Origin of the sequence: Bacillus sp. FSL W7-1346, assembly GCF_038593335.1 — a bacterium.
GTDB classification, from domain to species: domain Bacteria; phylum Bacillota; class Bacilli; order Bacillales; family Bacillaceae; genus Bacillus; species Bacillus altitudinis.
In genome coordinates this window covers 2940100-2997770 of sequence record NZ_CP151988.1, presented here as the reverse complement: position 1 = coordinate 2997770, position 57671 = coordinate 2940100, and the positions used below count along the sequence as shown (strand labels likewise).

Annotated in this window: 61 protein-coding genes and 1 riboswitch (1 of these 62 running past the window's edge); of the genes, 49 read left to right on the top strand and 12 right to left on the bottom strand. The window is 42.2% G+C overall.

Annotated features, from left to right (window positions below; genetic code table 11):
* From uxaC to pdxA, 15 genes are all read left to right on the top strand, one after another.
* A protein-coding gene (gene uxaC / locus NST09_RS15580; protein ID WP_342493093.1) for a glucuronate isomerase crosses the window boundary here: on the top strand, positions 1-444 show its final stretch. 993 nt of this gene lie to the left of the window's left edge; the window shows 444 of its 1437 coding nt (coding positions 994-1437); its start codon lies beyond the left edge, outside the window; it ends in the stop codon at positions 442-444.
* Between the two features lie 67 nt (positions 445-511).
* Positions 512-1522, top strand: coding sequence for a LacI family DNA-binding transcriptional regulator (locus NST09_RS15575; RefSeq protein WP_017359253.1), 1011 nt, complete (start codon positions 512-514; stop codon positions 1520-1522).
* Between the two features lie 58 nt (positions 1523-1580).
* Positions 1581-3032 (top strand): tagaturonate reductase, encoded by a 1452-nt coding sequence (locus NST09_RS15570; RefSeq protein ID WP_342493092.1) that lies wholly within the window; start codon positions 1581-1583, stop codon positions 3030-3032.
* Positions 3029-4522 (top strand): altronate dehydratase family protein, encoded by a 1494-nt coding sequence (locus NST09_RS15565; RefSeq protein ID WP_007500276.1) that lies wholly within the window; start codon positions 3029-3031, stop codon positions 4520-4522. Before NST09_RS15570 ends, NST09_RS15565 begins: the two co-directional genes overlap by 4 nt.
* Positions 4523-4542: 20 nt before the next feature.
* Positions 4543-5934, top strand: coding sequence for a glycoside hydrolase family 28 protein (locus tag NST09_RS15560; protein ID WP_342493091.1), 1392 nt, complete (start codon positions 4543-4545; stop codon positions 5932-5934).
* Between the two features lie 169 nt (positions 5935-6103).
* Positions 6104-7054 carry an ABC transporter substrate-binding protein gene (locus NST09_RS15555; protein WP_045034579.1) on the top strand — a complete coding sequence of 317 codons (951 nt, stop codon included), beginning with the start codon at positions 6104-6106 and terminating at the stop codon, positions 7052-7054.
* Positions 7020-8078, top strand: coding sequence for an iron ABC transporter permease (locus tag NST09_RS15550; RefSeq protein ID WP_342493090.1), 1059 nt, complete (start codon positions 7020-7022; stop codon positions 8076-8078). Before NST09_RS15555 ends, NST09_RS15550 begins: the two co-directional genes overlap by 35 nt.
* Positions 8075-9361 (top strand): heme ABC transporter ATP-binding protein, encoded by a 1287-nt coding sequence (locus NST09_RS15545; protein ID WP_342493089.1) that lies wholly within the window; start codon positions 8075-8077, stop codon positions 9359-9361. The genes NST09_RS15550 and NST09_RS15545 overlap by 4 nt, the downstream gene beginning before the upstream one ends.
* Positions 9362-9540: 179 nt before the next feature.
* Positions 9541-10443, top strand: coding sequence for a 4-hydroxy-tetrahydrodipicolinate synthase (dapA, locus tag NST09_RS15540; protein ID WP_181891199.1), 903 nt, complete (start codon positions 9541-9543; stop codon positions 10441-10443).
* A 4-nt stretch (positions 10444-10447) separates the two neighbouring features.
* The gene (locus tag NST09_RS15535; RefSeq protein WP_181891200.1) at positions 10448-11620 is read left to right on the top strand and encodes an iron-containing alcohol dehydrogenase; all 1173 of its coding nucleotides are present in this window, start codon (positions 10448-10450) and stop codon (positions 11618-11620) included.
* Between the two features lie 71 nt (positions 11621-11691).
* Positions 11692-13095 carry a sodium:solute symporter family protein gene (locus tag NST09_RS15530; RefSeq protein ID WP_025207958.1) on the top strand — a complete coding sequence of 468 codons (1404 nt, stop codon included), beginning with the start codon at positions 11692-11694 and terminating at the stop codon, positions 13093-13095.
* Positions 13095-14270, top strand: coding sequence for an exo-alpha-sialidase (locus tag NST09_RS15525; RefSeq protein WP_048002138.1), 1176 nt, complete (start codon positions 13095-13097; stop codon positions 14268-14270). Before NST09_RS15530 ends, NST09_RS15525 begins: the two co-directional genes overlap by 1 nt.
* A gap of 146 nt (positions 14271-14416) precedes the next feature.
* Complete coding sequence (locus tag NST09_RS15520) at positions 14417-16201, top strand: sigma-54-dependent Fis family transcriptional regulator (protein ID WP_196297681.1); 1785 nt, start codon at positions 14417-14419, stop codon at positions 16199-16201.
* Between the two features lie 25 nt (positions 16202-16226).
* Positions 16227-17573, top strand: coding sequence for a four-carbon acid sugar kinase family protein (locus NST09_RS15515; protein WP_265784922.1), 1347 nt, complete (start codon positions 16227-16229; stop codon positions 17571-17573).
* A complete protein-coding gene (pdxA, locus tag NST09_RS15510; protein ID WP_019743886.1) occupies positions 17549-18553 on the top strand; it encodes a 4-hydroxythreonine-4-phosphate dehydrogenase PdxA in 1005 nt (334 codons plus the stop codon). Before NST09_RS15515 ends, pdxA begins: the two co-directional genes overlap by 25 nt.
* Before the next feature lie 36 nt (positions 18554-18589).
* Here the strand turns inward: pdxA and NST09_RS15505 are convergent, their stop codons facing one another.
* The gene (locus NST09_RS15505) at positions 18590-19336 is read right to left on the bottom strand and encodes a 3-oxoacyl-ACP reductase family protein (protein WP_048002142.1); all 747 of its coding nucleotides are present in this window, start codon (positions 19334-19336) and stop codon (positions 18590-18592) included.
* A gap of 189 nt (positions 19337-19525) precedes the next feature.
* Between NST09_RS15505 and NST09_RS15500 the strand changes: the two genes are divergently transcribed.
* The 7 genes from NST09_RS15500 to NST09_RS15470 all read left to right on the top strand — a co-directional run bounded on the left by NST09_RS15500 (position 19526) and on the right by NST09_RS15470 (position 25006).
* Positions 19526-20095 (top strand): cob(I)yrinic acid a,c-diamide adenosyltransferase, encoded by a 570-nt coding sequence (locus NST09_RS15500; protein ID WP_017359267.1) that lies wholly within the window; start codon positions 19526-19528, stop codon positions 20093-20095.
* 365 nt (positions 20096-20460) lie between these two features.
* Complete coding sequence (locus NST09_RS15495) at positions 20461-20856, top strand: membrane protein (RefSeq protein WP_019744034.1); 396 nt, start codon at positions 20461-20463, stop codon at positions 20854-20856.
* Positions 20857-20871: 15 nt separating this feature from the next.
* A complete protein-coding gene (locus NST09_RS15490) occupies positions 20872-21537 on the top strand; it encodes a PspA/IM30 family protein (RefSeq protein WP_019744035.1) in 666 nt (221 codons plus the stop codon).
* 111 nt (positions 21538-21648) lie between these two features.
* Positions 21649-22518: a DUF4097 domain-containing protein gene (locus tag NST09_RS15485; protein ID WP_108610962.1), complete on the top strand. Its 870-nt coding sequence runs from the start codon at positions 21649-21651 to the stop codon at positions 22516-22518.
* A 30-nt stretch (positions 22519-22548) separates the two neighbouring features.
* Entirely contained in the window at positions 22549-23313 is a 765-nt protein-coding gene (gene liaF, locus NST09_RS15480) for a cell wall-active antibiotics response protein LiaF (protein WP_034646654.1), read from the top strand.
* Complete coding sequence (gene liaS / locus NST09_RS15475; protein WP_008347087.1) at positions 23310-24374, top strand: two-component system sensor histidine kinase LiaS; 1065 nt, start codon at positions 23310-23312, stop codon at positions 24372-24374. The genes liaF and liaS overlap by 4 nt, the downstream gene beginning before the upstream one ends.
* Positions 24371-25006: a response regulator transcription factor gene (locus NST09_RS15470; RefSeq protein ID WP_007500305.1), complete on the top strand. Its 636-nt coding sequence runs from the start codon at positions 24371-24373 to the stop codon at positions 25004-25006. Before liaS ends, NST09_RS15470 begins: the two co-directional genes overlap by 4 nt.
* A gap of 42 nt (positions 25007-25048) precedes the next feature.
* Here the strand turns inward: NST09_RS15470 and NST09_RS15465 are convergent, their stop codons facing one another.
* The 4 genes from NST09_RS15465 to NST09_RS15450 are packed head-to-tail and all read right to left on the bottom strand — an operon-like array spanning position 25049 to position 29078.
* Positions 25049-25417 (bottom strand): hypothetical protein, encoded by a 369-nt coding sequence (locus tag NST09_RS15465; RefSeq protein ID WP_007500307.1) that lies wholly within the window; start codon positions 25415-25417, stop codon positions 25049-25051.
* A 40-nt stretch (positions 25418-25457) separates the two neighbouring features.
* On the bottom strand, positions 25458-26576 hold the full coding sequence (locus tag NST09_RS15460; protein ID WP_008347083.1) for a Ger(x)C family spore germination protein: 1119 nt from the start codon (positions 26574-26576) through the stop codon (positions 25458-25460).
* Positions 26573-27667 carry an endospore germination permease gene (locus NST09_RS15455; protein ID WP_108610961.1) on the bottom strand — a complete coding sequence of 365 codons (1095 nt, stop codon included), beginning with the start codon at positions 27665-27667 and terminating at the stop codon, positions 26573-26575. Before NST09_RS15455 ends, NST09_RS15460 begins: the two co-directional genes overlap by 4 nt.
* Positions 27654-29078 carry a spore germination protein gene (locus tag NST09_RS15450; RefSeq protein WP_108610960.1) on the bottom strand — a complete coding sequence of 475 codons (1425 nt, stop codon included), beginning with the start codon at positions 29076-29078 and terminating at the stop codon, positions 27654-27656. The genes NST09_RS15455 and NST09_RS15450 overlap by 14 nt, the downstream gene beginning before the upstream one ends.
* Before the next feature lie 113 nt (positions 29079-29191).
* Between NST09_RS15450 and NST09_RS15445 the strand changes: the two genes are divergently transcribed.
* The 3 genes from NST09_RS15445 to NST09_RS15435 all read left to right on the top strand — a co-directional run bounded on the left by NST09_RS15445 (position 29192) and on the right by NST09_RS15435 (position 31299).
* Positions 29192-29359 (top strand): YvzF family protein, encoded by a 168-nt coding sequence (locus tag NST09_RS15445; RefSeq protein WP_017359274.1) that lies wholly within the window; start codon positions 29192-29194, stop codon positions 29357-29359.
* Between the two features lie 87 nt (positions 29360-29446).
* The gene (gene fumC, locus NST09_RS15440) at positions 29447-30841 is read left to right on the top strand and encodes a class II fumarate hydratase (protein WP_108610959.1); all 1395 of its coding nucleotides are present in this window, start codon (positions 29447-29449) and stop codon (positions 30839-30841) included.
* A 122-nt stretch (positions 30842-30963) separates the two neighbouring features.
* Positions 30964-31299 carry a hypothetical protein gene (locus NST09_RS15435; RefSeq protein ID WP_164999013.1) on the top strand — a complete coding sequence of 112 codons (336 nt, stop codon included), beginning with the start codon at positions 30964-30966 and terminating at the stop codon, positions 31297-31299.
* A 26-nt stretch (positions 31300-31325) separates the two neighbouring features.
* Here NST09_RS15435 and NST09_RS15430 read toward each other — a convergent pair whose 3' ends face one another.
* The gene (locus NST09_RS15430) at positions 31326-32204 is read right to left on the bottom strand and encodes a TetR/AcrR family transcriptional regulator (RefSeq protein ID WP_046527525.1); all 879 of its coding nucleotides are present in this window, start codon (positions 32202-32204) and stop codon (positions 31326-31328) included.
* A gap of 192 nt (positions 32205-32396) precedes the next feature.
* On the opposite strand from NST09_RS15430, the gene spxO reads away from it, so the two are divergent.
* Positions 32397-32561 carry an anti-adapter protein SpxO gene (gene spxO / locus NST09_RS15425; RefSeq protein ID WP_008347070.1) on the top strand — a complete coding sequence of 55 codons (165 nt, stop codon included), beginning with the start codon at positions 32397-32399 and terminating at the stop codon, positions 32559-32561.
* Positions 32562-32582: 21 nt separating this feature from the next.
* Here spxO and NST09_RS15420 read toward each other — a convergent pair whose 3' ends face one another.
* Positions 32583-33914 carry a HAMP domain-containing sensor histidine kinase gene (locus NST09_RS15420; protein WP_007500323.1) on the bottom strand — a complete coding sequence of 444 codons (1332 nt, stop codon included), beginning with the start codon at positions 33912-33914 and terminating at the stop codon, positions 32583-32585.
* Positions 33911-34585 carry a response regulator transcription factor gene (locus tag NST09_RS15415; RefSeq protein WP_008347066.1) on the bottom strand — a complete coding sequence of 225 codons (675 nt, stop codon included), beginning with the start codon at positions 34583-34585 and terminating at the stop codon, positions 33911-33913. Before NST09_RS15415 ends, NST09_RS15420 begins: the two co-directional genes overlap by 4 nt.
* Before the next feature lie 337 nt (positions 34586-34922).
* Between NST09_RS15415 and NST09_RS15410 the strand changes: the two genes are divergently transcribed.
* On the top strand, positions 34923-36293 hold the full coding sequence (locus NST09_RS15410) for a trypsin-like peptidase domain-containing protein (RefSeq protein ID WP_138826409.1): 1371 nt from the start codon (positions 34923-34925) through the stop codon (positions 36291-36293).
* A 244-nt stretch (positions 36294-36537) separates the two neighbouring features.
* On the opposite strand, the gene NST09_RS15405 is transcribed toward NST09_RS15410, so the two are convergent.
* The gene (locus NST09_RS15405; RefSeq protein ID WP_181891713.1) at positions 36538-37380 is read right to left on the bottom strand and encodes an SDR family oxidoreductase; all 843 of its coding nucleotides are present in this window, start codon (positions 37378-37380) and stop codon (positions 36538-36540) included.
* A 113-nt stretch (positions 37381-37493) separates the two neighbouring features.
* On the opposite strand from NST09_RS15405, the gene NST09_RS15400 reads away from it, so the two are divergent.
* The 3 genes from NST09_RS15400 (at position 37494) to NST09_RS15390 (ending at position 39240) form a co-directional block, all read left to right on the top strand.
* Positions 37494-37940 carry a YusW family protein gene (locus tag NST09_RS15400; RefSeq protein ID WP_171465740.1) on the top strand — a complete coding sequence of 149 codons (447 nt, stop codon included), beginning with the start codon at positions 37494-37496 and terminating at the stop codon, positions 37938-37940.
* 145 nt (positions 37941-38085) lie between these two features.
* Positions 38086-38916: an ABC transporter ATP-binding protein gene (locus NST09_RS15395; RefSeq protein ID WP_008347057.1), complete on the top strand. Its 831-nt coding sequence runs from the start codon at positions 38086-38088 to the stop codon at positions 38914-38916.
* Between the two features lie 72 nt (positions 38917-38988).
* A complete protein-coding gene (locus NST09_RS15390) occupies positions 38989-39240 on the top strand; it encodes a YusU family protein (RefSeq protein ID WP_017368020.1) in 252 nt (83 codons plus the stop codon).
* Between the two features lie 232 nt (positions 39241-39472).
* Here the strand turns inward: NST09_RS15390 and NST09_RS15385 are convergent, their stop codons facing one another.
* From NST09_RS15385 to NST09_RS15375, 3 genes are read right to left on the bottom strand one after another with little or no spacing between them, the layout of a single operon-like run.
* A complete protein-coding gene (locus NST09_RS15385) occupies positions 39473-39820 on the bottom strand; it encodes a spore coat protein (RefSeq protein ID WP_007500333.1) in 348 nt (115 codons plus the stop codon).
* A 12-nt stretch (positions 39821-39832) separates the two neighbouring features.
* A complete protein-coding gene (locus NST09_RS15380; protein WP_060698253.1) occupies positions 39833-40084 on the bottom strand; it encodes a hypothetical protein in 252 nt (83 codons plus the stop codon).
* 10 nt (positions 40085-40094) lie between these two features.
* Complete coding sequence (locus NST09_RS15375) at positions 40095-40232, bottom strand: YuzL family protein (RefSeq protein ID WP_008347049.1); 138 nt, start codon at positions 40230-40232, stop codon at positions 40095-40097.
* A 199-nt stretch (positions 40233-40431) separates the two neighbouring features.
* Between NST09_RS15375 and NST09_RS15370 the strand changes: the two genes are divergently transcribed.
* The 19 genes from NST09_RS15370 (at position 40432) to sufB (ending at position 57368) form a co-directional block, all read left to right on the top strand.
* Complete coding sequence (locus NST09_RS15370; RefSeq protein WP_181891714.1) at positions 40432-42819, top strand: 3-hydroxyacyl-CoA dehydrogenase/enoyl-CoA hydratase family protein; 2388 nt, start codon at positions 40432-40434, stop codon at positions 42817-42819.
* 12 nt (positions 42820-42831) lie between these two features.
* On the top strand, positions 42832-44007 hold the full coding sequence (locus tag NST09_RS15365; protein ID WP_008347045.1) for an acetyl-CoA C-acetyltransferase: 1176 nt from the start codon (positions 42832-42834) through the stop codon (positions 44005-44007).
* A gap of 14 nt (positions 44008-44021) precedes the next feature.
* Complete coding sequence (locus NST09_RS15360; protein ID WP_048003327.1) at positions 44022-45803, top strand: acyl-CoA dehydrogenase family protein; 1782 nt, start codon at positions 44022-44024, stop codon at positions 45801-45803.
* Positions 45804-45913: 110 nt separating this feature from the next.
* Entirely contained in the window at positions 45914-46270 is a 357-nt protein-coding gene (locus NST09_RS15355; protein ID WP_008356673.1) for an arsenate reductase family protein, read from the top strand.
* A gap of 66 nt (positions 46271-46336) precedes the next feature.
* A complete protein-coding gene (gene gcvH, locus NST09_RS15350) occupies positions 46337-46720 on the top strand; it encodes a glycine cleavage system protein GcvH (protein ID WP_342493088.1) in 384 nt (127 codons plus the stop codon).
* Positions 46721-46764: 44 nt separating this feature from the next.
* On the top strand, positions 46765-47001 hold the full coding sequence (locus tag NST09_RS15345) for a YusG family protein (protein WP_008347037.1): 237 nt from the start codon (positions 46765-46767) through the stop codon (positions 46999-47001).
* Positions 47002-47132: 131 nt separating this feature from the next.
* Complete coding sequence (locus NST09_RS15340) at positions 47133-47477, top strand: toprim domain-containing protein (RefSeq protein WP_008347035.1); 345 nt, start codon at positions 47133-47135, stop codon at positions 47475-47477.
* 13 nt (positions 47478-47490) lie between these two features.
* On the top strand, positions 47491-47793 hold the full coding sequence (locus tag NST09_RS15335) for a thioredoxin family protein (RefSeq protein ID WP_024426005.1): 303 nt from the start codon (positions 47491-47493) through the stop codon (positions 47791-47793).
* 120 nt (positions 47794-47913) lie between these two features.
* Positions 47914-48255, top strand: a complete 342-nt coding sequence (locus NST09_RS15330; RefSeq protein ID WP_017368016.1) for an SCP2 sterol-binding domain-containing protein — start codon at positions 47914-47916, stop codon at positions 48253-48255.
* 102 nt (positions 48256-48357) lie between these two features.
* Positions 48358-48466: riboswitch (SAM riboswitch) on the top strand.
* 155 nt (positions 48467-48621) lie between these two features.
* A complete protein-coding gene (locus NST09_RS15325) occupies positions 48622-49647 on the top strand; it encodes a methionine ABC transporter ATP-binding protein (protein ID WP_181891716.1) in 1026 nt (341 codons plus the stop codon).
* A complete protein-coding gene (locus NST09_RS15320) occupies positions 49640-50308 on the top strand; it encodes a methionine ABC transporter permease (RefSeq protein WP_007500349.1) in 669 nt (222 codons plus the stop codon). Before NST09_RS15325 ends, NST09_RS15320 begins: the two co-directional genes overlap by 8 nt.
* Before the next feature lie 14 nt (positions 50309-50322).
* On the top strand, positions 50323-51144 hold the full coding sequence (gene metQ / locus NST09_RS15315; protein WP_007500351.1) for a methionine ABC transporter substrate-binding lipoprotein MetQ: 822 nt from the start codon (positions 50323-50325) through the stop codon (positions 51142-51144).
* 103 nt (positions 51145-51247) lie between these two features.
* Positions 51248-51616 carry a carboxymuconolactone decarboxylase family protein gene (locus NST09_RS15310; RefSeq protein ID WP_003212803.1) on the top strand — a complete coding sequence of 123 codons (369 nt, stop codon included), beginning with the start codon at positions 51248-51250 and terminating at the stop codon, positions 51614-51616.
* A 215-nt stretch (positions 51617-51831) separates the two neighbouring features.
* Positions 51832-51969: a hypothetical protein gene (locus NST09_RS15305; protein WP_008356693.1), complete on the top strand. Its 138-nt coding sequence runs from the start codon at positions 51832-51834 to the stop codon at positions 51967-51969.
* 210 nt (positions 51970-52179) lie between these two features.
* Positions 52180-52965, top strand: a complete 786-nt coding sequence (gene sufC / locus NST09_RS15300; protein ID WP_007500355.1) for a Fe-S cluster assembly ATPase SufC — start codon at positions 52180-52182, stop codon at positions 52963-52965.
* Between the two features lie 18 nt (positions 52966-52983).
* Positions 52984-54297 carry a Fe-S cluster assembly protein SufD gene (sufD, locus tag NST09_RS15295; RefSeq protein ID WP_342493087.1) on the top strand — a complete coding sequence of 438 codons (1314 nt, stop codon included), beginning with the start codon at positions 52984-52986 and terminating at the stop codon, positions 54295-54297.
* Positions 54297-55517 carry a cysteine desulfurase gene (locus NST09_RS15290; RefSeq protein ID WP_342493086.1) on the top strand — a complete coding sequence of 407 codons (1221 nt, stop codon included), beginning with the start codon at positions 54297-54299 and terminating at the stop codon, positions 55515-55517. The genes sufD and NST09_RS15290 overlap by 1 nt, the downstream gene beginning before the upstream one ends.
* Positions 55507-55953 (top strand): Fe-S cluster assembly sulfur transfer protein SufU, encoded by a 447-nt coding sequence (sufU, locus tag NST09_RS15285; protein ID WP_003212941.1) that lies wholly within the window; start codon positions 55507-55509, stop codon positions 55951-55953. Before NST09_RS15290 ends, sufU begins: the two co-directional genes overlap by 11 nt.
* 17 nt (positions 55954-55970) lie before the next feature.
* On the top strand, positions 55971-57368 hold the full coding sequence (sufB, locus tag NST09_RS15280; RefSeq protein ID WP_007500362.1) for a Fe-S cluster assembly protein SufB: 1398 nt from the start codon (positions 55971-55973) through the stop codon (positions 57366-57368).
* The last annotated feature ends 303 nt before the right edge of the window (positions 57369-57671 follow it).

The following is a 57671-nucleotide window of genomic DNA, read 5'->3' as shown; positions in this document are numbered from 1 at the left end:
TTAGATCGGTTAGAACAAGCATATGCATTGCCAAAAACCATCCTCTATTCCTTGAATCCAAGGGACAATGTGGTGATTTCAACGATCGCTGGAAGTTTTCAAGATGGAAAGACTCCTGGGAAAATGCAGCATGGAACAGCCTGGTGGTTTAATGATACAAAGCAGGGAATGACAGAGCAGATGATGGCACTTTCCAGTATCGGACTGATCAGCCGATTTATTGGGATGCTGACAGATTCACGAAGCTTCCTGTCTTACACAAGACATGAATATTTTCGTAGACTGTTATGTGACATCATTGGAGATTGGGTGGAAAAAGGTGAAGCGCCTAATGATCTCAATTTGCTAGGGGGAATGGTAAAAGGAATCAGCTATGAAAATGCAAAGCAGTATTTTCAATTTGAACGGGCAAATGAGCTACCGCATAAAAGCAAGATGATATGAACAAAAAGCAAGATTATGAAAGCGTTTTTATGATAAGATGATAAAAAATCATAAAAGGCGGAATAGCATGACAGTCACAATCAAAGATATAGCAAAATTGGCAAACGTTTCTCATACCACAGTATCAAGGGCTTTAAATAATAGCCCTTTTATTAAAGAGAAAACAAAACAAAACATCTTGTCGATTGCAAAACAGCTGAATTACTCACCGAATGTCCATGCCAGAGGCCTTGTCTCGCAAAAATCATTTACAATTGGTCTGTTTTTTACGAGTTTAACAGAAGGCACATCCTCAAGTTTCTTTGTTGATGCATTAAAAGGCGTCAACAGTGTGATAACAGAAAACTATCATTTGGTTGTAAGAGGAATTGACGATTTTCACGATTACACAACCATTCATAAACAGCGGTATGATGGTATTTTGCTCATGAGCCAAAGCGAGCATGATGAAGCGTTTATCCATCATGTGAAAAAGCAGGGCATTCCCATTATTGTACTGAATCGCCGTGTAGAAAGTAATCAAGTGATGAATATATTAGCGGATGATGGTGAAGGGGCATACCAAGCTGCACACTATTTCATTCAGCAGGGGCATAAACAAATTGCCATTATTGAAGGGAAAGAAGGGTTTAAATCCACACAGGAAAGAAAAGCTGGTTTTCTGCAAGCACTCATTGACCATCATGTACCCATGAAGAAGGAATACATGATCACAGGCGACTATCATATGAAGAGCGGCTATGAATCAATGGAAGCCTTACTCACTCTTGATGATCCGCCAACTGCCCTTTTTTGCTCCAACGATGACATGGCGATTGGTGCGATGAATGCATTGTTTGCAAAAGGTAAAAGGTGTCCTGATGATCTTTCTATTATTGGTTTTGATGATATTTCATTTTCATCTTATACAACGCCTGCCCTCACAACAGTCAAAAAGCCAATTGAAAAAATGTGTGCGCTTGGAGCAGAAGCCATCCTTTCAGTCATCAACGGTGAAAAGCAAGAAGACGATCATCTGGAAAAAGTGTATGTCCACACAGAGCTGATGATTAGAGATTCAGTAAAAAAGGTGCAGTAATCAGCATCTTTTAAATGAAAATGTTCACGTGTGCAAAAAATGCAGGGAGGAAAAGCGTTTGAGACGATTATCCAAAGATGTGTACCCAGTGGCTGAATATCCTGAAACCATTCTACAAATTGGCGAAGGAAACTTTATGCGGGGATTTATGAATTGGCAGATCCAGAAGCTAAACGACTGTACAGATTTTAAAGGAAGAGCAGTGGTCGTTCCTCCTCGAAAAGGATCAGTGACCGCTCTAAATGAACAAGATGGTTTGTACACTTTATGTATTCAAGGATTTCATGACCAAAAAGAAATGAACGAACGGATCGTCATTCAATCCATCAGCAGGGGAATCAGCACATATACAGATTATGAAGCCTTTTTACATGTAGCGGAAAGTCCTAATGTGCGCTTTGTCTTTTCTAATACAACAGAGGCAGGACTTGTGTTAAGAAAAGAGGACCGATTAGAAGATCGGCCGCAAGTAAGTTTTCCAGGAAAGCTGACAGCCTTCTTGTATCACCGCTTCAAAGCTTTTTCTGGAGATGAGAAAAAGGGCTTGATCATTTTACCTTGTGAATTGATTGAACAAAACGGTGATCGATTAAGAGAATATGTGATCACAATGGCAGCTGAGTGGAATCTTCCGCCTGATTTTGTGGCTTGGGTCAAGGAAGCCAACACGTTCTGTAATACGTTAGTTGATCGGATTGTCCCAGGATTTTCTCAGGAAGCAGCGGAGACTGTTCAAAAAGAAGAGGGGTATATCGATGAATTGCTTGTCACAGCAGAATATTATCACCTGTTTGTCATTGAAGCACCTCCGTTTGTTCAAAAAGAGCTTCCTTTTCAAGAAGCAGGGTTAAACGTACTTTTTGTGGAAGATATCGCTCCCTATCGTATGAGCAAGGTTCGCATTTTAAACGGTGCACATACAGCGATGGTGCCGATTGCATATTCATGTGGCTTGGATACTGTCAAAAAAGCGGTGGATGATGAGCATGTTGGTGTGTTCATTCGCCGCATGCTTGAGGAGGAAGTGCTGCCAGGTTTGCCACTTCCTGAAGAAGAGCTGCTGCTTTATACACAATCCGTTTGGGATCGATTCTGCAACCCTTTTGTCAAACATCAATTACTTGATATTGCCTTAAATGGTGTATCGAAATTTCGGGCGCGTATTCTCCCGTCTCTTCTAGATTATATAGAGCTAAAAAAACAGTTGCCTACGAAACTTATGTTCTCACTGAGCAGTTTGATTTATTTTTATCAAGTCCATGCAGATCAAATAAAGGATGATGAGTCTGTGATGACATTCATGAAGGAAGCATGGGAGGAAGTGGACCATTCCTATGAATCAATGGTCGATCGACTTCTTTCAAACGAAGTTTTATGGGGGATGGATTTGACGAAGATCGCAGGGCTGAAGGATGCAGTAGCCGAGCAGCTCACCTTCATACATGAAAATGGCATGAGAGCTGCTGTTCACCAAATTCTTCAATATGAAAGTCAGGGGGAGAAGGCATGAGAGACTTTGTTGTGATTCATCCTTCAGATAATGTTGGTATCGCTTTAAAAGTGCTTGAGCAAGGCGAAGAGCTTCAGCACCAAGGTCATACAATCATTTTAAAAGAAACCGTTGCTAAAGGTCATAAATTTGCATTGGCTGAGATCAAAGAAAAAGAGAATATCATCAAATATGGCTACCCCATTGGTCATGCATCCACTGCGATTTCGACTGGAGAATGGGTGCATACGCACAATATCAAAACGAATTTATCAGGTAAGCTCGATTACGAATACCGACCTTCTTTAACAGAAAACCCCTATGAAAAAACGAATCTGACATTCAAAGGGTATAAACGAAAAAATGGCGCAAGTGGTATACGCAATGAGCTTTGGATTGTCCCAACAGTCGGGTGTGTCAATGGCATTGCCGATCAAATCATTCAAATATTTACCGCTGAAATGGGGGGAAGCATCCATCCTTTTGAAACGGCTCTCGTATTAAAGCACAATTATGGGTGCTCACAGCTTGGGGATGATCATGAAAACACAAAAACAATACTTCAAAATGCCGTAAAGCACCCAAATGCTGGAGGGGTTCTCGTTCTAGGTCTTGGCTGTGAAAACAATGACATTGAGGATTTTCAGGCAACATTAGGGGAGTATGACCAGACGAGGGTGAAATTTTTAAGAAGCCAAGAAGTAGGGGATGAGATTGAGACAGGTGTCGCTTTGCTCAAGGAAATTTATGACGCAGCGAAAGAAGATCAGCGAGAAGACATTCCGTTATCTGAGCTGAGTATTGGCTTGAAATGCGGAGGATCAGATGGGTTTTCAGGCATTACCGCAAATCCACTTTTAGGCAGACTGTCCGATTTTATTGTGGCTCAAGGAGGGACCACCGTCTTAACAGAAGTACCGGAAATGTTCGGGGCTGAAACGATCTTAATGGAGAGAGCGGAATCAAAAGCGACATTCGACAGTATTGTGCAGATGATCAATGATTTTAAACAATACTTTATGGATCATCGACAGCCAGTATATGAAAATCCTTCCCCGGGAAATAAAGCAGGAGGAATTTCGACATTAGAAGATAAATCTCTCGGCTGCACACAAAAAGCGGGTACTTCCGTTATAAAGGATGTTTTAACATACGGGGAGCTGCTAAAACGAAAAGGATTGAATTTATTAAGTGCGCCTGGGAATGATTTGGTTGCTTCATCTGCTCTCGCAGCGTCTGGCTGTCAGCTCGTCCTCTTTACAACAGGCAGAGGCACACCGTTTGGCACATTTGTTCCAACGATGAAGGTATCGACCAATACCGCTTTATATGAAACAAAAAAACATTGGATCGACTTTAATGCGGGGGAATTGCTTGAAGATGTACCAGAAGATGTGGTGCTAGAGAAATTCATTGCCACGTTGATTGATGTGGCGAGTGGAAAGCTGTTAAATCATGAAAAAAACAATTTTAGAGAGCTGGCCATTTTTAAAACAGGTGTGACACTTTAAGGCGTCTGGGGGATGAGGAAATGTCTAAAAAACGGAATTTGATGTATGTGACAGCAGGAACAGTACTAACAGGAATTGGACTCGCACGTTTAGCAAAGCAAGGGAAAAAAGACAAAGAAACAGATGGTATAGATCAGGTGTTAAAGCAAATAAAAGCGCCAAAGTTCCCAGATCGTGAATTCAATGTCATTCATTATGGTGCAGATAACAAAGGGATAGAGCTTTCGACAAATGCTATTCAGTCTGCCATCGATGATGCACATCGTTTGAAAGGAGGGCGTGTGCTGATTCCTGAAGGGACATTTTTGACAGGCGCTCTAGAATTGAAAAGCAATGTAGAGCTTCATCTTCATGAAGACGCCTATGTGACCTTCAGCCAAGATACACGTGATTATCTCCCGCTTGTTCTAACAAGATATGAAGGCATTGAGCTTTATAATTATTCACCACTTATTTATGCCCATCATGCAGAAAACATCGCGATTACAGGAGCAGGCACTCTGGACGGGAGAGGGGATGAACACCACTGGTGGCCTTGGAAGTATGGAACAAATGGTCAACCCTCTCAGGACCGGGATCGTCAGCTTCTTTTTGAAATGGCTGAAAAAAGAATACCAGTGGAAGAAAGAGTGTTTGGTGAAGGACATTATTTAAGATCAAGCTTTATCCAGCCATACAATTGCCAAAACATTCTCATTGAAGGAGTAACCGTAAAGGATTCACCGATGTGGCAAGTCCATCCGGTGTTAAGTGAAAACGTCATCGTCCGCGGGGTGATTATCATCGGTCATGGCCCAAATACAGATGGTGTGAATCCAGAGTCGTGCCGACATGTGCTCATTGAAGATTGTTATTTTGATAATGGCGATGATTGTATTGCCATTAAATCGGGTAGAAATGAGGACGGCCGGAGAATCGGTGTTCCATCTGAAAACATCGTCATTCGTAGAAATACGATGCGTGATGGTCATGGCGGAGTAACGATCGGGAGTGAAATCTCTGGAGGCGTCAAGTATGTATATGCAGAGGATAATGTCATGGACAGTCCGAACCTCGACAGGGCATTGCGCATTAAGACCAACTCTGTCAGGGGCGGTACCATTGAACACATCTATTTTAAAAACAATCTAGTGAAAAGCTTAAAGCATGAGGTGGTCTGTATCGACATGATGTATGAGGAAGGGGATGCCGGTCCGCATAGGCCTGTAGTCCGTCATATTGAAGTAGAAGGGTTAAAAAGCAGCGGAGGGCGATATGGTGTCAAGATCGCCGCATACTCACATTCCCCGGTCACACACTTTAAAATGAAAGACTGTGTCATTGACGATGTCACGTACCCTCTTTCATTGGAACATGCAGTATCTCCTTCATTTCAGAAAGTTGTCATTAATGGTGAACATATCAACCAATAGCGAAGTGAAAACAGCCACGTCAAAGGCTGTTTTTCTTTTATAAGGGCAAAAAAACGTATTGGCCGTCACATATACAACCTATCTGCTCTGTAGTATAATATTCCCGAAATTAGAAAAGAATTGACGAAAGAGATGACGTCAAGCAGTACATAAAGCAGGGGGTTTATTGATGAAGAAGTTAACTGGTATTTGGCTATCATTGTTACTTGTGATCGGTGTTTTAGCAGGGTGTGCAGGTGCGGAAACGGACCAAAAAACAAACAGTTCAAAGCCTAAAGAGACAGCGGCTGCCGCATTTCCTGTATCCATCAAAGATGCAGCTGGTAAAACAGTTGAAATCAAAGAACAGCCTAAACGAATTGTTTCGTTAATTCCAAGTAATACAGAGGTTGCCTATGCCCTTGGCCTTGGAGATAAAATCGTGGGTAGATCAGATTTTGACAACTATCCAAAGGAAGTAGAAAAGGTCGAGAAGATTGGCGGTCTTGATTTCAATGTAGAGAAGGTTATTTCCTTAAAACCTGATCTTGTCTTAGCACATGCATCACAAATGAGCTCAAAAGACGGATTTAAACAGCTTGAAGATGCAGGTATTCAAGTGCTGACTGTTAATGATGCAGCTTCCTTCAAAGATGTGTATAAGTCTATTAATATGATTGGTGAAGCAGCTGGCGTAAAAGAGGCATCAACGAAGCTTGTAGATGAGATGAAATCAAAACTGAATGACATCAAAAAACAAGCAGAATCCATCTCCAAAGACAAACAAAAAACAGTTTTTGTCGAAGTATCAGGTGCACCTGAAATTTATACAACAGGTAAACAAACGTTTATGGACGAAATGTTGTCTGTCATTCATGCAAAAAATGCTGCTGGCGACCAAACAGGCTGGGTGCAAATGACGGAAGAATCAATTATTAAACGAAATCCTGATGCTATTGTTACGATTGATGGCGCAAGCTTAGCTGATCTGAAAAAAAGAGACGGCTGGAAGGCGATCAAAGCAGTCAAAGAAAAACAAGTCTTTCAATTGAATACGGATCTGGCATCACGACCGGGACCGCGATTGGTTGAAGGAGTGGAGGCTCTTGCGAAAAGTATCTATCCTGACACGTTCAAATAAAATCATCATCGCATACACAGCAAGTGTTTTACTTCTTGTGGTGAGCATTGGAATGGGAATCTCATTTGGCAGTTTAGGGATTCCCATTCCTTCTATACTTCGGATCTTTGTTCATGAAGTATTTGGAATCGAGGCCGGAACCATTGATGCAATTGACCGCAATATTATGATGAATATCCGGCTGCCGAGAGTGATATTAGCGGCGTTAGTCGGAGCAGCTCTGGCGTTATCTGGTGCAGCCTTTCAAGGTTTATTAAAAAATCCTCTCGCTGACCCTTATACACTTGGGGTATCTCAAGGGGCATCTGTGGGGGCTGTAGCCACATTGTTTTTCAGTTTGCAGTTTCCTTTGCTTGGCAGTTTTACACTGCCTTTTTTGAGTATGACAACAGCGCTTGTCACACTATGTCTCGTCCTCTTTTTTGCCCGTCTGGTTCACCGAGGAATGAGCATTTCTTCTTTAATTTTGACGGGGGTCATCTTTAGCTCTTTTTTAGGAGCGCTCATTTCATTAATGATTGCGTTAACAGGTGATGATTTAAAAGAGATTATTCATTGGCTTCTAGGCAGTGTGTCTATGAGAGGCTGGCGATATATTGCTCTTTTCCTTCCTTTTTTCCTCATTGGTACATTTGCATTGATCTTGATGGGAAGAGATTTAAATGTGATGACATATGGCGAAGAAAAGGCAAAACTGTTAGGGGTTCATGTGAAACGGAGCAAATATGTGGTGTTGCTTGCTGGTTCAATTCTGACTGGAAGTGCGGTGGCTGTGTCAGGAACGATCGGATTTGTAGGACTGGTGATTCCGCATTTTATCCGTCTTTTATCCATTACGGATCATCGTCATTTGCTGCCTTTGTCGATGCTGAATGGTGCTTCCTTTCTCGTTTTAGCAGATGTGCTCTCCCGTACGATCATTGAACCGACTGAATTGCCTATTGGCATCATTACAGCGTTAATTGGTGCACCTGTCTTTGGCATCATCCTCATTCGCAGATATAGAGGAGGGACGCATCTATGATTCAAGTGAAGGAAGTTAGAGGAGGATATGGAGAAAAAGAGGTCATTCACGGCGTGAGTTTTGAAGTGGAGCGAGGGGAATTCCTCGGCATCCTTGGTCCAAATGGGAGCGGTAAGACGACACTGCTTAAAATGATCGCAGGTATTTTAGCACCTGAGAGCGGCCAAGTAACACTAGATGGCCATCCAGTTCAATCCTACCGGCCAAAGGCACTTGCGCAAAAATTGGCGGTTCTTCCCCAGAAGACCGATCAAGCCTTTTCATTTACAGTGGAAGAAACGGTCCAGTTCGGGCGTTATCCTTATCAGAAAGGGTGGCTGCAATCTGTTACGAAAGAAGATATCGAGATTGTCAGCAAGGTGATGGACCAAACAGATATTGCTCAATTTAAGGATCAATCCATCCATGAGTTAAGCGGTGGAGAACAGCAGCGGGTTTACTTAGCTCAAGCGCTGGCTCAGTGCCCTGACTATTTATTGCTGGATGAGCCAACCAGTTTTCTTGATTTAGCCTATCAAAAAGAGTTACTCGATTTGATTAAACAAGAGACCGCTTCCTCTAACTTAACGGTGATCGGTGTGTTTCATGATGTGAACATTGCCAGTTTGTATTGTGACCGTCTGCTTTTGCTGAATGAAGGAAAGACGGACATGCTGGGAGAACCGCATCATGTGTTGACCACCGAACGGGTGAACCGGGTGTATGAAACAGATGTAACACCTCTTCAACATCCACTGCGGGCAAACCCTCAGCTGGTAATTGAACCTGCGTCCATCTCTGAACATTCAAGACTGAACTTAGCGGATGGGTGGAAAACATATGGCGCAAACGGAATGACATTTTCTACTCATCAGCCATTGCGCATCCTTTCATCACATGAGAAAAGCGGGGGTTTCTTTTGGACACGGTCCCTTGGAACGGGAACTGAAGCACTCCATGACATGCTGGATGATGAGGAAGGGTACTTATTTCTTGGTCAATCTGATGGGCCAAAGCAATACGCCGCTGAAGATGACGAGGAAGATGTCCTTCTTTACGGGATGCATCAAGAAGGAGAGCTGACCGTTTGGCTTGTGCTGAAAGGAACGATATCAGATGGTGCGTCTGTCCAGCTAATGGGCGAGCTGATGCACTTCATTAAACAAGAGACAAGTATCCAGGTACATCATCTTTGTATCGCTGCTGCCAATGCAGAAGAAAAGGAGCATACTGCTCATTTACATGAAAGAGTCAGACTGAAAGTGAAGCATCTTCTTCATACATTGAATGCTATGAAAAAGTGAACCGGCTGGTTCACTTTTTTTGTTGAAAACATCAACATCTACTTATGTCATCCACTGAATATTTGAAAAAAACGAAAAAAATGTTGCTAAATAAATCATATTGCTTTTATAATAAGAATAATGAAAGCGTTTTAATAATTAATTGTTTAAAAATGCAACAATCAGAAGGGGAGGATCATTTGAACATTCAAGGAATCATTCCAGCTATTTTGACACCGCTTACAGAAGAAGAGCATTTTCATCCAGAAGTGACAAAGCAACTTATTGATCATTTAATTGACTCAGGTGTGCACGGCATCTTTGCTTTAGGGACAAACGGCGAATTTCATTTGTTTTCAGAGGAAGAAAAGCTTCAAATTGCTGAAACTGTTGTAAAGGCTGCGGGCGGCAGGGTGCCTGTATACATGGGAGCAGGTGAGAATAGCACTGAGGCAACCATTAAGCTGTCAAACAAGTTCGCAGATTTAGGCGTAGATGTCTTGTCGGTTATCACCCCTTATTTTGTTGCGCCATCACAAGAGGAGCTGTATGAGCATTTTCGTCATATTTCAGAGAATGTGACCATCCCCATTTTACTTTATAACATTCCATCAAGAACAGGTGTGTCACTTGCGCCAGAGACGGTTGCAAGGCTCAGCGTCCTACCGAATGTGTTAGGTATTAAAGACAGTAGTGGAGATATTGCCAATATCAAAGCGTATCTCGATGTCACAAAGGATGAAGAGTTTGTGGTGCTTGCAGGAACGGATTCCCTCATTTTAGAGACATTGAAGCTAGGCGGAACAGGTGCAGTGGCGGCAACGGCAAATGTGCTTCCCAAAACCGTCGTTGGCATTTATGAATCGTTTCTGCAAGGAAATCTTGACCAAAGTGAGCAATGTCAGCAGCAGCTGCAGCCGTTAAGAGCGACATTCACATTAGGAACGTTACCAGCACCTTTGAAAAAAGCTGCTGAACTTTCAGGGATTCCTGTAGGTCCGCCAAAAAGCCCGGTCAAAGCATTATCCGGCGAGGCTTTAGAAGCTGTGGCGAACATGATGGAGAATTATCGGATACAAGCAAAAGCAGCAAAGGAGTCGTGAAGAGATGACAATATCACATTATCACTTTCAAACGGCATCACACATTGTTTCTGGCGCCCACTCTCTAGAGCTCCTTGGGGAGAAACTAGAGCTATTAGGACTTAGCAAGTTGAGATCGATTTTTATTTTAACGCAGCCATCCATCGTGTCTCTTGGTTACGCAGATCAAATCAAAACAGAACTTGCGAAAAAAGGGATTGCGAGTGAGATCAGCACAGAGATTAAGCCTGAACCAACGGAAGAAAATATCGAGGACGTCTTCCAGACATTTTTAAAAGGGGAGCATGAAGCCGTTATTGGGATTGGTGGCGGGAGTGTGCTGGATGCGGCCAAAATATTAGCCGTTCTAAAGACGAATGATCAGCCAATTTCTGATCTCGTTGGCACGAACCTTGTTAAAAAAAGAGGAGTTCCAACGATTCTCATTCCAACAACCTCAGGTACGGGATCAGAAGTGACACCAAACGCGATTGTTACCTTTCCGGAAAAAGAATTAAAAATTGGCATGGTCAGCCCATACCTTTTGCCTGATCTTGTGATCTTAGATCCCTCACTGACACTCAAATTGCCAAAAGCCATTACCGCAGCTACAGGGATGGATGCGTTTACGCATGCGCTTGAATCGTATATTTCAAATAAAGCCAATCCATTTAGTGATATGTTTGCACTCGAATCGATGAGGCTCATTTCAGGAAGTATTCAGGAGGCCTATCATCACGGGGATAACATGAAGGCAAGGGAAGATATGCTGATTGGTGCCATGTATGGGGGAATGGCGCTCACAAGTGCCGGAACTGCTGCGGTTCATGCAATGGCTTATCCGTTAGGGGGGAAATACAAAATTTCACACGGTGTCGCTAATTCCATGCTGCTTCCTCATGTCACGGCGTTTAATGCAGATCATATCAAAGATCGACTTGAAGATATTGCTAGAGTGATAGGGATCGAAGAGAAAGGCTCAAAGCATACGCTTGCGGAGCAAGTGATTCGTCAAATTGAAGAGTGGACAGCGGATTTACACATTCCTCAACAACTCAAAGCCTTCGGTGTGTCAAAAGAAGATGTACCGGCACTTGCTGAAGCTGCTTCAGAGGTGAAGAGATTAATGGATAACAACCCGAAGCCGATGTCTGTCTCTGATATTGAACAGGTCTACATGAAACTGCTCCACGTTTAACACTTCATACGTCACTGGGATGGGACATGAGAAGTTGCTTCATACGGCTTGCACACAAAGGGGGATTTTAAGTGAATGTCTTAAGTAGTTCTGTCATCACATTTATTTTAATCGTCATTATTCTCTATATTCTGTTTACGACCTGGCTGACGATGCGTTTCCGTAGTAAGTCTAACTCAGAATTTAACAATGCCGCTAAGTCACTTCCAGCTATTGTGGTCGGTATTTTGTTAATGAGTGAATTCATTGGGACGAAGTCAACTGTCGGAACAGCTGAATCTGCTTTTACACACGGACTTTCCGCTTCATGGTCTGTTATCACAGTTGCTATTGCTTTTTTTATTTTTTCCTTTTTCTTAGTGGGAAAGTTTTATCGAACAGGACAATACACGATTTCAGGTATTATTGATCAAAAATTTGGGAAATCAACAAAGCTTGTTGTCTCTGTCATTATGATTGCAGCCCTGCTCTTGGTGAATCTAGGAAACTATTTAAGTGGTTCAGCTGCCATTGCATCCATTCTTGGTCTTCCTTTAATGACCTGTGCCATCATCACGGCGGTTGTGAGTACATTTTATTTTACTTTCGGAGGAATGAAGGGGGTTGCATGGGTCACGATCCTTCATTCAATTGTGAAGTATGCGGGGATTTTGATTACACTAGGGGTAGCCCTTTATTTAACAAAAGGCTTTGAGCCAATGAAACAAACATTACCCGACCATTTCTTTACATGGGATGGGACAATCGGTTGGGGAACGATTGGAGCTTGGTTTATAGGAAACATGGGGGCCATTTTTGCGACGCAGTTTATCATTCAAGCGATCACCTCGTCGAAAAGTGAGCGAGAAGCGAAAAAATCGACCCTGTATGCAGCACTCCTTTGTTTGCCGCTTGCCATTGCGATCGGGATCATCGGTGTCGCAGCCCGTTATTTATATCCAGACATTGATCCTATTTATGCTTTCCCTGTCTTTTTACAGCATATGAATCCGATTTTGAGCGCTATTGTGGCAACATCGCTTGTCGCATCCATTTTTGTTGGTGTCTCGACGGTTGCACTTGCTACAACCACGTTGATTATTGATGACTTTTATGTACCGAAAAAGAAACCATCACCAGAGCAGCGTATGAAGGTGACTCGGTATGTAGCCGTCATGGTTGGGATTGTGCCGCTTGTGGGGGTCGCACTTGCACCAGAGTTGCTGTCACTTTCCTTTTTTACACGAGCACTTCGAACATCGATTGCAGTTGTAGCAGCAATGGGCTTTTACTTGCCATACTTTAATTCAAATAGAGGAGCAACCATTGGTCTTGCCGCTTCAGGCATCGCCACGACGGTGTGGTATTTACTCGATAATCCATTTGGAATCGATAATATGTATGTGGCCATTATCATTCCTTTCCTAGTTCTGGTGATGGATCGATGGATCAGCCCGCCAGCTAAAAAGGATCAATCACTGAAAGGAGAATTATGATGACAAATGAAGACATCATGATCAAAATAGATGGAAAATTGCGACAAAATGAACAAGACGCAGCTAGAAAAGAAGCCTTTTTACCAACAGATTGCGTGCAAAACCATGCGGCTAATCTCATCGAACTGGATAATGGAGATTTGCTGTGTGTATGGTTTGGCGGTACGCAAGAAGGAATTCCTGATATCTCTATCTATATGTCAAGGCTCAAGCAAGGAAGTAATCAATGGACGAAGGCTGTGAAGCTGTCTGATGATTCTACACGATCTGAACAAAATCCAGTTCTTTTTCAAGAGAAAGATGGCAGGCTGTGGCTGCTTTATACAGCACAACTTTCTGGCAATCAAGATACAGCTCTTGTGAGATATCGTTTATCGGAGGATAGAGGAGAGACTTGGGGAGAGATTGGTACTTTATTTGATCAGCCGGGGACGTTTATACGACAGCCTATTGTTGTATTGGATAATGATGATTGGCTCCTTCCGGTGTTCTATTGTAAAACGATTCCTGGCGTAAAATGGACAGGAAACCGTGATGTCAGTGCTGTGAAGATTTCCTCAGATCAAGGGAGGACCTGGGAAGAGGTCACTGTGCCCAACAGTACTGGCTGTGTTCATATGAATATCGGAAAATGTGCGGATGGTTCCCTGCTTGCTCTCTTTAGAAGCCGGTTTGCTGATTCGATTTATATGAGCCGTTCAGTGGATCATGGACGGACATGGTCTGAGCCAAAAGCAACAGAGCTGCCAAACAATAACTCATCCATTCAATTTACGGTGCTCCATAATGGTCATCTTGCCCTCGTTTATAACCATATCAATGCGGATGATCAAACAGAAAGAAGGGCGTCCTTATATGATGAGATTGAGGATGAAGGCGATACACGCACGGCCATTGATACAGAGGCACGTCCAGCCTTTTGGGGAACACCTCGTGCGCCAATGACACTTGCCATCTCGACGGATGATGGTGCGACATGGCCCATCAGACGTAACCTTGAAATTGGTGATGGATATGCCATGACAAACAACTCAAAGGACAAATTGAATCGAGAGTATTCCTATCCATCCATCACAGAAGGAAAAGATGGTAGTCTGCACATTGCGTTTACTTTTTACCGGCAGGCCATCAAGTATGTGTGTGTGAAAGAAGAATGGACTCATCACACGTCTTAACCGCAAGGGATCAGTGTTTCCGTGAATTGTAACCCTCATTTTCTTCATTTATAATTGATGTTTGGAGGGTTGTCCCAATTTGCTAACATTTGGACTCCCTCGACGTATGTCTCACGATGAAGAGATAAAAAATGGGGGTCCTTTTCATGAATATAAAAGTATTAGGTATTGCGCCGTATAAAGGATTAGGCGATGTATTAATCGACCTTGCCAAAGACGAAAAAAGCATCACATTCCAGCTTGAAGTCGGAGATCTTAGGTCTGGTGTTGCACTGGCAGAACAGGCCGAGGCTCAAGGAATGGATATTATTATGAGCCGCGGGGGGACAGCTGCGCTTATTCAAAAACACGTCAACATTCCAGTGGTGGATATCCCTGTGTCAGGCTACGACTTGCTTCGTGCCCTCACGCTGATTAAAGATTACCAAGGGAAAAAAGCAGTAGTTGGATTTGAAAATATTACACATGGTGTACGCACCATCGGAGAGTTATACGGGATCAAAATTGATATTTATACGATACAGCAAGAGGAAGAAGTGTGGGATCTTTTACAGCAGTTACAGGAGCAAGGGACACAGGTTGTACTGGGTGATGTGATTACAGATAAAGCGGCCAAGGAGCTGGGGATGCAAAGCATGCTCATTACCTCAGGACGTGAATCTGTCAAAGAAGCGTTTCATCAAGCAAAACAAATGTACCGTTTATATAAAGAGGCGACAGCTGAGCAGCGCCTCTTTCGTGAAATGATTGACCAAGAGTCAAAAGGGATGCTGATCATTGATCAGCACAATCAGCTTTATTTTATCAATCAGCAAATGAAAGAATGGACAGAAAAAGGGTTATTTGCACCGTTTACGTCTCATGTTGATGTGATGGATTGGTGCCCGGCGCTTGAACCAGCAGTAAAAGCAGTTCGAGAAGGAAAACAAAATGGATATTCTCAACTCTCCTTTCAGCAGCAAGTGTGGCATGTCAAAGGAAGCTTATTATCTAAAGGTGAGCTGCTTTTGACGATTGAGAAGCCTTCTGCTGTGATTAATAGGGAGGGGCAGCGTATATGGACGCTGGCTGCACCTGTTCATTCAGCACATCCATTTGCTCTTTTTACTGAGCAGAGTTCAAATATGAAAGATGTGATTAAAAGGGCAAAGGCGTTCAGCCAAACAGATCGATCGATTTGTCTTTATGGTGAACAAGGAACTGGTAAATCAAGCCTAGCTTTTGCTATTCACCAAATGAGCGAGAGGAAAAATGAGAGCTTTATGACGGTGCATTGCAGCCGTTTGACTGAATTAGATGATGTAAACATAATTCCGGTGCATCAAAAAGGGACGATCTTTCTGAAGGATATTGATCGTGTCCCAATGGCTATGCAGCCCATTATGGCCGAGCAGCTTATTCATCATCAGCAGAACATTCGCTGGATGGCTGCATCTACAGTTGATTTGTTCAAATTGATGCAATCTGGGGCGTTTCATGAAGACCTATACACGTGTTTGCAGGAGCTCGTCATTCATGTCCCGCCGTTATCTGAACGGGCAGAAGATATTGAGGATATGAGCCGGTTATTTATAGCTGAATTAAATTCTCTTTATGGGACGCAGGTTGTTGGGCTGTCAGCAGATGTGATTGCAGCCTTTCAAAACGAGCGATTTAGAGAAAATGTCCGGCAGTTCAAGCGGATTATGGAGGAACTGGTGCTGACAACAAAAAGTGGATATATCACGTTGAGTAAAGCAAAGCCGGCAATTGAGCAACTTGCTTCTGAGAATGAAGAAAAACAGCTGTCCAGCTATTTACATGGCACGCTTGACGAGATTGAAAGACGAATCATTCGGACGGTACTGGAAGAAGAAAATATGAATCAATCAAAAGCAGCAAAGCGGCTGAATATTAACCGCACGACGCTGTGGAGAAAGTTAAAGGAATAATATGCAATGAGACCGAGGTGTCTAAATGACAAACGATCTATTAAAAAAAGGAGCGAACTTAGAGCAAAAGGTGATCATTGTGGCTGATGATTTAACAGGCGCAAGTGATACAGGTGTTCAATTTGTGAAGGCCGGTTTAAAAGCCTCTGTGCTGTTCCAGCCGTCATTTGAGGATATGAGCCGGTACAAGGAGGAAGATGTACTGATTGTCGATACAGACTCACGAAGTATGTCTTCTGAAAGAGCGTATAATGAGGTCAGTCAAGTGGTTCAGCCGTTTCTACAAGGAGATTCGCACCTTTTCTTTAAAAAAATAGATTCAACGTTAAGAGGAAATATAGGAGTAGAGCTTCAGGCACTAATGGATCTTGGCCGGTTTGATTGCGCAGTCATTGCCCCCGCTTACCCCGATGCGAATAGATCTACGGCCTATGGGATTCATTATGTGGAGGGTGTGCCTGTTCATCTATCAGAAGCAGCGAAGGACCCAAAAACGCCTGTCCTGACATCCAGTATTTCAGACTTAATTGACGAGCAGACAAACATCAAGCCAAAACATCTTTCGCAGCAAGCGGTCTATTCAGAGCTAAACGAAACGAGTCATGACGTTTCATCTTTATTAAAACATGGTCATCAATGGTTTGTGTGTGATGCAGAAACGAACAATGATTTAACACAGATCGTTGATTTGTTTATGAAGATCAATCAAAGAGTGCTTTGGGTCGGGTCAGCCGGACTCGCTGGCGCATTATCATCCTATGTCGCGAAACACCGCAATCTTTCTCATGCAAAAAAGCATGAATCTGTTCTCATCGTTTCAGGAAGTGCTTCTCAAAAAACAAATGAGCAGTTTGCTTTTTTAAGAGAAAAACACGATTGTCTCGAGGTGAAAGTGAACCCGTTGAATGTATTAAACGGCCGTGAAGCATGGGAAAGGAAATCAGTCATGGATCAGTTGCTCATGCGTCAGGATGAAGATATTCTCCTTTATACAGACGCAAGGCCAGAAATGGTTGAACAGATGTTGGCATACGGTGAAGCGAATGGCATGACAAGACAAGAAGTAGGAAGTACCTTATCTGTCTGTCTTGGTAAGATCACAAAAGACATTGTTGAATTAACAGGGATGAAACGCCTTTTTTTAACTGGTGGAGATACGGCGCGTGCGATATGCCATGAGCTTGGAGCAGGCGGGATTCAGCTGTTGAAAGAAATTGAACCCGGCATCCCGCTTGGGCGGCTCGTTGATACGAGTGTATATGCGGTCACAAAAGCAGGGGCATATGGTCAAAAAGATTCTGTGCTCCATGCGGTTGAAGTGTTGAAAAACATAGAGGGGGTAGACGAATGGCAAAACCAATCATTGCTGTAACGATGGGAGATGCTTCTGGGGTTGGTCCTGAAATTATTTTAAAAGCCTTCCAGCAAAGCCGTTTACATGAAGAAGCCGTTCTATTTGTCATTGGAGACACCCATATATTAAATAGGGCGAAAGATTTTGTGAATACAGATGTGGAGATTGTCAGTATTAAAGAACCGGAGGAAGCGGAACAAGTAAAAGCTGGTGCCGTTCCTTGTCTTGATCTTCATCTATTAACAAGTGATATTCCAGTAGGAGAGATTTCAAAAGAAGCAGGGAATGCCGCTTTTCGCTATCTTGAAAAAGCCATTACACTTGCGAATGACCGTAGAATTGACGGCATTTGTACAGCACCGTTAAACAAGGAAGCACTTCATAAGGCTGGTCATATGTATCCAGGGCATACAGAAATTTTAGCTGACCTGACAGGTACGGACGATTATGCCATGATGCTGGCAGCTCCTAATTTAAAAGTGGTGCATGTGACGACACATATCGGATTAATGGATGCCATCTTAAAAATCAATCCTGAGCGTGTATACACAACGATTAAACTGGCTCATGATACCCTCGTTCGGTCTGGTATCCCTGCACCTAGAATTGCTGTGTGCGGGATTAATCCACATGCCGGGGAGAATGGTCTGTTTGGAAACGGAGAAGAAGAGGAGAAGATCATTCCAGCGGTAGAACGAGCACAGGATGAAGGGGTTCAAGTATTTGGCCCGCTACCAGCTGATACACTGTTCTTTAGGGCGACAAGAGGCGACTTTGATATCGTTGTGGCGATGTATCATGATCAAGGGCATGGACCAATCAAGGTGCTTGGCTTAGAATCAGGCGTTAATATTACAGTTGGATTGCCTATAATCCGTACAAGTGTCGATCATGGGACAGCATTTGATATTGCAGGAACAGGAAAGGCTGATTCTGCGAGTATGGAAGAAGCCATTCGGCAGGCAATCATGCTTTCTGGTACGAGAGAGAACCGATAGTAAAAGTGAAAGAGCCTTCCAATGGAGGCTCTTTCTTTAGTTCATATACGTTCCGCCATTCATATTGATGGTTTCCCCTGTGATGAAATCTGACTGATCAGAGGCTAAAAAGGTGACGGCGTTTGCGACTTGCTGCGGTGTTCCAATTGTTTTCAGAGGAATTCTTTCTAAAACAGATCTACGGTATTCATCACTCCACTGTTTGCTCATGTCTGTCTCAATTGGCCCAGGACAGACAGCATTTACATGAATGTGATGTGCTGCTAATTCTTTGGCAAGATGCATCGTTAAGTAATTGATACCTGCCTTTGAAACGCCGTAAGCAGGTGATGCATTGTGATGAGGGGTTTTGCCAGTAGTTGAACTCATGTTGACAATCTTCCCGCCTTGCTGTTTGATCATGTCAGGAATGACTGCTTGACACATGAGAAACGTACCCGTCAAATTAATATCAATTAGTCTTTTCCATTCATCAACAGATGTATCGACTGTTGATTTCCGCAAATTGATTCCAGCATTGTTGACCAATATATCAATCTGTCCGAAATGGTTTTTTGCCTTCTCAACGAGGGAGGCAGCTGTCGCTGGTAAACTAGCATCACCAACGACAGAAACAGCGCGTGTCTCTTCTTTATTCAGAGAGGAGCAAACGTCTTGCAATAGCACTTCATTCGTTCCGTTCAGCACCACTTTAGCTCCTTCAGAGACAAATGCCTCCGCAATGGCGCGGCCAATCCCTCTGCTTGCACCTGTAATGATTGCTACTTTGTTTTGTAAAGTCATCTATCATCCCACCCATCTGTCATAATTAAAAAGCGCTTTCATTTATTATAAAATGTGATGTTTCATCATTCAACAAATAAAGTGGAAATGAAGAGGTTTTGAATAAAAGTGTTTCATAATAAAACAAATACATCTTTTCCACTTCAGGGTATACTAAAAGGAACAAGCAATGGATAAGGGGGAACCTCAATGAAACTTTATACAAAAACCGGAGATCAAGGTCAAACAGGCTTGATTGGCGGGCGGGCTGATAAAGATGACGCAAGAGTAGAAGCGTACGGTACATTAGATGAGGCGAATAGTTTGATTGGACTAGCCCATGCAAACTTAAGGCAGCATGGCGAATTGTTTCAAGATATTCTATCTGAGCTAATGGTCATTCAGCATGAGCTGTTTGACTGCGGCGGTGATTTGGCAGCGGTGAAACCACCGAAAGAAGGCAAGTTAAAAGAAGAATCTGTCACAGTCCTTGAAAAGCGAATGGACGTGTATGTAGAAGAAGCCGCACCGCTGACTAAATTTATTTTACCTGGCGGCCAGGAAGGTGCTGCCCTCTTACATGTAGCGCGAACAGTCGTCAGGAGAGCCGAGCGGCATATTGTGACACTCGCAAAGCAGGAGGAAATTCCAGCAGTTACGCTCATATATGTGAACCGTCTATCCGACTATTTATTTGCTGTCGCCCGTATTGTGAATCATCGGCTCGGTGAAGCGGATGTTGAATATGAACGAAGTGCAGACGTGTTTCGTTCTAAATGAGGAAAAGCACTCTTCTAGTCGAAGAGTGTTCAGCGTGTAGACAAACCCTCGCATTCTTTGTCAGTCCTGCGTGCCGGTGCTCACGGATGTCCAATTCGCTCCGCAAAAGTAACTGTTCTTCCTAGACTGCAAAGGTCTTCTATTACACTGAAAAGAAGACAAAGGGCTAAAATCAAGTTCATTTTAGCGCTTTGTCAATAATCTGAGCACTCTTCTAGTCGAAGAGTGCTTTTTCTATAGATTCAACCGCTCAGTCTGAGCCATGTTACGACTCTGGTCGCAATCAAAGATCAATCTACGACACGTTTTGCCAGCTTCCTTTTTTGACTATAGTGAAAGCAAGGAGCAAGAAAGGAGGCATGAAGATGAAAATCACAAGTAAAACCATCATCGGTTCAATCCTGATGTTTATCGGTTTATCCATCTTCTTTGGTGGTTCATTGGGCGGGCTGATCCCGACTTTGATTGGGGCGTGGCTCATTTATGTAGGTGTCAAAAAATATGATAAAGGCAGTAAAACAACTGGGGTCATACTCACTATTATCGGTGTATTGCTCGTCGCACAGTCGCTGCCATTTTTACTCGGAATCGCATTTGCTGGAGTACTTCTCTACTTTGGCTGGAAGATGATTAATGGTGAATCTGCAAAGGAATCATCAGGTAGATCATCCTATATGGAGCCAAACACGGCACCGAACATGGAAGAACCCATGCACACGTCATTTGATCAAGAATGGGAAGACTTTTTAAAGAAAAAATAAAAGGAGGAATATGAAATGGTATTAAGAAGAGTACGTGATATGTTTGTTGCAACAGTCAATGAAGGTTTAGATAAATTGGAGAATCCGCGTGTCATGCTGAATCAATATGTTCGTGATATGGAGGACGATATTGCCAAAGCGAAACATGCGATTATCAAACAGCAAACCATTCAGCAAGGTTTCTTGAGAAAAGCAGAAGAGACAGAAGCATTTGCTGATAAGCGAAAGAAACAGGCGGAGCTGGCGTTTCAGGCAGGAGAAGAAGAACTTGCACGGAAAGCACTGACTGAAATGAAGTATTTTGAAGAAAAGCACAATGAATATCAAGATGCCTATCAGCAATCTGTTAAACAGCTGAAAGAGCTGAAAGAACAGTTGCAGCATCTAGAAACAAAACTGCGTGATGTTAAAGACAAGAAGCAAGCGCTGATTGCAAGAGCCAATGCCGCACAGGCAAAGCAGCATATGAATGAATCTATGAATAAAATTGATAGTGAAAGTGCTTATAAAGAATTTCTACGCATGGAGAACCGTATAGAGGAAATGGAGACAAAAGCGGGTAGTTATGCACAATTTGCCGATCAGGGTGCTTATGCTCATCTTGATTACGCTGATGAGGTTGAAAAGGAATGGCAAAAGCTTCAACGATCAAAGCAGCCTGAGAAACAGCCGGCAAACTAATGGAAATGTGTCAAATCGGAAGAAAAACAGGATTTTTCTTCCGTTATTTGATTTCTTTCTGTTTCGCTTTTCCTTATAATAAAAAGGTCAAAGGATAAAGGGATGATATAAATGAAACGGTTCATTGGTCTAATTTGTATACTTGTTGGTGTTTTTTTGATGATTGGGATGCTTTTCAAAAATGGAGATCTCTTTCATTTGAGCTTTTCTCGTGATAAAGCGGTCACAACAGCTTCAGCGAAAAAGGATGAGGTTGAACAATTAGATATCTCTCTTTCTGGATTTCGCATCAAGGTGGAGCCGGAAGATCGTTCGGATATTTCTGTGATGGTTGTGAATGGAAAAGGGAAAATGTATGCGGAACAAACAGGCGGAACATTCAAAGTCCGTGCTGAAAATAAAGGATTTTTGTTTTTCTCTGCATTTGAAAAAGGAGAACTCTTAGTCAAAATTCCAACAGATTATCATAAAGATGTGAAAATAACAGGTGGAATCGGCGTGAGCGAAGTAAATGGCGAAGGAAAGCTGTCTCTTCAAGATGTGACGCTCAAATCAACGAGCGGAAACCTCACAGCTGAGAACTTCTCAGCAAATCGAGTGGAAATCAAGGCGACTTCTGGCAGACTCTCAGTGTCTCATATTGATGCGAAGGAAAGTGATATTGGTGCCACTTCTGGTCGTGCTGATATTCAAGATGTAAAAGGAAAGCTGCAATTAGGCATGACAAGCGGCAGGCTGACAGCAAGCTTTGATACAATTGATTCACCAGTCGACTTTCACATGACATCAGGCAGTGCGAAATTGAACTTGCCAGATGAGGGAGATTTCAAAGTTCAAGTGAAAAAAACGAGTGGAAGTATTGATCATTCGTATGATTTTGACCAAGCGGATAGTGAAGGCCGAGGTTTTACAGGCACGCATGGGAAAGGGACACACTTAGTCGATATTGAGATGACAAGCGGAAACTTAAAATTGCGGTAAACAAACGAAAAAAGGAAGGAGGCGAGTCAACTGCGTTTTTCTAGAAATCAAATTTTAGGCATCATTGTGGTGATTTTTGGTATTAATCTTTTTCTCAAAATTATTGGGATTGGGGCAGACCTATTTTGGCCAGTGTTTTTTGCTCTATTTGGTTATTGGCTGCACTCTCGATCTAAACGTTGGCTCGGTTCGGTTTCCTATATTTTTGCAGGCTTTCTCTTCTTGAAGTTTCTACTAAATATCACGTTTAGTTTGACTGGGTATTTATTTGCTGCCTTTTTGATCTATGCGGGCTATCGTTTATTGAAAAACAAACCTGTTTTTGATGTCGATAAAAAGGAATCATCAGACGATGGAAAGCCTTCACTGAAAGTCAATCTTGAAAAAGAGGGCGATCAGAAGAAAACAAAAAGCCAGGCAAAGCCGCGCAAAGAACATGATTTCTTTATCGGTGAAGTCAGGCTGATGAAAAAACCATTTCAATTAAGCGATTTGACCATTTCAGGTTTTATTGGCGATGTCAAAATCGATTTATCAAAGGCGATCATTGCTGAGGAAGAGAGCACGATCGTCATTAGTGGACTCATTGGAGATGTCGATATTTATGTACCTCAGGATATTGAAGTATGTGTGAGTGCTTCGGCTGCGATCGGTGATATGAAAATCATTGATGAAAAAAGAAGCGGGTTCGGCAGTAAAGTGTATGTCATGACAAATGATTATGATGAGAGCAAGCGAAAAGTGAAAATCTCCATCTCTCTATTGATTGGGGATGTGGATGTGAGGTACTTATGAGGAAACTGCATTTAGGCATCCAGTGGCAATCTGTTCGTCTGGCAGTCGGTATCTCGCTTGGTGTTGTCATCATGACGACATTCCCGATGTTTTTTTATTACCAGCTTGATCCCATGATTTTGCTGTCTACGCGGTGGTTCGGCATCCCGTTTTTTTGTATTTTACTCATTATTAGTCTCGCCATTGGTGTATCAGCGGGGCATGTGTTTGGCTATCAGCATAAAAAGCGGCTGGATCAGCTTGTAGAGTCGATTTTGAAGTTTGAAAATGGGAATTTTGCCTATAGACTGCCTTCTCTAGGTGATGATGAAATTGGTTTGGCGGCAGATCAATTAAATGAAATGGCGAAACGAGTGGAAGGGCAAGTAGCCTCCTTACAAAAGCTCTCAAATGAGCGAGCTGAATGGCAGGTTCAAATGAAAAAATCGGTTGTCTCTGAAGAGCGTCAGCGTCTAGCGCGTGAGCTGCATGATGCAGTCAGCCAGCAGCTATTCGCCATTTCGATGATGACGTCTGCGATTCTTGAAGGGATGAAGGAAAAGGATGAAAAGATTTTAAAGCAAATGCGACTTGTGGAACGAATGGCTGGCGATGCACAAAATGAGATGCGTGCACTCCTTCTGCATTTAAGACCGATCACCCTTGAAGGAAAAGACTTGAAAAAAGGCTTGATTGAGCTGCTCAATGAATTTCAGGCAAAGCAGCCAATTGATATTGATTGGGAAATAGAAGATGATGCTCCGCTGTCTAAAGGGGTGGAGGACCATCTGTTCCGAATTGTGCAAGAAGCCCTTTCCAATGTGTTTAGGCATGCAAAGGCGACAAAGGTGACAGTGCGTCTGCTCATTCGAAACCGTCAAGTTCAGCTGAAAATAATTGATAACGGGATTGGTTTTCAAACAGATCATGTGAAGACTGCTTCCTACGGACTTGAATCGATACGAGAAAGAACAAGTGAAGTAGGCGGTGTCGCAGAGATTATGTCATTTGAGGGAAAAGGCACACAAATTGATGTGAAGGTTCCCATTTTTGATGAAGGAAAAGGAGAGAACGTTCGATGATTCGAGTGCTTTTAATTGACGATCACGAAATGGTGAGAATGGGTCTTGCTGCTTTTTTAGAGGCACAGGCGGATATTGAAGTCATCGGTGAAGCGTCAGATGGACAAAAAGGTGTAGAACTAGCGGTTGAATTAAAGCCAGACGTGATTTTAATGGACCTTGTTATGGAAGGCATGGATGGCATCGAAGCAACGAAAAGAATTTGTCAGGAAATAGAGGATGCCCGGATTATTGTACTGACGAGCTTTATTGATGATGATAAAGTGTATCCAGTGATTGAGGCTGGTGCTTTAAGTTATCTTTTAAAAACATCGAAAGCAGGAGAAATTGCTGATGCCATCAGGTCTGCGAGTATCGGCGAACCAAGACTTGAATCAAAAGTAGCTGGAAAGGTCATGAACAAACTCCGCCATTCATCAAATGGGTCCATTCTGCACGATTCGTTAACCGCAAGAGAAATGGAAATATTAAAGCTGATTGCCGATGGAAAATCGAATAAGGTCATTGCTGAGGAATTGTTTATTACCATCAAAACAGTCAAGACGCATATTACTAACATTCTTTCCAAGCTTGATGTAGAAGACCGCACACAAGCAGCCGTGTATGCACATCGCCATAAGCTGATTCAATAAAAAAACAGCTTTCAAATGAAAGCTGCTGGAACATGCGCAAAATTAGTCCTTCTGTCCTGTGATTGGACGTTCGGATAGTTGATGGAGCTCAGGAACTGGAAAAGCCTCCTGCTCCTCGGCCGATTTGTCTTCCAGGGTTTTCTTCATCTCGGAAAGCAGCTTGACGCTTTCCTTTGCCACTGCTGCTTTTTTCTCTTGCAAATCAATGATCTGTGAAAGTCCAACAAATAAACCGCCTCCAATCAGAAGGAGCGCAGGGGTTTGTCCATAATAAATCACGATCAAAAATGTGCTTGAAAAGCTGTCGGCTTCAATGAAGAAATCTTCTTTTGATTGCATGAATACCACGACTAACAGAAGTATTCCTAGAATCAAAAATAGAATGCCGGCCGAAAGTAAAGCTCGTTTCATGATTGACACCCTTTTTTTCTTACCATTTTAACATACTCTATTAGGATTGTGTTGCGCCCTTAGTCCCGAAGTCACGGATTTTCACATTTACCTTGTAACGAATATCCGATTCACTAAAAATGTCATCCCAATGTTTTGCTTCTTTTCGGAATTCCTTCGGATAGGCAATACTCGCTTTTTGATAAAATCCACAAATATCTGCTTTGATCTCATGCTGTAATTCCCCGATAAAATCTTTCACATTTTCCTCAAGTCGATGTGCCACGACTTTCTCAATTTCTTGGAGGTATTTTTCATTAAATGAATTTTCCCGTTCATTCCAATCCTCAGACAATCTGCCATCAAGCTCCACTGACACATCAAATTCATATTTGCCACTGGCTGTTTTATGGGTGTCAATGTTGTGTTTGATTTTAAAGATCTCAAAAGAATAAATGCTATGTTCATATTGGAATTCAATCACTCCGCCTGTTGCATCTCCAGTCAGCAGGTTGTAGGACTGCACCGCTAAAGGAGAGATGTTAGTGAGAAATCGTTTGTTCTGAATAATCGAGGCACCATCCAGCATTAATTTTCCCTGACTGACACTGACTTTAGGAATGGCAAAAGATACGTTGTTTTGCATGGCAGAAGAAATATCTCCTAAGGAAACGGGCTTGAACATACGAATGGTCGTTTTTGTATTCGAAGAAATATCGTATAAGGTGGAAGCGGCAGGCTGCCCGTCGTCATTGATTTTCAGCATATCTCCAGGCTTCTCAGAAGCCATAAAGACAAGGCTTCCTCTTCGTGTTTCATTGTCCCGAATGAATTGATTGATGACCAAATCGAAATTATTTTCATTGATAAGGTCTTGAGAAAACAAATAAACCCTCAGCTGCTGAGCAAAAATGCGGTGTGTTTTTAGGGCCGTCGTACGAAAAATTTGGTGTATGGAATCACCGCTTGTTTCAATAATCTTCGTCGGATCTTTCACGCTTGATTCTTGCTCAATTTTTTGCGGAACGAGCACCTGCATAGACAGCTTCAATTTATGTCCGTCATCTCCTTTATCTACAGCAAATCCAATTGCCATGTTGAGCTCCTCGATATTTGTACTATCCCAGCACCCGCATAATAGAATCAGTGAGAAGAGCGCAAGAACCGCTTTCTTTTTCATGCTGTTTTCCGCCTCCTTTTGAAAAATACGATGATAAATAAAAGAAACGGGAGTATACCAAATAGAAGAAAGAACAAGTTGTTTACGTAGGTTAAATAGTCTCGGACCGTATCAACATCTTTTGGGAAAAGAGCGGCAAAGAAGATCACAATGCCCATCAAGGCGAGCGAGATTTTTTTAGGGAATTTAGTCAATTTGATGACTCCTATCGTAGCAAAAAAGGTATACCCTACAAAGCTCGTATAAAGCTGGACAAGCCAAACGATGAGCAAAAAGGATTCAATCCGTTCAATAAAAATCCCCTGAATATCAAATGATTGAAATAAGGCAATGGTTGGCCACGTCAGAGTCGCCGTTTCTTTCACCGTGAGCGCACCAACCACAAGAATATAGGTGAAAATATAGATGATCGCAGGAATCAAAAAGCCGATGGAGCCATATGCAAAAGTGTGTTTTTGCGTATTCATATAGGCAGGCATGAAAAGCATCATTTCAATGCCGACAAACGAAATGGCCGAAGCATTCAAGGAATTGAAAACAGGGGAAATGCCCTCTCCTAAAACTGGCCGTAGGTTATCGAGCTTAAACTCTTGTACACTAAGTCCGTAGGCTACAAATAAGATGATGAGTGTGACAATCAGAAAAAAAGGGCACAGCCGGGCAAAATCACCAATCCCCCCAATCACAAGGTAAAAACCAACAAAAATAAAGCTGATCATCGTCACGGCTACAGGTGTATTTTGAAGTAGAAAGAATTTCACCATCTCAGACATGGCTCGTACTTCATAGCTGGCAACGCCGAGAAAGTAAATAATAATCAACAGGTTGGCAAGTGAGCCAATCCATTTCCCAAGTCCTTCTTTTGTATAGTCATAGTAGGAAGAAAAGGAGACCTTTTTCATCATGAGCACATTGACAAAAATAAACACAATGTATATCACACTCATGAGTAAGAGTGCAATCCAGCCGTCAGGTGTAGGCGCAGCTTGAGCCATTGATCTTGGCAGAATCATCATACTTGCGCCTAGTGTGGTATTGGCGATAATGGCACTTGCCTGATAGCTTGTGATCGACTCTTTATGATTGACCATGTTGTTCCCCTTTCTTTTGATTTTTCAAAGGCAATCTGATGATGGAATTGTCCTCATTTTTATAGCTGAACACAAAATCTGGTGAAAAATATGGGGTGCCAAAGCTTTTTTGTCTTGTCAAATGAGTGAGTAAGACGAGCATAAACAGGACAAGTCCATATAAACCGAATGCAGCTGCAGCAAACATGGACACAAAGCGAAGGACACGAAATGATATCCCCATTCCATATTGAGGAAAGGTAAAGGATGCAAGTGCAATGACGCTGACAATAATGACCATAATGGAGCTGACGATATGGGCTTGTACGGCTGCCTGCCCAATGACAACACCGCCCACAAGTCCGATTGTTTGTCCAAGTGGATTAGGCAGTCTTAACCCAGCTTCCCGCAGCAGCTCAATGGTCATTTCCATGATGAGTGCTTCCACAATAGGAGGAAAGGGGACATTCTCTCGTGTGCTTGAGATGGAAATAGCTAAAGTTGTGGGCAAAAGACCTTGATGGAAGGACACAAGGGCAATATAAATGGCTGATAAAAACAATGTGAGAAAGATGGACGTAAAACGCAGCAAACGAATCAGAGAGGCAGCGATCCATCTTTCATAATAATCATCAGGTGATTGCATAATCGTCGCGAGAGAAGCAGGCACAATTAAGATAAAAGGCGAATGATCAACAAAGATGGCGACGCGTCCATTGTTTAAAGCAGACGCCACTTTATCAGGCCGTTCTGTGTTTTGAATTTGCGGAAAAGGAGAATACACATTGTCTTCAATCAGCTCCTCAAGAACGCCTGAGTCTTGAATATCATCTATGGTGACTTGTTTGAGACGCTTTTTTACCTCTTTTAAAACAGAGGGCTCAACGATACCATCAATGAACATGATCGATACTTGGGTGTATTTCTTTTCGCCGATTTTCATATCTACTGTTTTGAGATCAGGGTTTTTCAAACGCTGTCTGACGAGAGCTAAGTTCGTGTTGATATCTTCAATGAAACCAATTTTTGGTCCTCTTACGACGGTTTCAGATGTAGCATCTCCTAAATTACGTTTCTTCGTTCCGTGTGTTTCTAAAATATAAGCATGCTGAAATCCATTAATCAGTACGACACAATGTCCTTGGAAAATAGCATCTACTAGTTCTTCAGAGGTTTTCACCGTACGGGTAGTCATCATCGATAAATTGGATTCTAGCTTCTCTTTTGTCAGAGAGGCATGATCTTGCAATAGCAGTTTTAAGAAGGTTTGAATCTGCATCGCTTCGTTCATTTCTTTAATGTATAAATAATAAACAACCTGTCCATGAGGCAATGTTTTTTTCTCATGGATCAAATCATCCATGTCCTTTAACTGAGGGAGAATGACAGAGAGATTATCGTATAAGTGCTCTTTCAATGGAGTTTGATTCAAATGGATCACCCGCCTCAATTTCTTTTTCTTAGCATTACCTGCTTGAAAAAACAATATTCTGTGTTACATTATTTTGTGGTATATGAAAGAATCACGGTGTTGGAGGAAAGAAAATGGCGCAAATTCGTTTAGCAGGAACAAAAGAGGAGATCGACCTTATTCTACAGTCGTTTGACAAGCATTATGAGGTGACTTATACGTCAAAAGATTACGGAAAAACAAATCCAAAATACAAATATTCCAAAGATGTTCGTGTTTATATTGAACTAAAATTAAAATAAAGATAAAATTTTAATTGAAAACGCTTAAAGGATTTTCGTTTTTTGTATAGAATAGAGTTGAGTGATGAAGCTATGGAGGGATACATAATGACAGAATTTAGAATCGAAAAAGATACAATGGGCGAAATCAAGGTGCCACAGGACAAGTTCTGGGGTGCACAAACACAACGAAGCAAAGAAAATTTCAAAATCGGTTCTGAGAAAATGCCAAAGGAAGTTGTGAATGCGTTTGCAATTTTGAAACGTAGCACAGCGATTGCGAACGAACGTCTAGGCAACTTAGAAAGTGAAAAAGCTGAAGCGATTGCTGCTGTATGTGATGACATCATCAGTGGAAAATATGACGAGCATTTCCCGCTTGTTGTATGGCAAACAGGAAGTGGAACACAAAGTAACATGAACATGAACGAAGTTGTTGCAAATAGAGCAACTGCTTACTTAAAAGATAAAAATAGTGATTTCAGCATTCACCCGAATGATGATGTGAACCGTAGCCAAAGTTCAAATGATACATTCCCAACGGCTATGCACGTGGCAGCTGTTTTAGCTGTGTACAAAAAGCTATTGCCTGCGATTGACCAGTTAAGAGCGACGCTTGATGAGAAAGCAAAAGCATACCAAGAGATCGTGAAAATTGGCCGTACGCATTTGCAAGATGCAACACCTCTTACAGTGGGCCAAGAGATTAGCGGCTGGGTGTACATGCTTGATCGTTCAAAAGAAATGATTTTAGAATCTACTGAAAAAATGAGAGAACTTGCCATTGGCGGAACAGCTGTTGGGACAGGAATTAACGCACATCCTGAGTTTGGTAAATACGTGGCAGAAGAAATCAGCCAGTTAACAGGTCAAACGTTCAATTCTTCACCAAACAAATTCCATGCGCTGACAAGCCATGATGAAATCACATATGCACACGGTGCACTTAAAGCACTTGCAGCTGACTTAATGAAAATTGCCAATGATGTGAGATGGCTTGCAAGTGGTCCTCGTTGCGGAATTGGTGAATTGATCATTCCTGAAAACGAGCCAGGCAGCTCCATTATGCCAGGAAAAGTCAACCCAACTCAAAGTGAAGCTTTAACAATGATTGCCGCTCAAATCATGGGGAATGATGCAACAATCGGTTTTGCCGCAAGCCAAGGAAACTTCGAGCTGAACGTATTTAAGCCGGTCATCATCTATAACTTCTTGCAGTCAGTTGAATTGCTAGCTGACGGTATGAACTCATTCCATGACAAGTGTGCCATTGGAATTGAACCAAACCTAGAAACAATCGAGAAAAACCTAAACAATTCATTGATGCTTGTGACGGCACTCAACCCGCACATCGGATATGAAAATGCAGCGAAAATTGCGAAGCTTGCGCACAAAGAAGGATTAACGCTAAAAGAAGCTGCCCTTCAATTAGAACTATTAACAGAAGAGCAGTTTGAAGAGTTTGTGAAACCAGAAGAAATGGTGACACCGAAAGCAAAATAAGACACCAGAGGCCTCTGTGCCTCTGGTTTTTTATGGAAACATATCGAGGTGAATGGTGTTTGAGGCAGTTGAAGACAAGATTTATTAGGTGGTTACGGACACGGGATGTTGAATTTTTCCAAGTGATATCACAGGATACGGAGGAGTCTGCTTTTTTATTATATGTTGATCAAAGGTGCCAAAAGAGTGGAAATCATATTGATATATACTTGATTTCTCATTTTGAACTGTCAGAAGAATCGTATGAAGATGTGTTAAGCTTCAATAACGATATGCTTGGTAATAAACCAGCCTGTTCGTATTATATGGACATACTGCCGGTGGAGGAAGAATTTGATTTTGATTTTCCGTATGACATGCTGGCTGTTCAAAGATATGTAGATGAATTGCTTGAAAGAGTCCAAGCGAACAAACTCCCTGACATAACAGAAAAGGATTTTGATTATTTGTCACAATAAAACCCAGGGCAACCAAGCCCTGGGCTTTATAAATGATCTTCTTTTAGAATGCGTAATAAGGAGCTGGAGACCGGCTGAAGCGGTGTGTATAATTTCAATTGGTAAAGCATGCCTTTGACGATGACTTGTCTTGGTTTTTGTTTGTTTAACTCGTTTTCTAAAATGCCAAGCGCTTCAAATAAATCTGGCTCGTCTTTCACTTCATAATGTGCTTCTGCCAGTTCTCTTAATTCTTTTAATAGAGATTCTGTGAGCGGGTCAAATGATCGTTCATAAATCGGGCCGAACCAGTCGCTTGCTTGGTCCACAGAAATGAGTGGATGGTCATTGCGCTTCATCATACCGCCCATTAGATCATCGATACGGTGAATCATTGTTGCGGCAAGCTCCTCTGCTTCGAGCTGAAAATCATATAAAATGGCAAGCTCAAAGTAAACGTGACTCATGCCCTCAATCGTTAAACATAGATCAGCCATATAAGGAATGGCCGCATCTCCATACACTTGCTTAATGTTATCAATGTGCAACTGAATCGTCGCAAGTCGAATTTGCTTTGCGAGCTGCTGCGTTTCTTCGTTCAATGGGAGCGCCCTGTCGCTTAGCTGCATTTTAATAAAATCCTTTTGCTGCAAAATATTATCGTAATAGACAGTGAGCTGTTTCCGGTAGGCCTCTTTTGGTGTGCCGCCCTCTGTTTGAACCTCATGAATCCGGGTAAATACCTTATCGTAATAGTAATGCAAGATCGAAATAAGCAGTGCTTCTTTCGATTTGAAATAAAGGTAAAACGCACCCTTTGACATGTGGCATTCATCTGCAATTTCCTGAACAGACGTTGTATTATAGCCTTTGCTGGCAAATAACTTCATACCAGCCTCAATAATCATTTTTTCTTTCTTTTTCAATATGAATGTCATCCTTTCTTACCGAGAGACAAATGTCTTAGGAAACGTGCGCAAAGAGATGTGACTTATCGGTCATAAACGATAAAACTTTTCAAAAATTAATCAGATTGTAACTTGTTTTTTACAGTGTAATTCTTTATATTATAAAGTAAGGTGACCAACCGGTCAAAAAATGTGAAAGGATGATGTTCCATGAGAGAAATTGATGATATGATTAGACGCTTGAAAGCAAAAGGAATTCAAGTAGAAAAAGTCAAAATGCCGAAAGAGACAACCATTGAAAAGAAATGGATGTATCAAGCTGGCAAGAAGATCAAAGCCACATACCGTGATTTCAATGGGTATTCATTCATCTAAAAAAAGACTGCGGTGTAAAACCTACAGCCTCTTCTTTGGAACAGTGATCGTATAGCGTACACCTAGTTCATCATTTTCAATTGATATGGACGCTTGATGCATTGAAAGAATTCGTTTGACAATGCTTAATCCAATGCCGAATTCGCCCTTTTTTCCCTTACTAAAAGGTTCGTATAGGCTGGATAGCATGTGTTCTTCAATTGGAGGGCCATCATTACGAATGACGATGCGAATTTGATCCTCTTCCTGCTTCATATGAATATCAATTTTATTTTTTGCGTAGCGAAGTTGATTTTCTAATACATTTTCAAATAATTTGCTCCATTGTTCTGGATCGCCTTCAAGTGCAGCCTCATCATCTAAGTCCACGTTCCACTGCAATTCATTTTTCGACCAGCGTAAACGGTCAACTACTTCCAGCATTGTATTACTCACAAGGAAGGGAGAATGCGCCGGATGTTGTTTTGATAAATAATCAAGCTTTGTTAAATACAGCAAATCTTTGATTTTCTTCTCAAGCTTTTCCGCTTCGCCTTCAATCACTTCCACCGTTTGTTCAAGGTCTCCTTTAGGGAAAATTCCATCTTTAATAGACTGCGTATAACCGCGGATGACCATCACAGGTGTTTTTAAGTCGTGTGATATATTTTGCAAAAGCGTTCGTTCTGTTTCATCCTTTTGAATGAGCTTTTGTCTCATTTCTTCAATCGTATGCCCCAGTTTGCCAATTTCATCTTGCCGGTCAACCATCACAGGATCGTCCCAGTCTTCTTGTGCAATGCGTTTGACGTGCTTTTCAAACGCGACGATTGGACGTGATAAGTAGCGGGCGAGCCAAATCGATGGAATCCAGCTTAGTAAAATAACCGTTCCTAAGATGAAAATCAGCTGTTTAAACAGTGTAAAGGACAAGTCATCTCGATAAGAATCGGGTGCATATGACAAGAGAATATATTGTGTATTGCCTGTTGAGACTTTTTTGATCACAAAAAAGATATGCTGACCATTCACTTCTTCAGAATAGCGTTTTGTTGCGCTTTTTTGTTTTTTAACAAAGGACTGCACTTTTTCAATAAAGGCATGCGGGAAAAACTGAGCCATTTGATTTAATTCATCTGACGGAATCAGAATGTGCTGAACCGATCGGTTTTCTGGTGTCGACTTTGGTGAGCCGTCTCGATTCAGAGGGTATTCTGTTAACACTTGCTGCTCGTTTTCGATGTTTTTATAAATTTCATTCGTAAAAAAGCTGCGTAATGTATTTGAAAATAAAATGATCAGGACAATCGAGATGGTGAGTAAAATGCCAGAGATGACAACCCAAATTTGAAAAGCGAGTGGTTTGTTCTTCATCCCTTTAGCATCCTATAGCCAAATCCATAAATGGTCTCGACTTTTAAGTCAGGCATTTTTTTTCGCAGCCGTCTGACAAGATCATCGACCACACGATCTGTCCCGAAGTAATCGTGCCCCCAGATCTTGACGAGGATATCTTCCCGGGAAAAGGCATGTCCTTGATGATGGGTAAATAAGAGCAGCAAATCAAATTCCTTAGACGTTAAATTAATCAGCTGATCTCCTTCATACACCTCTCTTACGTCCTCATGAATGATATAGGAAGAAACGGGTGTGACGCTTTGCTGAGGTGTGTCACTGTTTTTATATACAAGCTCCAGCAGCTTTTGCACGCGGATGATCAGCTCGCGCGGAAGAAAGGGTTTTGCAATATAATCACTGCTCCCGAGTTCTAAGCCAAGCACACGATCAATATCTGCATCACGTGCCGAAATAAAAATGACCGGTACGTCAGGCGAGGCTGCTTTGATTTCTTTAATGAGTGTGTAGCCGTCTGTATCAGGCAGCATAATATCTAAAATCCATAGATGCGGTGGCTTGTTCATGGCCGCGCGTGCCGCTTCTCCGGTTAAAAAAGAGGACACATTCCAATTTTCACTCTCTAAATATTTGGTTAACAGTTCATTTAAATTCTGCTCATCTTCAACTAAATAAATGGTGTACGACAAAGTCTTCCACATCCTCTCAACGTCATTATAACGGGATACAAAGGCGGCATGTCAACAATCACACGCTTTTTTCACAATTTCACATATTCTTCTCATTATTATCCCATAATGTTTGTTTATGATAAGCTCAAGGGAAAAAAGGGCATAGACAAAAGGCTAATGAATAGGTGCTTTTCACCAATGTGCACACCTTGCTTTTTTTCTATGAATAAGTATTATATAATTTGACATATTGTCATAAAGAATTTTTCAATGATATTGCCATTAAGAGGACATGAGTCCTGTCTAGACATATGAATGAAGCATTTCATGAAAATGATGCAAAGGAGTGCAAGCGATGGATTTCCGAAGAGAAGATGAAGAGAAAAAAATGAATGATCAAGAACACACACATCAAGAGAATGAGAAACAAATAGAAGAACCAGAAAAAAAGAAAGAACTCGTTTTTCACCATCATGAAAACGAAGCATCTGCCTCTCAGGAGAGGGTGACAAATGGGTCTCCTCAAGTGATTGATGACCGTTCGTCTAAAAAGGAGAAAAAACGGAAGGCAGCATGGCTAAGTCCGATTCTTGGAGGGATTATTGGAGGCGGTCTTGTGCTTGGCATTACACCGCTTTTACCTCAGTCACAAGATACAGCGGCAAACACTCAAACCCAAACAGCATCAAGCGAACCGGCTTCATCTGAAAATTTCTCAACAAAACAAATCACCAATGCGACGAATGTTGCTGATATGGTAGAAGATTTAGAGCCGACGATTGTAGGGGTCTCAAACTATCAATCTACACAAAACTCGTTCGGTCTTAGCGGTGATTCAACTGAAGCAGAAGCTGGAACGGGTTCTGGTGTCATCTTCAAAAAAGATGGCAAAAAAGCATACATTATCACAAATAACCATGTAGTCGAGGGTGCCAATAAATTAAAGGTCACACTATACGATGGGAAAACAAAAGATGCCAAGCTTGTCGGCAGTGACGTAATGACAGATTTAGCTGTCGTGGAAATAAATGCTGACGGCATTGATAAAGTTGCAAGCTTTGGAGATTCTTCTAAGCTTCGGGCTGGAGACAAAGTCATCGCAATCGGGAACCCGCTCGGTGCGCAGTTCTCTGGTACAGTAACAGAAGGGATTATTAGTGGTCTCGATCGTACCGTTGAAGCCAATACATCATCTGGAACTGTTGAGATGAATGTGCTTCAAACAGATGCAGCCATTAACCCTGGAAACAGTGGCGGTCCGCTGATCAATACAGACGGTCAAGTCATCGGTATCAACAGTTTGAAAATTAGCGAAAGCGGAGTAGAATCACTCGGATTTGCGATCCCAAGTAATGATGTAAAACCGATCGTAGATCAGCTGTTGAAAAATGGAAAAGTCGAACGTCCTTACCTTGGCGTACAAATGATTGACCTTGAGCAAGTGCCTGAAACGTATCAGGAAAATACACTTGGCCTATTTGATAAACAAATCGGTAAAGGCATTTATGTAAAAGATGTTTCAAAAGGATCTCCTGCACAAAAAGCAGGCTTGAAGTCTGGAGATGTCATCATCAAGTTCAAAGGAAAAGATGTAGCGAACAGCTCACAGCTGAAAGAAATCCTTTATAAAGAAACAAAAATTGGTGATAAAACGACAATGACTGTCATCCGTGATGGAAAGAACAAAAATCTTGATATTACCCTTGGGCAGTCTGATAACGAATAAAAGAAAACAGGTGGATAAACGATCCACCTGTTAGATTGTTGACAAAGGGCTAAAATGAACTTGATTTTAGCCCTTTGTCTTCTTTTTTTCAGCGTGATAGAAAACCTTTGAAGTCTAGGAAGGACGAGTACTGGCGCGGAGCGAATTTGACATTCGTGAGCACCAGCACGCAGGACTGACAAAGAATGCGAAGGTTTGTCTACACGCTGACAGGTGGATAAACGATCCACCTGTTTTTTTGTGCCTATTTTTTTGAAGATAGTGTCCGTAAAATAATGTTTTCCCATACATTCCAAGGCAGGAGCTGCTTTGCTATGAATGAAAGCCGAACACCTTTCCCGACAAGATACCTTAGCTTTTTTAGCCGCTTCTTCTCTGCAAGCGAAACCACAAGCTCTGCAACTTCGCCGGGATCTCCATAGTTGTTTTTTTGAGCCTCTATATAGGACATCATCTTTTGATAAATAGCTGTGTATTTAGAACCTTCTGCGGGCGGCGTCATTTGCTCATTCATGGAGGTGTTCCAAATGTTCGTTTGGAAAGAACCCGGCTCAATCAAAGCGGCCTGAATGTCAAACGCAGCCAGCTCAATTCGCAAACTCTCTGTATAGCCCTCTAGCGCAAACTTTGACGATACATATGGAGAGAGTGCGGGCATTCCCATGAGTCCGCTGATACTGCTCATATTCAATATTTTTGCACCGCTCGTCATCAACGGAAGGACTGCTTGTGTCATTTCCATCACACCAAAGACATTGACTTCAAATTGCTCTCGGTACTGATCAACAGGCACCTCTTCAGCAAAACCAGCATAGGCCGTTCCCGCATTGTTCACAAGCAAGTGAATGGGAGCATAGGCATTAAGCCTTTTTTGAAATGCTTGAATGGACTGTGTATCTGTCACATCTAATGCTTCAATATGTATTGATTCGGATAAAGCGGCGTTCTTTACTTCTTCGGCAAGCTTTTTCGCATTGGTTTCCTGTCTTACGCCAGCAATCACAGTGCACCCTTGCTGAGCAAGACGCAGTGTGATGAGCTTTCCAAAACCGCTGTTGGCACCAGTCACAATGGCTGTTTTATTCATCATCCGGTTCTCCTTTTTGTTTTAATCTACCATAGTCTGCTGTTTTATTGAATAACGAAAAGGGGCTTGGAGAAGAATAAAAAACGATGCTATGAAATAGGAGGAAATACATGATGTGCTGGAAGAAGGCGGGACTGCTAGGAGTGCTGTTCTTTATGCTGTCTGGCTGTCGTTCAATCGAACCAATACAACATCCACATGAAGCAGAAGCTGAAAGTCTGTCAGCTGTTCAAATGAAGGAACTGCCATTTCAGCATTTGCAATTGCATGTACAATATGGACAAAAAAGCGAATTATATGAAGCTACCTATCGTCAAGCTGGTGGAAGAGAAGAAGCACTGATTCGAGATCATATGAATGGTGTCCGCTATGAAGGGGAAGAAGCTTTACGTGAAATGAAGATGAAGTTAAATGATATGTCGATTCCTAGTGCAAAGCTGAATGAAACATATGTCAATGAATTATTATCTGCTTTTAATTTAGATGATGATTATCAGCGGATACGAGTCGATATCAAGCTCGAAGATGGGACAAAACGTGCATTCGAAAAGAAAAAGTAAACGAGACTTTCTCATTTTTTAATTGAAAATGATTTTCAAGATCACTTAAATCTGATACACTAAATTGAGATAAGTGATCTTTGACGTCTACATAGACGATATTCAATATAAAAAATTTGGATGAGAAAAGGAGCGTTTGAGCGGAATGAGTGCCATTTCTACTGAAGGTTTAAGCTTAGGTTACGGAGAAACAATGATCATAGACGAACTAAATGTATCGATCCCTAAGGGTGAAATCACAGTATTTATTGGCAGTAATGGATGCGGTAAATCCACGCTACTTCGCTCTTTGGCCCGTCTCATGAAGCCAATGGGTGGTTCTGTCCTGCTTGAAGGTCATTCCATTGCCAAATTACCAACAAAGGAAGTGGCGAAACAGCTCGCCATTCTTCCCCAAGGACCGGAAGCGCCAGAAGGATTAACGGTACATCAACTCGTCAAGCAAGGGCGATATCCTTATCAAAATTGGCTGAAGCAATGGTCAAAGCAAGATGAAGAAGCGGTAAATCGTGCCCTGAAGTCAACGAAGATGGAAGACCTTGCGGATCGAACGGTTGATTCATTATCAGGTGGACAAAGGCAGCGTGCATGGATTGCGATGACATTGGCACAGGAGACGGATATTATTCTATTAGATGAGCCAACAACGTATTTAGACATGACGCACCAAATTGAAATCCTGGATCTTCTTTTTGATTTAAATGAAAAAGAGCAGCGCACGATTGTCATGGTTCTGCATGACCTCAATCTCGCTTGCAGATATGCGCATCACCTTGTGGCCATTAAAGACAAGTCGATTTATGCAGAAGGAAGACCGGAAACTGTCATTAACTGTGATCTTGTGAAAAATGTCTTTGATATGAACTGCCAAGTCACAACAGATCCTTTATTCGGAACACCGTTATGTATTCCGCACGGCAGAGGACGTTGTATTGTCCAACAGGCACAAGCTGAGACATTTCTTGCTGCAAGATAATCGTATGTGAAAAGCCTGACATCTGTTACACGCAGAGTCAGGCTTTTTTCTGAAAAAAGGAGCGGAATACCAATGGGAAATGAATTAGATGAAAAGCTCGAAGGCCTGCTTGATAAATATACAGAGCTGCTGCTTGGTGAAACGAATGAGGAACTGAAAAGAGATGTCACGCAGTGGATCATCTATTCTCATATTGCCAAAAGCATGCCGCCTTTAGCCAAGCATTTTAATGACACGTATCCAGAGGCAAAAAAAGACATCAAAGAAACGATTCAGCGGATCAAGCAATTAAATGAAGCTCATCGTGCGAATAAAGACCGTTAAAAAACTGCCAGTACGAGCTGGCAGTATCAGATTGTTGACAAAGGGCTAAAATGAACTTTATTTTAGCCCTTTGTCTTCTTTTCAGCGTGATAGAAAACCTTTGCAGTCTAGGAAGGACGAGCATCGGAGCGGAGTGAATTTGACATTCGTGAGCACCGAAGCGCAGGACTGACACCGAATGCGAGGGTTTGTCTACACGCTGAAACTGCCAGTACGAGCTGGCAGTTTTTCTTTATGACATAGGTGATGATCCGTACGGTGATTGATCTGTCAGTGTTTGCTGGAACTTTTGATGTGCCTGCTGGAGCTTCTGCTGGTCAGCAGCTTCGACAGAGTACCAGCCATATTTGAACATGACATCATATAAATGTCTTTGCGTTTTTTGTGTTTCTAGCGCAATTCGCTGAATATCTTGGTAAAGAGATTCATGGCTGAATTCATTGAGCGCTGTGTTATATCCGCTTGTCATATATTTTTCAGTCGACAAAAGGTCTGTGACAAAGTCGCGATCGTTCATGTTTGTCGTTGTTGGAACCGGCGTTTGTGGATTCCCGATTTTTTGTTGGTTTTGCTGTTCCATGTCTGTTACCTCCTATTGCATAAAGCCAGAAGACTGGCCTTGCCCTGAGCTGCCTAAATGCTGAAGAATTTGTGTGTAATGCTGATGGTGCATTTGACCCACTTGATTGAGTTCTTGTTTCAATGTTTGATCCTGACAATGCTCGGCCATAAAGTGAGCCTTTTTCATCGCGATCAAATTCCAGTTGAGCATATCTTCTAGGTACAAGGAATCCTTTACTGAAATTACCTGTGGGGGCATATTCATTTGCTGGTTGTTCAAGATGTGTTCCTCCTTACGATTTCTTTTTATATTGCTGATTTTGACTGGTCTTTTTACCACCTAGGTCTGCTTCTTGTGATGGACCTGCGTTTCCTTTCACACTTGCAGCACTTACGCCTGCTTTTGATGGGTTCTTTTGCAAACGAGACATGTGGACATCACCTCCATTCTTACAATTCCCCCTCGTCTTTAATTCATACGCTGTAAAGAAAGACGCATGAGAATGTGTAAATTTTTGAAATCTGCTATTGAACTGTTTCGGAAAATCTTTTAAGATAAAGAAAGAAGCATTGCTTTTTTTTGGACAAAAAATGAATGACTGTTCATTCAAAATGTTTAGGGGGATATTTATGGGCAAACATATTCGCAAGGCGGCTGTCATTGGTTCAGGTGTCATGGGCTCAGGCATTGCTGCACATCTAGCCAATATCGGGATACCAGTAACATTGCTAGATATTGTGCCACATGAACTGACAAAGGAAGAAACGGCAAAAAAGCTAACGCTTGATCACCCTAGTGTTCGGAATAGATTAAGCCAAGACGCAATGAAAAAATTGTTAAAGCAAAAGCCAGCACCTCTTACTTCAGCCAAAAACCTATCATACATCACACCCGGAAATCTCACAGATCACCTTTCCTTATTACACGATGCTGACTGGATCATTGAAGTCGTGACGGAAAAGCTCAGCATTAAACAACACGTATTCTCTCTCATCGACGAACACCGCAAAGAAGGCAGCATCGTATCCAGCAATACATCCGGTATTTCTGTTGAAAAAATGGCAGAAGGCCGATCAATTGATTTTAAACGCCATTTTTTAGGCACTCACTTTTTTAATCCAGCTCGTTATTTAAAGCTGTTAGAAGTAATTCCTATTCAAGAAACAGATCCAGAAGTACTCTCATATATGAAAACATTTGGTGAAGATGTACTTGGCAAGGGTGTGGTCGAAGCAAAAGATACACCGAACTTTATTGCCAACCGAATTGGCACTTATGGGCTTCTTGTCACAGTGCGTGAAATGCTTGAGAACAAATACACGATCGGAGAGGTCGATTCTGTCACAGGTCCACTCATTGGCAGACCGAAAAGTGCGACCTTCCGCACACTTGATGTGGTGGGACTCGACACATTTTCTCATGTAGCCCGCAATGTGTATGAACAAGTAGAAGGAAAGGAAAAAGATATTTTTCAGCTGCCTGAGTTTATGGAAAGAATGCTCGAAAAAGGGTGGATCGGTAGCAAAGCAGGGCAAGGATTTTATCAAAAAAACGGAAAGACCATTTTAGAGCTTGATCCTGTCACACTCACATACGGAGAACGGACAAAGCTAAAGGATCCGGGCATTGACATTGCCAAGCAGCAAAAGGGGACAAAAGCGAAATTGAAAGCGCTTATTTATCAAGACGGCCGTGCTGGGCAATTGCTTTGGAATATGACCGCACCTGTTCTTCTTTATTCAGCTCATCTAAAAGGCGACATTGCGGATGATATTCAGTCCATCGATAACGCCATGAAATGGGGATTTGGCTGGCAGCATGGCCCGTTCGAGCTGTGGGATGCGATTGGCGTGAAAAAAGCCGTCAGTCGAATGGAAGCGGAAGGGCATAGCATCCCGTCGTGGGTGCAAGATATGCTTTCAGAAGGACATGACACGTTCTATCAAGAAAATGCCGAAGGAGACCGTGCATTTTATCAGAATGGTGCTTATGAACAGGAAAAGGGCAACGACAAAAATATTTCGTTAGCTAGATTGAAAAAGAAACACGATGTCATTTTTAAAAATACGGGTGCAAGCTTGATCGATATCGGGGATGATGTGGCCTTGCTTGAATTTCATTCGAAAAGTAATGCCATTGGGCTTGATGTCATTGATATGATCAACCGTGCTGTAGATGAAACGGAAAAGAATTATAAAGGGCTGGTCATCGGTAACCAAGGAAAGAACTTCTGTGTTGGTGCGAATCTCGCCTTAATTTTAATGGAAGCACAGGACGACAACTTCTTTGAAATTGATTTTGTCATTCGCAGGTTCCAGCAGGCGATGATGAAGGTGAAGTATAGTGACCGTCCAGTTGTGGCTGCACCATTTGGTATGACACTTGGCGGAGGGACGGAGCTTTGTCTACCAGCAGCCGCAATCCAAGCGTCCAGTGAAACGTATATGGGGCTTGTCGAAGCGGGGGTCGGACTCATACCGGGCGGAGGCGGAAACAAAGAACTCTATATTCGCCATCTGCAAGGAGCGGAAAAGCCATCAGCAACTGCGATCCAAGATGCTACGCTACAAACCTTTGAAGCCATTGCGATGGCAAAGGTATCTACATCAGCAGAGGAAGCGCGTGATATGAAGATGCTCCGAGTGAATGACCGGATCAGCATGAATGGTGATCATTTAATCCATGATGCGAAACAACTCGTTCTTTCTCTTGATAAAGCGGGTTATCGTGCACCGATGAAGCAAAAGGTGCCCGTGATGGGGGAAACAGGCTACGCAGCAATGGTGCTTGCTGCTGAAAACATGAGATTGTCTGGATACATTTCAGACCATGACATGACCATTGCGAAAAAACTAGCGCATGTCATTTCTGGCGGCAAATTGCCATTTGGTACAGAGGTGGATGAACAATACTTATTAGAGCTTGAAAGAGAAGCCTTTTTAAGTCTTGTAGGGGAAGTCAAATCTCAGGCACGCATGCAGCACATGCTCGTTAAAGGAAAACCTTTACGTAACTAGGGGGGAATCAAAATGAGAGAAGCAGTGATTGTAGCTGGCGCAAGAACACCAGTAGGGAAAGCGAAAAAGGGATCATTAAAACATGTCAGACCTGATGATATGGGCGCATTGTGTGTAAAAGAAACGCTAAAGCGTGCCGGTGATTATGATGGAACAATCGATGATTTAATCATCGGATGTGCGACACCAGAAGCAGAGCAAGGGCTGAATGTGGCCCGGAATATTGGGGCATTAGCAGGTTTGCCATATACAGTACCTGCTATCACCATTAACCGCTATTGCTCTTCTGGTCTGCAGTCAATTGCTTATGCAGGTGAACGAATTATGCTTGGGCAGGCAGAAACCATTTTGGCCGGAGGCGTCGAATCGATGTCGCAAGTCCCAATGATGGGTCACTCCATTCGTCCAAACGCTCTTTTGGCAGAGCAAGCGCCTGAATACTATATGAGCATGGGCCACACAGCGGAGCAAGTGGCGCAAAAGTATCAGGTCACAAGGCAAGATCAAGATGCTTTTGCGGTGAGGAGCCATCAAAAGGCAGCAAAGGCACTTCAAGAAGGGAAATTTTCAGATGAAATTGTTCCCGTTGATGTGACAGAAAGACGGGTAGGAGAGCAGTATCAACTAGAAGAACGCCAATTTACGTTCTCACAAGATGAAGGTGTCAGAGCGGGCACAACAGAGGAGGTTCTCTCAACGTTACGACCTGCCTTCTCAACAAAAGGCACAGTGACTGCAGGAAACTCTTCGCAGACGAGTGATGGAGCGGCATGTGTCATGATGATGGATCGCGAAAAAGCATCTTCTCTTTCTCTTCAGCCGCTTGCCAAGTTCAGGGCGTTTGCTGTTGGCGGTGTACCACCTGAAGTCATGGGAATTGGGCCGGTTGAAGCCATTCCGCGTGCACTGAAAATCGCTGGTCTAGAGCTGAAGGACATCGGGCTGTTTGAATTGAATGAAGCATTTGCTTCTCAGGCGATTCAAGTCATTCGTCATTTAGGGATCGATGAAGAGAAGGTAAATGTCAACGGCGGCGCCATTGCCTTAGGACATCCGCTAGGCTGTACAGGAACGAAACTCACGCTGTCCCTCATTCATGAAATGAAACGGCGAAATGAACAATTTGGTATTGTGACGATGTGTATCGGCGGGGGCATGGGAGCGGCAGGCATTTTTGAATTGATCTAAAGGGGGAAAACAGGATGAAAGCAATGGAAGATGTAAAAAAGGGTGGCAGTTTCTTAATTGATGAGACGAATTATGAGCATATCTTTACACCAGAGGATTTCTCTGATGAACATCAAATGATCGGGAAAACAACAGAAGATTACATTTTACAAGATGTCGTTCCGCATATAGATCAAATTGAAAATCATGAATTCGAGCATTCTGTTCGTCTCTTGAAAAAGGCTGGAGAGCTTGGCCTGCTTGGTGCGGATGTTCCTGAGGAATTTGGCGGGCTGGGGCTAGATAAAATCAGCTCAGCCATCATTACTGAAAAATTTGCAAGAGCAGGCAGCTTCTCTCTTTCTTACGGCGCCCATGTCGGGATCGGTTCTTTGCCGATCGTGCTGTTCGGCAATCAATCGCAAAAGGAAAAGTACCTGCCAGGACTCGCCTCTGGAGAAACAATTGCGGCATATGCCCTAACAGAGCCAGGGTCAGGTTCTGATGCGCTAGGTGCGAAAACAACGGCAGTCCTGAATGAAGCTGGAACACATTATGTCCTCAATGGGGAAAAACAATGGATCACAAACTCCGCATTTGCCGATGTGTTTGTCGTGTATGCGAAGATTGATGGTGAACACTTCTCTGCTTTCATCGTAGAAAAGGATTTTCCTGGAGTCAAAACAGGACCTGAAGAGAAAAAGATGGGCATTAAAGGGTCCTCGACGAGAACGTTAATCCTTGAAGATGCCGAAGTGCCAAAGGAGAATTTGCTTGGTGAAGCAGGCAGAGGTCATGTCATTGCCTTTAACATTTTAAACATTGGACGCTATAAGCTGGCTGTAGGGACAATCGGTGCATCAAAACGAGTCATTCAATTATCGGCAGAGTATGCCAATCAGCGTAAGCAGTTTAAAACACCAATTTCTCAATTTAGCTTAATTGGCGAAAAAGCAGCCAACATGTCGGCAAAGCTTTATGCCATGGAAAGTGCTGTATACCGCACAGTCGGGTTATTTGAACAAAGAATGGGTCTGTTAAGTGACGAGGAGCAAAAGGATGGGAAACAAATTGCGCAATCCATTGCAGAATATGCGATTGAATGCTCTCTTTGTAAAGTGCTTGGCTCTGAAACGCTCGATTACATTGTGGATGAAGGTGTGCAGATTCACGGCGGATATGGTTTCATGCAAGAATACGAAGTCGAAAGAGCTTATCGTGACTCACGAATTAACCGTATTTTCGAAGGAACGAACGAAATTAACCGATTGCTTGTGCCAGGCACATTCTTGAAGAAAGCGATGAAAGGAGAGCTTCCACTTCTTCAAAAAGCGCAAACCCTGCAGGAAGAGCTGATGATGATGATGCCGGAAGAGCCGGGTGATCAGCCGCTTGATCAAGAGAAATACTTACTTGCCCATGCGAAAAAGATCGCCTTAATGGTATCTGGAATGGCGGCGATGAAGTATGGAAAAGCATTAGATAAAGAGCAAGAAATCCTTGTGAATATAGCAGATATCGTCAATGAACTCTTTGCTGCTGAGTCGGCGGTCTTGCGTACGGAAAAAGCAATCGCTGCATCAGGCGCAGAAAAAAATGCACAAAAGCTTGCGTATACACAAATTTTCACACAGGAAGCCTTTTTAAAGATTGAAGCTCATGCGAAAGAATCATTGATTGCCATGGAAGAAGGAGATTCACTCCGTATGAGTCTGTCAGCCCTTCGCAAGCTGACAAGATTCACGCCAATGAATGTCATTGCGAAAAAGCGTGAGGTGGCGAAACGAATCTTTGAAGCAGAGAAATATATCGTATAAGACGGCTTAAAAGGTGCGGATATCATGTCGCACCTTTTTGTAAGCATACATTTAGGTTTTTAACATGTTTTGTGATAAAATGTTGTCACTATTTGCAGGAGGTGAAAATGGTGGCTTTAGATTTTTACGAATACCCATCTTGCGGTACATGCCGAAAAGCAAAGAAATGGCTGGAAGAACACAATAAAGACATCAACAGCATACATATCGTCGAAGAGACGCCTGATAAAGAAACATTAAAAGCCCTTTACGAAAAAAGCGGTTTAGAGCTGAAGAAATTCTTTAATACGAGCGGTCAGAAATACAGAGAGCTGCAGCTGAAAGATAAACTTCCTGCAATGTCAGAGGACGAGCAGCTTGAATTACTTGCGTCTAACGGAATGCTAATCAAGCGTCCAATTACAACAGACGGCAAACGAGTGACAGTTGGATTTAATGAAGATACATTTAAAAGCGTCTGGAAATGATGTAACTTTCATTCAGATTGTGGTATCTTCAATATAGATTGTAAGAAAAGACTGGAGGGGTATGAAATGAGCACACCAAAAGATTTACGTTATTCAGAAGAACATGAATGGGTCAAAGTAGAAGGAGATAAGGTGCGTATCGGTATTACGCATTTTGCTCAATCTGAGCTAGGGGATATCGTGTTCGTTGAGCTTCCTGAAGTAGGAGACAAAATCACAGCGGACGAGCCTTTCGGAAGTGTAGAATCAGTCAAAACAGTTTCTGAACTATACGCACCGATTAACGGCAAAATCGTTGAAGTGAACGATGAGCTTGATGACAGTCCAGAGTTCGTCAACGACTCTCCATACGAAAAAGCTTGGATGATCGTAGTAGAGCCAGCGGATGCGTCTGAAATCGAGAACTTAATGACAGCTGAGCAATATGAAGAAATGACAAAAGAAGACTAATTCATGTGAAATTGGACACTCTACCTTTATGGGGGGTGTCCAATTTGTCTTTTCAAAAAGAACAGGTGGATATAACAGAGCATGTCACTGGACGATTCAAAGAGAGCGGCATGGTGCTTTACCATCAAAACGAAGAGATTGGCACGATGATTAGTGAAAATCAATATGAATTAAAATCAGGTTATTCCTATGATCAAAACCGTTTTTATCGTCTGTCAGATACGTTGACCCATGGGACTGAAAAATATGTAGACTGTGACGATGAAAATGGCTGGTGCTAATCACAGATAAGGCTGTAGTGAGTGAATGCTACAGCCTTTTTGTTGATCAAGTGCCCAATCTTTACAACCCGAATGAAAGATTGTAATCTAAGGAAGAAGTGAATCAACGTCAAAAGGGCCAGGTGATCGTGATGAATGTCGAGATAGAAAAGGTCATCATTGTAGAAGGTAAATCAGATAAACAGAAGCTAAAAGAAGTCATAAGTGAACCTGTTACCATCATTTGCACCAATGGCACGATCAGTACATCGAAGCTGGATCAGCTTGTGGACGATTTATTCGGGAAAGACGTTTACATATTAGCAGACAGTGACGATGCTGGCGACAAACTGCGGAAGCAATTTCGAAAAGAATTCCCTGAAGCACTGCATCTTTTTGTCGACAGAACGTACCGCGAAGTGGCCGCTTCACCGTCAGCCCATATTGCATCTATTCTATTAGCTGCAAACATTGATGTTCATTCGAAATATTTATGAGGGTGGACGTATTATGAAAGAGATTGAAGAACACGAATTCAAAGAGATAGAGGACGATTTATTTCTTTTATACTTATATACACCGTTTTGCGGAACATGCCAGCTGGCAAAGAAAATGCTGGCAGTCGTAGACGCCATGCAGCCGGATGTACCATTTTACGAAAACAATTTAAACTATTCACCAGGTTTTGCAAAAGCATTTGAGATCGAGAGTGTTCCTTGCTTTCTACTGTTTAAAAAAGGAGAATTGGTGCAAAAAGGCTATGCCTTTCACTCCGTTCCATATCTTCACGAAATGATTGAAACCGCTAAATAAAGCGGTTTTTTGTCATATTTCAAGCAATTCATTTGAAAATTTGTCGAGCTATTTATAAAGGACAAGCCGATGTTTGTAGAGAAATGTTATGTATAACCAAATGACAGGGAGGTTATACATGTGGAAAATGTGAAAGCCCATGGAAGTGCAGGGCAGCGATTATTGTTAAAGCCGTTGCTCTCATCATCATCCTTGAAGATTACATTTGAGGCGGAAACGGACTCTTGTACATTGATTGTGGATGAACGTGGTGAAGTGAAGAAACTACCTGCAATTGAGTTATCGGATCTCATCTTTTATGGTGAGCGAAAAGAGATTTTGCAATTATTAGATGGAGACATGTCCTTACAGCAGCTGATCAGCAGAGGACATGTGAAAGTGAAAGGCTCATTTCGAGCGCTTCTTCGACTAGAAGCAGTACTTTGGTTGACGAACGGTTTTTTTCGAAAAATGATAACGTAGTCGTTTACTTGGAAATTAGCGATTTACAGCGTTGACATATCTCAGATAGCATGATATTCTACGTTAGTAAAAACATGAACATCACATAAAACAACATATTTTCTCTTATTAAGAGAGGTGGAGGGACGTGCCCTATGAAACCCGGCAACCGTCAGCATAGCTGAAATTGGTGCCAATTCACTCAAAGCCGCAACGCTTTGAAAGATGAGAGAAAGGCGTATTTGATATAAAAGGCCTTTCTGCTTGCGTTGCAGTTAGGTCTTTTTTACTGACCTTGCGTCAGGCTAGCGTCATAACAGTCAGAAGAATAATTGAACGTATGTGATGGCAACCTATAGATTCAGCAAGAAAGCAGGTGAACAGACTGTGATCCATTTACAGAATGTATCAAAAACGTATCATTCAAAAAGCGGAAATGTTGATGCCGTGAAAGACGTCAACTTGGCTATCGATAAAGGTGAAATATTCGGAATTATCGGGTATAGCGGCGCAGGGAAAAGCTCCCTGATTCGCCTATTAAACGGTCTGGAGCTGCCAACAGAAGGAATCGTTGAAGTGGCAGGCAACCGGATCAATGAAGTATCGAATGCGAAACTTCGGAAAGCAAGACAAGAAATCAGCATGATTTTCCAACACTTTAACTTGCTCTGGTCAAGAACAGTGAGACAAAATATTATGTTCCCGCTCGAGATCGCAGGTGTACCAACGTCAAAACGGAGAGCTCGTGCAAACGAACTGATTAAATTGGTCGGTTTAGAAGGAAAAGAAAATGCATATCCTTCTCAGCTCAGCGGCGGGCAAAAGCAGCGTGTAGGGATTGCGAGAGCATTAGCGAATGACCCAAAAGTTCTGCTATGTGACGAAGCCACTTCTGCGCTTGATCCACAAACAACGGATTCCATCCTTGAGCTTTTAGCCGATATTAATAAACGACTAGGACTCACCATTGTATTGATCACACATGAAATGCACGTCATTCGCAAAATTTGTCACCGTGTGGCAGTGATGGAGAATGGCCGTATTGTCGAAGAAGGCGAAGTATTACGTGTCTTCAGACAGCCGAAAGAAGAAATGACGAAGCGATTCGTGAAACAGCTTGCTGAACCAGAAGAAGCAAAAGAAACGATCGAGCACGTCCTAGAGAGAGTAAAAGAAGGTCAGGTCGTCAGGTTGTCCTTTATTGGAGATTCTGCCGAACAGCCGCTGATCACGGAAATTATTCGATCCTTCAAGGTCGATGTGAACATCCTGCAAGGAAAGATTTCTCAAACGCAGGAAGGCGCGTTTGGAACACTCTTTATCCATATTAATGGAGACGAGAACGAAGTTGAAAAAGCCATCGCCTATATCCAAAGCAAACAGGTTGAAATCGAGGTGATGACACATGTTTGAGAAATGGTTTCCGAACGTTGATCTAGAGGTTATTTGGAACGCGACGGGTGAAACGGTCTATATGACACTCATTGCATTAGCGTTTGCTTTTGCTATCGGCATCATCCTTGGGCTGTTGCTCTTTTTGACAAGTAAAGGCGGTTTGTGGGAAAACAAACCAATTAATGCTGTCATCGGCGCAGTAGTCAACATTTTCAGATCGATTCCCTTTATCATATTAATCATTCTATTATTAGGATTTACTAAACTAATTATGGGCACGATATTAGGTCCAAATGCAGCATTACCAGCCCTTGTCATTGGCTCAGCCCCTTTCTACGCACGTCTTGTTGAAATTGCACTGCGTGAAGTAGACAAAGGAGTCATTGAAGCAGCAAGATCTATGGGAGCAAAAACGACGACCATTATTTTCAAAGTATTGCTGCCAGAATCACTGCCAGCCCTTATTTCAGGAATTACTGTAACAGCAATTGCTCTGATTGGCTCTACTGCGATTGCAGGAGCAATTGGAGCAGGCGGACTTGGTGACCTTGCTTATGTGGAAGGATACCAATCTGGTAATACAGATGTCACACTTGTAGCTACTGTGTTTATTCTGATCATCGTCTTTATCATTCAAATAATCGGTGATTTGATTACAAATAAAATTGATAAACGTTAAGGGAGGAATTATTCATGAAGAAATTGATTTTAAGTGCACTATTTCTAGCATTTGCAGGCATTTTAGCTGCTTGCGGTTCATCAAATAACGCAAGCGATAACAAAACCATCACGGTTGCCGCTTCAAAAACACCACATGCCGAGATTCTTGAAGAAGCAAAACCACTTCTAAAAGAAAAAGGTTACGATCTAAAAGTGAAAGTACTGAGCGATTATAAAATGTACAACAAAGCATTAGCTGAAAAAGAAGTGGATGCGAACTTTTTCCAACATATCCCTTACTTAAACGAAGAAAATAAATCAAACAAAGATTACAACCTAGTAAGTGCTGGTGCCGTTCACCTTGAGCCTTTCGGTATCTACTCTAAGAAATACAAATCAGTAAAAGATATTCCAAACGGCGGCACGATCATCATGACAAACAACGTAGCTGAGCAAGGACGTATGCTTGCCCTATTACAAAATGCTGGTGTGATCAAGCTTGATCCAAAAGTAGATACAATCAACGCAACAGTCAAAAACATCAAAGAAAACCCGAAGAACCTGAAATTCAAAAAAATTGCTCCTGAACTAACAGCAAAAGCTTATGAAAACAGTGAAGGCGACGCTGTATTTATCAACGTCAACTATGCGATCCAAAATAAATTGAATCCGAAAAAAGATTCAATCGAACTTGAGCAAACGAAAAACAACCCGTATGCAAACATCGTCGCTGTTCGCAAAGGTGACGAAAAATCAGAGAAGATCAAGGTATTAATGGAAGTTCTTCACTCTGATAAAATCAAAGAATTCATCGACAAAAAGTATGATGGTGCAGTATTGCCTGTATCTGAATAACAACTTGTAAACCTCGCTTCATGAAAGCGAGGTTTTTTTGTGTATTTTTTCAAATCTCGCTCATAATAAAAATGAACAAATGACCTGAAGGGATGGAATGAAGATGAATGAACAACATATGAGCGGATCGATGCAGCAATCACTGACGGATTATAAAACGGCAATGGGTGAATTTCAGAAGAAAATGCCGGTGTTTGGCAAGAAATTCAATGAATTTACGGAGCAGTGCTTTCAGAGTGATTCCTTAACACAAAAAGAAAAACAAATGATTGCCCTTGGCATCAGCATTCATGCACAGGATGAATATTGCATGATCTATCATACAAAGGGAGCGCTCGATCAAGGCGCAACAGAAGAGAATTTGCTAGAGGTCGTCAGTGTGGCGGCAGCGTTTGGCGGCGGTGCTGCGCTAAGTCAAGGCATCACAGTTGTTCAGCAATGTATTGATGAATTTGGAGGACAGACGCATTAAGGGAAGGATAAGATGGTATTTTTCCATATCAGGGAGTTGAGTCGTTCTCAGCCGGTTGTGTGAGAAAATATGCCAGCATAGCGTGTTATATCCCTTTTGAGTGAAGCAGCATGCCTTTGATACAATGGAGCTACACTCAAAGAAGGGAATGGTTTATTATTTGTTCGGACCATAGTACACTGGGATTGGATTATACCGCCGAGATGGAAAAGGCCATGCATCAATCTCATGGCATGAGTTATGCAGAGTACGAAAGAGACCATGACTTACGAATGAAAGTAGAACTTAAACGAGAGCAGTCCTATCGAGATGAGAAAAGACAGCTCGCAAAAATGAATATACGAGGCTATTGATAGCTAAGGGGCGGGGAGAACAGTTTCCCGCCCTTTCTTTATGAAAACAGTCTTTTCGACATAAATCCTTTTATCTACCTGTATTTTTTGTTAGAATTTTGAGAGCATCCTCTCACGCTTGTCGTGAATGTGTTGTATTCACTTTTAATTTGTTATAAAATTAGAATGAGAATAAATTGAGAATAATGATTATTTTGGAGGTATCGATATATGACTGCTTCGACATTAACAATTAAGGACTTGCACGTTGAGATTGAAGGGAAAGAAATCTTAAAAGGTGTAAACCTAGAAATAAAAGGTGGAGAATTCCACGCAGTAATGGGACCAAACGGTACAGGTAAATCTACTTTATCTGCTGCAATCATGGGCCATCCTAAGTATGAAGTGACAAAAGGCAGCATTTTGCTTGATGGCGAAGATGTTCTTGAAATGGAAGTAGATGAGCGCGCTCAAGCGGGTCTTTTCCTTGCAATGCAATATCCATCTGAAATTAGTGGTGTAACAAATGCAGACTTCCTTCGTTCGGCTATTAACGCACGCAGAGAAGAAGGCGATGAAATCTCTCTCATGAAATTCATCCGCAAAATGGACGAAAACATGGAATTCCTTGAAATGGACCCAGATATGGCACAGCGCTACCTAAACGAAGGTTTCTCAGGTGGGGAGAAAAAACGTAACGAAATTCTTCAATTAATGATGATTGAACCAAAAATCGCCATCCTTGACGAAATCGACTCTGGTCTTGATATCGATGCACTGAAAGTTGTTTCTAAAGGGATTAATAAAATGCGCGGCGAAAGCTTCGGCTGCTTAATGATCACTCACTATCAGCGTTTATTGAACTACATCACACCAGATCACGTTCATGTCATGATGCAAGGACGTATTGTGAAATCTGGCGGACCAGAACTAGCGCAGCGTCTAGAAGCAGAAGGTTATGACTGGATTAAAAAAGAGTTAGGAATTGAAGACGAAACTGTTGGTCAAGAAGCGTAAGCGTTAGGAGGATTATTGATGACATTAGAAACGAAATTATCAGTAGATCAAGATTATGTCAAAAGCTTCTCCGAGAAGCATCAGGAACCGGCATGGATGAGTTCCCTTCGCTTACAGGCTCTTGAAAAAGCAGAAGACCTTCCAATGCCAAAGCCTGACAAAACGAATATTTCAAAATGGAATTTAACCAATTTCAAACAGCATACAGTTGAAAGTGCGCCATTTGGATCTTTAGAAGAGCTTCCTGAAGAAGTGAAATCTCTTATTGATTTAGAGGACACAGATAAGACAGTCTATATTCAGCGTGATCAAACGCCAGCATACTTGTCTCTTTCTAGTGAAGCAAAAGATAAAGGCGTGATCTTCACTGATATCCATACAGCGATTCGCGAACATGAAGAGCTAGTGAAGAAATATTTCATGACTGATGCAGTGAAAGTGGATGAGCACAAACTAACAGCTTTACATGCTGCTTTAGTGAATGGCGGAGCTTTCCTCTATGTACCGAAAAACGTAGAGCTTGAGGCACCAATTCAAGCCGTTTATCTTCATGAAAATGACGAAACAACGTTGTTCAACCATGTCATCGTTGTAGCAGACGATCATAGTGCTGTGACATATGTCGAAAACTACATCAGTACGGCAACACCAGAAGAAGCGATCTTCAATATCGTGTCTGAAGTCTTCACAGGTGCAAATGCCCGCGTCACTTACGGTGCAGTGGATAATCTTGCAGAAGGTGTGACAGTCTATGTGAATAGACGTGGTATGGCAAATGGTCGTGACAGTAAAATCGAATGGGCGCTTGGTCTGATGAATGATGGAGACGTTGTGTCTGAAAACATCACAAAGCTTATGGGCGACGGTACATTCGGAGATACGAAATCAGTTGTTGTTGGCCGCGGGAATCAAACGGAAAACTTCACAACAAGCATCATCCACTTCGGTAAAAACTCTGAAGGGTATATCTTGAAGCATGGTGTCATGAAGGATCAAGCATCTTCTATCTTTAACGGGATTGGTAAAATCGAGCATGGCGCAACGAAGTCAAATGCGGAGCAAGAATCTCGTGTTCTCATGCTGAGTGAGAAAGCACGCGGTGACGCTAACCCAATTCTTTTAATCGATGAAGATGATGTAACAGCAGGGCACGCTGCGTCTGTTGGGCGTGTTGATCCAATTCAACTCTATTACCTCATGAGCCGTGGGATTTCCAAAGAAGATGCAGAAAGACTTGTCATTTATGGCTTCTTAAATCCAGTCGTCAAAGAACTGCCGATTGAAGGAGTTAAAAAGCAGCTCGTTTCTGTGATTGAAAGGAAAGTAAAATAATGAATATCAAAGACGTTCGTGAGCAGTTTCCAATCCTTCATCAGCAAGTGAACGGACATGATTTGGTGTATTTGGACAGTGCAGCGACATCTCAAAAACCACGAGTTGTCATTGATGCAATGAATGAGTATTACCGGTCTTACAACTCGAACGTCCACCGGGGTGTTCATACCCTTGGCACAAAAGCAACGGACGCATACGAGGGTGCAAGAGAGAAAGTTCGAGCATTCATTGGTGCTTCTTCTGTCCAGGAGATTATTTTTACTAGAGGTACAACAACAGCACTGAACACAGTGGCAATCAGCTATGCTAGAGCAAACCTTAAAGAAGGCGATGAGATCGTCATTACGCATATGGAACATCATGCGAATATCATCCCTTGGCAGCAGGCAGCAAAAGCAACTGGCGCCACATTGAAATATATTCCGTTACAGGAAGACGGCACGCTGTCGATTGAAGATGTGAAGCAAACCATCACACATCAAACGAAAATCGTTGCTGTCACACATGTCTCAAACGTATTAGGAACCATCAACCCAATTAAAGACATCGCAAAGATTGCTCACGATCACGGTGCAATTATCGTCGTCGATGGTGCCCAGAGCACCCCTCACATGCAAATTGATGTTCAGGACTTGGATTGCGACTTTTTCGCCTTCTCTGGGCATAAAATGTGTGGACCGACTGGCATTGGTGTTCTTTACGGGAAGAAGGACCTTTTGAATAATATGGAGCCTGCTGAGTTTGGCGGTGAAATGATCGACTTTGTGGATCTATATGATTCTACATGGAAAGAGCTGCCGTGGAAATTTGAAGCGGGAACACCGATTATTGCAGGAGCAATTGGGCTCGGAAAAGCGATTGATTTCTTAAATGACATCGGAATGGAAGAAGTCAGCCGTTACGAGCATCAGCTTGCGACTTATGCACTTGAGCGCTTTAAGGAGCTTGAAGGTGCCACGGTTTACGGACCGCAGCACCGAGCTGGACTTGTGACGTTTAACTTAGACGACGTCCATCCTCATGATGCCTCAACTGTTCTAGATACGGAAGGTGTCGCCATTCGTGCTGGACATCACTGTGCACAGCCGCTCATGAAATGGCTTGGTGTATCAGCGACTGCAAGAGCAAGCTTCTATCTGTACAACACAGAAGAGGAGATTGACGAGCTCATGGCAGCGCTCCGTAAGACAAAGGAGTATTTTACGAATGTCTTTTAATGTAAACTTAGACACACTGTACAGACAAGTGATTATGGATCATTATAAAAATCCGAGAAACAAAGGTGTGTTAAACGACAGCATTGTCGTCGATATGAACAACCCTACGTGTGGTGACCGCATTCGTCTCACGATGAAAATCGAAGACGAAAAAGTCATGGATGCGAAATTTGAAGGAGAAGGATGCTCGATTTCGATGGCATCTGCCTCTATGATGACGCAGGCGATTAAAGGGAAAGATATTGAAACAGCTTTGAAAATGTCTCAGATTTTCTCCGATATGATGCTAGGAAAAGAATACGACGATTCCATTGATCTTGGTGACATTGAGGCGCTGCAGGGAGTCGCAAAATTCCCAGCGCGCATCAAATGTGCAACATTATCCTGGAAGGCGCTTGAAAAAGGCGCATCTGCCGAAGATAACGGCAAATCATAAGATTGGAGTGAAAATGGATGGCTAAAAAAATGCCAGATGTTGGTGAATATAAATACGGCTTTTCTGATAAAGACGTTTCCATTTTCCGTTCAGAGCGCGGACTGACAAAAGAGATCGTTGAAGAAATTTCTCGTATGAAAGAAGAGCCTCAGTGGATGCTCGACTTCCGTTTGAAATCTCTTGAGCACTTTTACAACATGCCGATGCCACAATGGGGCGGAGATTTAAATGCATTAAACTTTGATGAAATTACGTACTACGTAAAACCATCAGAACGCTCTGAGCGTTCTTGGGATGAAGTACCAGAAGAAATCAAACAAACCTTTGATAAGCTTGGAATCCCTGAAGCAGAGCAAAAGTACTTAGCAGGTGTATCTGCTCAGTATGAATCTGAAGTTGTGTATCATAACATGAAGCAAGATCTTGAAGATCTAGGCATTGTGTTTAAAGATACAGACAGTGCATTAAAAGAGAACGAAGACATCTTCCGTGAGCACTGGGCAAAAGTCATTCCTCCGACTGACAACAAATTTGCTGCGCTTAACTCGGCTGTATGGTCTGGTGGTTCATTCATCTACGTACCAAAAGGCGTAAAAGTAGATACACCACTTCAAGCATACTTCCGAATCAACTCTGAGAACATGGGTCAGTTCGAGCGTACACTGATCATCGTTGATGAAGGCGCACATGTGCATTACGTAGAAGGCTGTACAGCTCCAGTTTACACAACAAACTCACTTCATAGTGCGGTTGTTGAAATCATCGTCAAAAAAGGTGGCTACTGCCGTTATACGACGATTCAAAACTGGGCAAACAACGTCTTCAACCTTGTGACAAAACGTACAGTATGTGAAGAAAATGCAACAATGGAATGGATTGATGGAAACATCGGTTCTAAGCTGACAATGAAATACCCAGCGGTCATCCTAAAAGGTGAAGGCGCTCGTGGTATGACATTAAGTATTGCCCTAGCAGGTAAAGGTCAGCACCAAGATGCAGGTGCAAAAATGATTCACCTTGCACCAAACACATCTTCAACGATCGTATCGAAATCGATTTCGAAACAAGGCGGTAAAGTCACATACCGCGGAATCGTTCACTTCGGACGCAAAGCAGAGGGTGCACGCTCAAACATCGAGTGTGACACACTCATCATGGATAATAAATCAACATCTGATACGATTCCTTACAATGAAATCTTAAACGACAACATTTCATTAGAGCACGAAGCGAAGGTATCAAAAGTATCAGAAGAGCAGCTATTCTACTTGATGAGCCGCGGAATTTCTGAAGAAGAAGCAACAGAAATGATCGTCATGGGCTTCATCGAACCATTCACAAAAGAACTGCCAATGGAATACGCCGTTGAAATGAACCGTTTGATTAAGTTTGAGATGGAAGGTTCTATTGGTTAATACAGAGGATTGAAAATGATTGATATAAGAGGTTGATGAAGCGTGCCGAATTTGTGCCGGTCAAGAGACCTTTTAGTGTAGGAGACGAACTTTTTAAGTTCGTCTTTTTCTATTTCATTGGTTACATCTAAGTTGACTATGAATAAAAAAATGTAAAAAAATCTTTATTGAATGATACTGGAGTTAAGATTTCTCTTTTCATTAAGAAGGTTAAAGGTAAACAAGAGTGGAAAGATCCTACATCTGGTTGATTCATTTCAAGAGATCTTGGGAAAGGGAATGCTCATGGAGGAAGTTACTACA

Excerpts from the sequence above, each read along its gene's own strand:
- NST09_RS15575 (WP_017359253.1), top strand. The coding sequence starts at position 512 with ATGACAGTCACAATCAAAGATATAGCAAAATTGGCAAACGTTTCTCAT.
- NST09_RS15565 (WP_007500276.1), top strand. The coding sequence starts at position 3,029 with ATGAGAGACTTTGTTGTGATTCATCCTTCAGATAATGTTGGTATCGCT.
- NST09_RS15560 (WP_342493091.1), top strand. The coding sequence starts at position 4,543 with ATGTCTAAAAAACGGAATTTGATGTATGTGACAGCAGGAACAGTACTA.
- NST09_RS15555 (WP_045034579.1), top strand. The coding sequence starts at position 6,104 with ATGAAGAAGTTAACTGGTATTTGGCTATCATTGTTACTTGTGATCGGT.
- NST09_RS15545 (WP_342493089.1), top strand. The coding sequence starts at position 8,075 with ATGATTCAAGTGAAGGAAGTTAGAGGAGGATATGGAGAAAAAGAGGTC.
- NST09_RS15535 (WP_181891200.1), top strand. The coding sequence starts at position 10,448 with ATGACAATATCACATTATCACTTTCAAACGGCATCACACATTGTTTCT.
- NST09_RS15525 (WP_048002138.1), top strand. The coding sequence starts at position 13,095 with ATGACAAATGAAGACATCATGATCAAAATAGATGGAAAATTGCGACAA.
- NST09_RS15520 (WP_196297681.1), top strand. The coding sequence starts at position 14,417 with ATGAATATAAAAGTATTAGGTATTGCGCCGTATAAAGGATTAGGCGAT.
- NST09_RS15515 (WP_265784922.1), top strand. The coding sequence starts at position 16,227 with ATGACAAACGATCTATTAAAAAAAGGAGCGAACTTAGAGCAAAAGGTG.
- pdxA (WP_019743886.1), top strand. The coding sequence starts at position 17,549 with ATGGCAAAACCAATCATTGCTGTAACGATGGGAGATGCTTCTGGGGTT.
- NST09_RS15505 (WP_048002142.1), bottom strand. The coding sequence starts at position 19,336 with ATGACTTTACAAAACAAAGTAGCAATCATTACAGGTGCAAGCAGAGGG.
- NST09_RS15500 (WP_017359267.1), top strand. The coding sequence starts at position 19,526 with ATGAAACTTTATACAAAAACCGGAGATCAAGGTCAAACAGGCTTGATT.
- NST09_RS15495 (WP_019744034.1), top strand. The coding sequence starts at position 20,461 with ATGAAAATCACAAGTAAAACCATCATCGGTTCAATCCTGATGTTTATC.
- NST09_RS15490 (WP_019744035.1), top strand. The coding sequence starts at position 20,872 with ATGGTATTAAGAAGAGTACGTGATATGTTTGTTGCAACAGTCAATGAA.
- NST09_RS15485 (WP_108610962.1), top strand. The coding sequence starts at position 21,649 with ATGAAACGGTTCATTGGTCTAATTTGTATACTTGTTGGTGTTTTTTTG.
- liaS (WP_008347087.1), top strand. The coding sequence starts at position 23,310 with ATGAGGAAACTGCATTTAGGCATCCAGTGGCAATCTGTTCGTCTGGCA.
- NST09_RS15470 (WP_007500305.1), top strand. The coding sequence starts at position 24,371 with ATGATTCGAGTGCTTTTAATTGACGATCACGAAATGGTGAGAATGGGT.
- NST09_RS15465 (WP_007500307.1), bottom strand. The coding sequence starts at position 25,417 with ATGAAACGAGCTTTACTTTCGGCCGGCATTCTATTTTTGATTCTAGGA.
- NST09_RS15460 (WP_008347083.1), bottom strand. The coding sequence starts at position 26,576 with ATGAAAAAGAAAGCGGTTCTTGCGCTCTTCTCACTGATTCTATTATGC.
- NST09_RS15455 (WP_108610961.1), bottom strand. The coding sequence starts at position 27,667 with ATGGTCAATCATAAAGAGTCGATCACAAGCTATCAGGCAAGTGCCATT.
- NST09_RS15445 (WP_017359274.1), top strand. The coding sequence starts at position 29,192 with ATGGCGCAAATTCGTTTAGCAGGAACAAAAGAGGAGATCGACCTTATT.
- fumC (WP_108610959.1), top strand. The coding sequence starts at position 29,447 with ATGACAGAATTTAGAATCGAAAAAGATACAATGGGCGAAATCAAGGTG.
- spxO (WP_008347070.1), top strand. The coding sequence starts at position 32,397 with ATGAGAGAAATTGATGATATGATTAGACGCTTGAAAGCAAAAGGAATT.
- NST09_RS15420 (WP_007500323.1), bottom strand. The coding sequence starts at position 33,914 with ATGAAGAACAAACCACTCGCTTTTCAAATTTGGGTTGTCATCTCTGGC.
- NST09_RS15410 (WP_138826409.1), top strand. The coding sequence starts at position 34,923 with ATGGATTTCCGAAGAGAAGATGAAGAGAAAAAAATGAATGATCAAGAA.
- NST09_RS15405 (WP_181891713.1), bottom strand. The coding sequence starts at position 37,380 with ATGAATAAAACAGCCATTGTGACTGGTGCCAACAGCGGTTTTGGAAAG.
- NST09_RS15400 (WP_171465740.1), top strand. The coding sequence starts at position 37,494 with ATGTGCTGGAAGAAGGCGGGACTGCTAGGAGTGCTGTTCTTTATGCTG.
- NST09_RS15395 (WP_008347057.1), top strand. The coding sequence starts at position 38,086 with ATGAGTGCCATTTCTACTGAAGGTTTAAGCTTAGGTTACGGAGAAACA.
- NST09_RS15390 (WP_017368020.1), top strand. The coding sequence starts at position 38,989 with ATGGGAAATGAATTAGATGAAAAGCTCGAAGGCCTGCTTGATAAATAT.
- NST09_RS15385 (WP_007500333.1), bottom strand. The coding sequence starts at position 39,820 with ATGGAACAGCAAAACCAACAAAAAATCGGGAATCCACAAACGCCGGTT.
- NST09_RS15375 (WP_008347049.1), bottom strand. The coding sequence starts at position 40,232 with ATGTCTCGTTTGCAAAAGAACCCATCAAAAGCAGGCGTAAGTGCTGCA.
- NST09_RS15370 (WP_181891714.1), top strand. The coding sequence starts at position 40,432 with ATGGGCAAACATATTCGCAAGGCGGCTGTCATTGGTTCAGGTGTCATG.
- NST09_RS15365 (WP_008347045.1), top strand. The coding sequence starts at position 42,832 with ATGAGAGAAGCAGTGATTGTAGCTGGCGCAAGAACACCAGTAGGGAAA.
- NST09_RS15360 (WP_048003327.1), top strand. The coding sequence starts at position 44,022 with ATGAAAGCAATGGAAGATGTAAAAAAGGGTGGCAGTTTCTTAATTGAT.
- gcvH (WP_342493088.1), top strand. The coding sequence starts at position 46,337 with ATGAGCACACCAAAAGATTTACGTTATTCAGAAGAACATGAATGGGTC.
- NST09_RS15340 (WP_008347035.1), top strand. The coding sequence starts at position 47,133 with ATGAATGTCGAGATAGAAAAGGTCATCATTGTAGAAGGTAAATCAGAT.
- NST09_RS15335 (WP_024426005.1), top strand. The coding sequence starts at position 47,491 with ATGAAAGAGATTGAAGAACACGAATTCAAAGAGATAGAGGACGATTTA.
- NST09_RS15320 (WP_007500349.1), top strand. The coding sequence starts at position 49,640 with ATGTTTGAGAAATGGTTTCCGAACGTTGATCTAGAGGTTATTTGGAAC.
- metQ (WP_007500351.1), top strand. The coding sequence starts at position 50,323 with ATGAAGAAATTGATTTTAAGTGCACTATTTCTAGCATTTGCAGGCATT.
- NST09_RS15310 (WP_003212803.1), top strand. The coding sequence starts at position 51,248 with ATGAATGAACAACATATGAGCGGATCGATGCAGCAATCACTGACGGAT.
- NST09_RS15305 (WP_008356693.1), top strand. The coding sequence starts at position 51,832 with ATGCATCAATCTCATGGCATGAGTTATGCAGAGTACGAAAGAGACCAT.
- sufC (WP_007500355.1), top strand. The coding sequence starts at position 52,180 with ATGACTGCTTCGACATTAACAATTAAGGACTTGCACGTTGAGATTGAA.
- sufD (WP_342493087.1), top strand. The coding sequence starts at position 52,984 with ATGACATTAGAAACGAAATTATCAGTAGATCAAGATTATGTCAAAAGC.
- NST09_RS15290 (WP_342493086.1), top strand. The coding sequence starts at position 54,297 with ATGAATATCAAAGACGTTCGTGAGCAGTTTCCAATCCTTCATCAGCAA.
- sufU (WP_003212941.1), top strand. The coding sequence starts at position 55,507 with ATGTCTTTTAATGTAAACTTAGACACACTGTACAGACAAGTGATTATG.
- sufB (WP_007500362.1), top strand. The coding sequence starts at position 55,971 with ATGGCTAAAAAAATGCCAGATGTTGGTGAATATAAATACGGCTTTTCT.